Raw genomic sequence first — 56978 nt, 5'->3', positions numbered from 1 at the left:
GGAGGAGCAGGGCGCGAGTGACCGCAATCGCGCACTGGCGCACTTCATGCGCAGCGCGGGCTCGCTGACCGACGAGGTCGACCCCACCATGGAGGTCTACCTGAAGCAGTGTTCGGTGCTCGTCTCGACGCGGGACCTCGCCGTCATGGGTGCGACGCTCGCGACGGGCGGCATCAACCCGCTGACCGGGGACCGGGTCTTCAGCGGAACAGTGGCGCGGCACGTGCTGACGGTCATGGCGACGTGCGGCATGTACGACTACTCGGGCGAGTGGTTGCTGACGGTGGGCACGCCGGCGAAGAGCGGTGTGTCGGGTGGGCTGATCACGGCGAGCCCCGGTCAGTTCGGCATGGGGCTGTTCAGCCCCAAATTGGATGCTCGGGGCAATTCGGTGCGCGGCGTCGCCGCCTCGCAGGACCTCGCCGACCGCTACGAACTGCACGCGCTGACTCTGCCGGGCGGAAACCTGCCGGTGGTGCGCGAGAGTGAGGAGCGCTGGCCCGAGTATGGCGCTGGCGTGGTGGCGGTGCAGGGCGACCTGGTGTTCGCGTCGATGCGCGGGGTGCTGAGCGCCATCGAGGACGTGCTGGAGTCGTCCGACCGGGTGCTTGTGCTCGATCTCGACCGGGTGACACGCGTGCACCAGGTGGGTGAGCGCATCCTGCAGGGGGCGATCGACCGTCTCGAGGAGCATGACCACGAGGTCGTCATCGTCGACGGCGCGCGCCGCGGAATCGTTTCGGGCGCGGTCGAGGTCGAGAGTCTCGACGAGGCTCGAGAGTGGTGCGCCGCGAGATGATGTGCACCCCCTCTAGCGACTACTCCGGTGTAGGACTTCCTACACTTCTGTGAGCCCCCGCCGCCCGCGCAACTACCCGGGTGTAGGACTTCCTACAGTCGTGGCGACCGTCCGGTGACTGCCCGGCGACTGCTCAGGTGTAGGAACTCCTACACCGGAGTAGTCGCGGCGAGTGCCGAATGGGTTGCCGCGCGCGGGCGCCTGTGCGCGGTGCCGTGCACATGATCACGCGCCGAGCGCCCGCGCCCTACGACTGCTCGCGGGGCCTCAGGCGGATGCTCGGCAGGGCGGGCGCGGGAAGCGCCGGCCCGTCGTACCCGTCCACGTGACCAAATCGGCCCGCGCGGTCGGCATCATCGATGACGTCCGTCTGCCAGCGCTCGCGGAATGCGACGATCTCGTCGTGGTCGCGGCCGATGAAGTTCCACCACATGACGATCGGCTCGCCGAGCGGGGCTCCGCCGATCAGCAGGATGCGCAGCGGCGCGTCGGCCCCCGCCTCGATACGCAGGCATTCGGCGCCCGGCGCGAGGTAGCCGAGCTGCGCGGCGCCCACCTCGTGTTCGTCGTCGAGCGTCGCGTGGCCCGAGTCGACGAGCACGCCGTGCTCGAACGCCGGATCGAGCGCCAGGTCGACGACGGCCCCCGCCGGTAAGTCGAGCTGCGCCCCGAGCAGCGGCGTGAACGTGCGGGCGGCCGACGCGTGATCAGCCAACTCGGGCAGCTCGCCGACGAACACGCGCACGGTCGCGGCGCCGAGCCGTACCGGCACGGGTTCCGTGTGCTCGAAGAACGGCGCGGTGTGCCGATCGCGGTCGGGCAGCGCCACCCACAGCTGCGCTCCGTGCAGACGGGTCGTCGCGGGCGTCGACACCTCCGAGTGCTGAATGCCCGACCCCGCCGTCATCAGGTTCAGCTCGCCGGGCCGCACCATCTGGTGGGCGCCCGTCGAGTCGCGGTGCTCGATCTCACCCTCGAACAGCCAGCTGACCGTCTGCAGCCCGGTGTGGGGGTGGGGAGGGACGACCATTCCGGCATCCCGTTCGGTGATGTCGTCGGGCCCGTAGTGATCGAGAAAGCACCACGCTCCGATGATGCTGCGCTCGCGCTGCGGCAGGGTGCGGCGCACGGTCATGGCGCGCGGCCCGCCGAGCGGAACCTCCCGCGCCTCGAGCAGCAGAAACCGGGGCGCGGAGTCGTCGTCGCACAGCAGTTCGGCCGGCTCGACCTCAAGGTTGCTCACGCGATCACCCTACGCCGCCGCCCGGTGAATTGATCGGGCGCGTGCATCCCGTCAAGGGGTTTCTGTGAGGGCGCCGAACCCCGTCACGCCCACGGCGAACAGGGGCAGAATGCGGCACCCGCCGTGGTTACCCTCGATGTACCGAAGGCTCCCCATTACGCCTTCGCAAGGAGTGACGACATGTTTGAACGCTTTACCGACCGAGCCCGTCGGGTTGTCGTGCTGGCCCAAGAAGAGGCCAAGATGCTCAACCACAACTACATCGGCACCGAGCACATTCTGCTCGGGCTGATCCACGAGGGTGAGGGCGTCGCCGCCAAGGCGCTCGAGTCGCTCAACATCTCGCTCGACTCCGTGCGCGAGCAGGTGCAAGACATCATCGGCCAGGGGCAGCAGCAGCCGACCGGGCACATCCCGTTCACGCCGCGCGCCAAGAAGGTGCTTGAGCTCTCGCTTCGCGAAGCCCTGCAGCTCGGCCACAACTACATCGGCACCGAGCACATCCTGCTCGGGCTCATTCGCGAGGGTGAGGGCGTAGCCGCGCAGGTGCTCGTCAAGCTCGGCGCCGACCTGAACAAGGTGCGCCAGCAGGTCATCCAGCTGCTCTCCGGCTACCAGGGCAAGGAGGCCGTCGCCGTCGGCGGCGAGTCGACGTCCAGCGACAAGGGTTCGCAGGTGCTCGACCAGTTCGGCCGCAACCTCACCGCCGCTGCGCGCGAGGGCAAGCTCGACCCGGTCATCGGCCGCGAGAAGGAGGCGGAGCGGGTCATGCAGATCCTCTCGCGCCGCTCCAAGAACAACCCCGTGCTGATCGGCGAGCCCGGCGTCGGCAAGACCGCCGTCGTCGAGGGCCTCGCCCAGGCGATCGTCAAGGGCGAGGTGCCCGAGACGCTGAAAGACAAGCAGCTGTACTCGCTCGACCTCGGCTCGCTGATCGCCGGCAGCCGCTACCGCGGCGACTTCGAAGAGCGCCTCAAGAAGGTCACGAAAGAGATCCGCACGCGCGGCGACATCATCGTCTTCATCGACGAGATCCACACCCTCGTGGGGGCGGGTGCCGCCGAGGGCGCGATCGATGCCGCGAGCATCCTGAAGCCGCTGCTCGCCCGCGGCGAGCTGCAGACGATCGGCGCGACCACGCTGGATGAGTACCGCAAGCACTTCGAGAAGGATGCCGCGCTCGAGCGCCGCTTCCAGCCCGTCATGGTCAACGAGCCCGCGATCCCGCACGCCATCAACATCCTGAAGGGCCTGCGCGACAAGTACGAGGCCTTCCACAAGGTGTCGATCACCGACGGCGCGGTCGTCGCCGCCGTAAACCTCGCCGACCGCTACGTGCAAGACCGCTTCCTGCCCGACAAGGCCATCGACCTGATCGACGAGGCCGGCGCACGCCTGCGCCTGTCGATCCTGTCGGCCCCGCCCGAGCTGCGCGCGTTCGACGAGAAGATCGCCGCCGTGCGCACGCAGAAGGAGGAGGCCATCGAGGGCCAAGACTTCGAGAAGGCCGCATCCCTGCGCGACGAAGAGAAGAAGCTGCTCGGCGAGCGGCTGCGTCTCGAGAAGCAGTGGCGCGCCGGCGAGGTCGCCGCGGGCGGAACCGTCGACGAGGGCGTCATCGCCGAGGTGCTCGCGCAGGCCACGGGAATCCCCGTGTTCAAGCTCACCGAGGAGGAGTCGAGCCGGCTCATCTTCATGGAGCAGGCCCTGCACCAGCGCGTCATCGGCCAGAACGAGGCCATCTCGGCGCTCGCGAAGACGATCCGCCGCACCCGCGCGGGCCTGAAAGACCCGAAGCGCCCCAGCGGCTCGTTCATCTTCGCCGGCCCCACCGGCGTCGGAAAGACCGAGCTCGCCAAGGCGCTCGCCGAGTTCCTGTTCGACGACGAGGACGCGCTGATCTCGCTCGACATGAGCGAGTACGGCGAGAAGCACACCGTGTCGCGCCTGTTCGGAGCCCCTCCCGGCTTCGTCGGCTTCGAAGAGGGCGGCCAGCTCACCGAGAAGGTGCGCCGCAAGCCGTTCAGCGTCGTGCTGTTCGACGAGATCGAGAAGGCGCACCCCGACATCTTCAACTCGCTGCTGCAGGTGCTGGAAGAGGGTCGCCTGACCGACGGTCAGGGCCGCGTCGTCGACTTCAAGAACACGGTCATCATCATGACGACGAACCTCGGCACGAAGGACATCACCGGCGGCCCCGTCGGCTTCACGATCGAGGGCAACACCGAGGCGACCTACACCGCCATGCGCGCCAAGGTCGTCGAAGAGCTGAAGAAGCACTTCAAGCCCGAGTTCCTGAACCGCGTCGACGACACGATCGTCTTCCCGCAGCTGAACCAGGAGGAGCTGCTGCAGATCGTTGACCTGTTCATCAAGCGTCTGCGTGAGCGCCTCATGGACCGCGACATGACGATCGAGGTGTCGCAGGCCGCGAAGGAGCAGCTCATCAAGGTGGGCTGGGACCCGACCCTCGGAGCCCGCCCCCTGCGCCGCGCCGTGCAGGCCGAGGTCGAAGACAAGCTGTCGGAAGAGATCTTGCACGGTCGCCTCACCGCGGGCGACCACGTGGCGGTCGACTACGTCGGCGGCGAGTTCGTCATCACGACGACCCAGCGCGAGCTGGCCGCCGTTGAGGCCGGCCCCGCCGCCGCAGCCCCCGAGCTGCCGGCCGCCGACTGACGCGACCGGGCCCACGATTACCGGCCCCGCGCATCCGAATGGGGGATGCACGGGGCCGGTTTTCGTTGCGGTGCGCCCACGCCCCTAGGCTGGTTTCCATGACGGGGCAGGGGTTTGAGGTGCGGCGGGCGCGCACGGGTGACGTGCGGGCGATCAAGGAACTCGTCGAACCGCTCGTGCAGCAGCGGATCCTGCTCGGCAAGGAACTCGTCGTGTTGTTCGAGTCGCTGCAGGAGTTCGCCGTCGCCGTCGACGACGCCGGCGAGGTGATCGGCTGCGGTGCCCTGCACGTCATGTGGGAAGACCTGGGCGAGGTGCGCACGCTTGCCGTGCGGTCGGACTGGCTGGGGCGTGGCGTCGGCCACGCCATGCTCAACTACCTCGAGGGTGAGGCGCGGGCGCTCGGGCTGCACCGGCTGTTCTGCCTCACGTTTGAGGTGGCATTCTTCGAGCGGCACGGGTTTGCGCCCATCGACGAGCAGCTCGTCGTCGACCCCGAGGTGTACATCGAGCTGCTGCGCTCGCCCGACGAGGGTGTCGCTGAGTTCCTCGACCTGTCGCGGGTGAAGCCCAACACCCTCGGCAACACGCGCATGCTGAAGGCGCTGTAGAGGCGCTTCGCCGCTGAGAGTCACGGCGTTCGCGGCGCGTGTGACGCCCTGTCGCGGTGGTGCGGGGTTACTCTCGCCCCATGTCGAGCCTGCGACACCCCGTCGGACCGCAGCCGCCCAGCGTCTACTGGCGGCGGCGCGCGGTGGTCGGGCTCGGCCTCATCGCGGTCATCGTCGTCATCATCCTCATCGTGGTGCGACCGGGAACGGCCGAGCCGACCGGGTCGGGCGAGCCCGCGCCGACGGCGAGCGACAGCGCCGAGGTCGACGGGTCTGAGGCCGACGACGAGCAGAGCGACCTCGACGCCGCGGCTGAGGACGCCGCCGCAGAGGGTGGCGGCGCACCGCAGGCCTGCACGAGCGAGCAGGTGCAGGTGACGCCCATCACCGACGCCGAGAGCTACGGGCCCGAATCGCAGCCGCAGTTGTCACTGAGCCTGACCAACCTCGGGTCGCGGCCCTGCGTCATGGAGGTTGGCAGTGACGTTCAAGAACTCTTGATCACCTCGGGGCCCGACCGCATCTGGTCGTCGCGTGACTGCCAGGTCGACCCCGTCGCCGCCACGGTCGTGCTCGAGCCGGGTGAGGAGCGATCGACTCCGGCGATTCCGTGGAACCGTACCCGCAGCGAGCCCGGAGTGTGCGACGTGCAGCGCACGCCCGTTCCCGGGGGTGGGGCGACGTACCGGCTGAGCGTGTCGGTGGGCGAGTTCGCGGGCGACGGAGACCGGCCGTTCCTGCTGAACTGAGCCCGAGCATCCCGATCGGGGCGGGCTGTGGCGTCTCCCGCGTAGGCTTGAGGCGATGCCGAAGAAGAAGTCGAGCAAGAAGTCGGGCGGGCGGCCGAGCGGCCGCCCGGGGGGCGTGTCGGCGCCGAAGATGAAGCGCGGCATGCCGCCGCACAGGGTGGCCGAAGACCAGCAGTTGGCCGCGGCGCTCGAGCGGCAAGACACGGCTGCCGTGGCGTTCGCCCTGCGCAACGACTACTGCATCGTGCCGCTCTTGCCCGGCAGTGGGCCCGAGCAGATTCGCGTCTTCCGTGCGGAGGACGCCGAGAAGTTCATGCTGCTGCTGTTTTCGAGCCCGGAGCGCTACGTCGACATGGTGCCGCAGGAGCCGTCGCACCGTTTTTTGGCGTACGACGGCCCGACGCTGCGCGACTTCCTCGAGCAGAACGTTGACAACCTCGAGGCGGTCGTGTTCGACGTGGCGGGCCCCCACTCGATGCAGGCCGACCCGCGCGAGGTGCTCGCGGCGCTTCAACTCGAGGTCTAGGCAGCAACGCCTAGAACTCGGGGATGTCGACCTTCTCGTCGCGGGCCGTCGCGAACGCGGCCCGGACCGCCTCGCGCAGGTGCACGGCGCCCGAGTCGATGAGGGTCGTGTAGCCGAGGCGCTTCGCTTCGGCGGCGCGCTGCGGGGCTGACGTGACGCCGCGGATCTCGCCGGCGAGGCTGATCTCGCCGACGGCGGCGAGGCGCGAGTCGAGGGCCTTGTCGCGCCGAGCACTGGCGATCGCGAGCGCGATGGCGAGGTCGGCGCCGGGCTCGGTGAGGCGGATGCCGCCGACCGTGGACACGTACACGTCGTAGCTCGACAACGCGATGCCGCAGCGCCGCTCGAGCACGGCGAGCAGCATCGCGACACGTGAGGAGTCGACGCCGTTGACGACGCGCCGCGGCTGCGGCGCCGAGCTCGCGACGACGAGCGCCTGCACTTCGACGGGCAGCGCACGGCGGCCCTCGAGCGCGATCGCGACGCAGGTTCCGCTGACCGGGGTAGTCGCGTGCGAGCGGAACAACTCGCTCGGGTCGGCGACCTCGGCGATGCCGTCGCCGGTCATCTCGAAGCAGCCGACCTCGTCGGTGGGGCCGAAGCGGTTCTTCAGCGCCCGCACGAAACGCAGGGATGTCTGCCGGTCGCCCTCGAACTGGCAGACGACGTCGACGAGGTGCTCCAACATGCGAGGGCCGGCGATCGTGCCGTCTTTCGTGACGTGCCCGACGAGCAGTACCGGTAGCGCGCGCTCTTTCGCGATACGGATGAGCGTGGCCGCGACCTCGCGCACCTGCGCGACCCCGCCGGCCAGCCCGTCGATCAGCGATGAGGCGACGGTCTGCACGGAGTCGACGATGAGCAGGCTCGGCCGCACCTCGTCGAGTTGGCCGAGGATTGTGGCGAGGTCGGTCTCACTCGCGAGGTACAGGTTGTCGCTGAGCGCACCGGTGCGACCGGCGCGCAGGCGCACCTGGGCGACCGACTCTTCGGCGCTGACGTAGAGCACCCGCTGGCCCGAGCGCGCCGCGCGGGCGGCAACCTCGAGCAGCAGCGTCGACTTGCCCACGCCCGGCTCGCCCGACAGCAGGATGGCGGCCCCCGGCACGACGCCGCCGCCGAGCACGCGGTCGAACTCGCCGATCGTCGTGGGCGTGTGGCTCTGCTCGCCCTGTTCGACCTCGGTGATGGGGCGGGCGGCGCGCGCCTCGGGAACGCGGGCGGGCGCTGTCTGCCGGGAGGGGGCATCCGCCTCGACGACGGTGCCCCACTGTTGGCACTCGCCGCAGCGGCCGGCCCACTTGAGGGTCGTCCACCCGCACTCGATGCAGCGGAAGTTCGCGGTCGTGCGGGCCATGGCGATAAGGCTAAGCGGAACCGCCGACATCGGCGCGAAGCTCGCGCGCGCGACGCCCCACCGCTCCGGCGAAGGCCGAATCCCACACGCGGTAGCCGCGGCGGCTCGGATGGAACTGGTCCCACGCGAAGTCGGGAAACGAGCCCCAGCCGCGCCGCAGCTCGGTCACGCGATGCAGCGGCGCGAGCGCGAGGCCGGCCGCGTGAGCGGCGTCGGTGATCGTGCGCGACAGGCGACGGGCATCCCATTCGCGCTCGCCGAAATGGAAGCAGGGAACGTCGGCGACGATCGCGTGCGCGGGCAGTCGGCGAACGATCTCATGGATGCGCGCATCCGCCTCGTCGGCGGGCGTGCGGCCCGCGTCGTTGCCGCCGACATCGAGCGTGACCATGTCGGCGGGGCGGCCGGCCACGCGTTCGACGTCGCTGAGCGCGTCGAGTTGCCGGTCAAGCACGTCGTCGGCGCGAGCGCCGTAGCGGGCGAGGTTCACGACGCGGACCGTTCGGAACGACAGGCGCTGCAGCCGGTGGGCGGCGAGCCCGACGTAGCTGGCGTCGAGGTCGCGCACTCCCACGCCCAGGGCGGCCGAGTCGCCAAGCGCGACGTAGAGCAGCTCGCCCGCCTCGTCGGCCCGCCGGCGCCACTCATCGAGGCGACGGCGCACGAACGGGGTGCGCGGGCTCCAGGTCACGCTCGGAATCGTAGCCGCGTCGCCCCGTTTCGACCGGGCCGCGCGGCTGTACTACACTCGTGCGCGGTGACGTGTCCGAGCGGCCGAAGGTGCAACTCTCGAAAAGTTGTGTAGGGTAACCCCCTACCGTGGGTTCAAATCCCACCGTCACCGCCATTGTCCTGTCTCAGGACATAGGAAACCCTCGAACCTATTGGTTCGGGGGTTTTCTGCGTTTCTGGGGGCCTTTGGGTCGGCCGGTGGGTTGATAGTCGCGGCTGGTGTCGATGGTGAGTTCTCGGAGCAGTTCGCCGGTGGCGGCGTTGATGATGGTGACGTCGAGGTCGTTGACGAGCACCAGGACGTGGGTTCCTGCGTGGGTTCGGCTGATTCCGATGTGGTGCATGCGGCTTGCGATGCGCAGGGTGATGCAGCCGGTTTTGTCGACTTTGTCGTGCCGGATTCGGGTGTGGTTGTCGCGTTCTCTGCTGCCGACGGTGGGGGTGGCTTTGGGCAGTGCTTGGTAGCGGGCGGCGGGGGTTGCGTGGTGTGGCAGGGATCGGTGGGGGCGGTGCTGGTTGTATTCGGTGGCGAACTCGTCGAGTAGCTGCTGCAGTTCCTCGGTTGTTTCGGGTTGTGTCTGTTTCGCGCGGAGCCAGTTCTTCATCGTCTGCTGGAACCGTTCGACCTTGCCTTGGGTTTGCGGGTGAGAGGGGGAGCCGTTCTTTTGCACGATGTTGCGGGTGCGGAGTTCTGTTTCGAAGGCGTTGCGGCCGCCGCGGCGTCCCCATCCGGAGTGTTTGACGGTGAAGACCATGCCGTTATCGGTCAGTGTTGAGGCGGGTTCTCCATGTTTTTGGCATGCGTGGCGGAAGGTGGTGACGACGATCGGGGTGGTGACCGCGACGTGGGCGGTGAGAGAGATCGCGTAGCGGGTGCAGTCGTCCAGCCAGCTCAGGATTTGCGCGTCGGATCCGTCTGCGAGGCGGTAGTGGGTGAAGTCGGACTGCCAGCACTCGTTGGGTAGGGATGCTTCAAAGCGGATGTAGGAGGACTTCGGGCGTTTCTTCGGTTCGGGGGTGATGAGTCCTTCGCGGTTCAGGGTGCGCCAGATCGTCGCCGGTGACACGGTGAGGCCGTGGTGGTGTTCGAGGTGCCAGCGGATGGTGTGGGCGCCGGCATCGAGGCCGCGTGCGGTCAGCTCGCGGCGCAGTCGCACGATCAGCTCGACCGTGGCAGGGTCGATGGTGACGTCCCTTTGAGTGGTGGAGTTTCTCAACAACGTGCGGGATCAGCTTCTGTGATTATGCCGCAGCGAGTTCGGGGATCGCGACCTCCTCTTTTTCGACGTTGAGGAGCTTCATGGAGTGCTCGCTGAAGTAACGGCGGTCGGCCCCGTCCCATTCGTCGTGTTGCTCGATGAGGACGTGTCCGGCGAGGCGCAGCAGCGCCGCCGGGTTCGGGAACGTGCCGACGACATCGGTGCGGCGCTTGATCTCCTTGTTCACCCGCTCGAGCGGGTTCGTGGACCAGATCTGCCGCCAGTGCTGCTGCGGGAATCCGCAGAACGCGAGGATGTCGTTCTTCGCCTCTTCGAGCATGTCCGCGATCTTCGGGTGCGAGCGGGTGAGCATCCGGGTGACTTCGTGGAACTGCGCGAAGACGTGCTCTGTGTCGGGTTGGGCGAAGATGGTGCGGATGATCGACGCGACCATCGGGCCGGCGGTCTTCGGGACCTGGGAGAGCACGTTCCGCATGAAATGCACCCTGCATCTCTGCCAGCCGGAGCCTTGGAACACCGTCTCAATCGCAGCGATCAGTCCGGTATGGGCGTCGCTGATGACCAGCTTGACCCCGTCGAGGCCGCGGGCCTTGAGGGAGCGGAGAAACGTCGTCCAGAACGGCTGCGACTCGGTGTCGCCGACCTCGAAGCCCAGCACTTCCCTGCGCCCGTCCGCGGCGACGCCGATGGCGACGACGACGGCTTGAGAGACGACACGCCGGCCGACCCTCGCTTTGCAGTAGGTCGCGTCGAGGAACACGTACGGGTACGTGGTGTCGGCGAGCGGGCGGTCTCGGAACGCGGCGACATCCTCGTCCAGGTTGGCGCAGATCCGCGACACCTCGGACTTGGAGATCCCGGTGTCGGCGCCGAGCGCTTTGACGAGGTCGTCGACCTTGCGAGTCGAGACACCGTGGACGTACGCCTCCATCACGACCGCAAACAGGGCTTGGTCGACCCGGCGGCGGCGTTCCAGCAGCGACGGGAAGAACGACCCCGCGCGCAGCTTCGGGATCCGCAGATCGAGATCCCCGGCCGTGGTCGAAAGGGTGCGGGGTCGGGTCCCGTTGCGGACCGCGACCCGACCCTCCGAACGTTCGTAGGGGGCAGCGCCGATGAACGCGGCAGCCTCGGCGTCGATCAGCTCCTGGTAGAGCGTCTCGGTCGCGACCCGGATCCGGTCGGTGACATCGGTGAGTTTCAGTTCCCCGAGGAGCTCGAGGAGGGCAGACTGGTTAAGAGCCATCGTGCGTTTGTGTCTTCCTGTGAGTGACTTTGATCGGTACTCACTGACCATCGCACGATGGCTCACCACGTTCTCAACGTGACACTCGAGCCGGGAAACTACACCACCACAGGGGACGCCACCGGGTCGATCGCATTCGGGGTGGTGCGGGGTTTCCGGGATCGGGGCTCGAGCGCTTTGTCTCCTTCGGTGCGCCAGCGGGCGATGAGTTTGGAGACCCATCCGGGTGAGGCGTTGTAGCGGCGTGCTGCCTCGGCCTGCGACAGGCCCTGGATGGTGACGGCGGTGATGATCAGGCGGGCCTTCGACACGTGTTTGAGCGTGCCGGGAAGTTTCCTATGTCGTGAGACACGGGTTTCCTATGTCCTGAAACTAGACACCACCGTCACCGCCATTGTGATGTCTCACGACATCTGCAACAGCCGAACCTATTTTTGGGTTCGGCTTTTTGCATTTCTGTGGGGCTGGTAGTTCCGTTCGAGGTCGATGACTAGTTCGCGGATCACCAGGCCCTCCCGTTTGAGGTTGCGGGCGATGGTGGCGCGGGAGACGGTGATGTTGTTGTGGTGTTGCAGGTGCCAGGCGATCGTGGTTGGGCCGTGGTCGAGGCCTTGGGTGTGTAGGTTCGCCCGTAGGTTCGTGATCAGCTCGATCGTTGAGGTCGGGGTGGCGTTCGGGGATGTTTTCGGGCGGCGCGATCGCGGTTCGAGTCCGGCTTCGCCGTCGCGCCGCCAGCGGGCCATGATGCGGCTGACGCGGCTGGGTGAGAGGCCGTATGAAGCGCCCTGAGTTTGTTGGAGACTCCTGACCTTGGAAACGAGGATGGAGTCATGGTGTCGAATCAGGGAGCTGGGAAGCCGACTGCACGTCGGTATTCGCCGGAAGAGAAGGCGGCAGCGGTCCGGATGGTGCGGACTTTGCGGACCGAGTTGGGGACCGAGCATGGGACGGTGCAGAGAGTCGCGTCGCAGCTCGGGTACGGAGTCGAGTCCGTGCGCACGTGGGTCAAGCAGGCCGACATCGACGACGGCCACGTCGCCGGGGTGAGCACCACCGACGCCCGACGAGTGCGGGAGCTTGAGCAGGAAGTCCGCGAGTTGCGGCGTGCGAACGAGATGGCGGATTCAACCGGTGGTCGCAACGAGTTCTGTGAACTTCTCCGATGGTGTCAGATAGCCGAGCGTTTTGCGTGGTCGTCCGTTGAGCGAGTCCTGGATCGCGGTCAGCTCAGCGCGGGTGACGATGCTCAGATCGGTGCTCTTCGGCAGGTACTGGCGTAGCAGTCCGTTGGTGTTCTCGTTGCTTCCGCGCTGCCACGGGGAGTGCGGGTCGCAGAAGTAGATCGGGATGCCGGTCGCTGTCGTGAACTCGGAATGCTTGGCCATCTCGGCGCCCTGATCCCAGGTGATCGTCCGCGCCAGCGACGCCGGCAACGCGGTGATCGCCTCGCGCATTGCGGCCTCCACCTTGTCGGCGCTCTTCCCGTCGGGCAGGTGCAGCAGAAGTGTGAGGCGGGTGCTGCGTTCAACGAGGGTTCCCACGGCGCTGCGACTGTTCTCACCGAGGATCAAGTCGCCTTCCCAATGCCCCGGCACGGCGCGGTCTTCGACCTCCGCGGGGCGCTCGCTGATCATCACCATCCCTGGCAGCCGGCCTCGCCGGTCCGTCGCGGTCCGCGACTTCCGTGCCGCACGCCCTGACCGCAGGCAGCGGGCAAGCTCGCGGCGCAACTGCCCGCGTCCCTGCACGAACAGGGACTGGTAGATCGTCTCGTGACTCACGTGCATCTCCGGGTCGTCGGGATGCTCCAACCGTAGGCGGGCGGCGATCTCCTGCGGAGACCACAGTTGCTCCAGCTGCGTCGCGACAACCTCGAGCAGCCGTCCACCGTCAAGCTTGAACGGCTTCGGTCGGCGGGCCTGCTCTCGCGCGTCCTCATGCGCCCGCCACGCCGAGTACCCCTCCCGCCCGCCGCCGCGCTTGACCTCGCGGCTGACCGTCGACACCGCCCGTCCCAGGGCGAGCGCGATCGCGGTCAACGTGTCACCGCGCGCGAGACCAACCAGGATCTCCTCACGATCGAAGACCGTCAGATGCCCCTCGCGCGGCTCCCAGCCGAACGGCTTCCCGTCGAGGTGACGCCCTTCCCGCGCCATGCGGCCGACCATCGGGGCCGTGCAGCCGATCTCGCGGGCGATATCGATGAGCCGCCACCCCTTCGAGTGGAGACGGAGCGCGAGCTGCTTCTGCTCACGACTGAGATGACCATGCTTGCCCTGCAACGAATGCCTCCCGAGATCAGCGTCTGCTTCATCTCACAGCACTCATTGCGCTGACCGGTTGAATCCGCCGATCCTTCGCGATGCAGCGGTTTTCTTCGCCGGGGAACTCGACCCCCGACGCCGCTGATCCTCGCCTTCATCGAGGAGCAGCGCAGTCTTGGCCGCTCGGTCGGGTCGATCTGCAAGGTTCTGCGTGAGCAGGGCGTGCCGGTCGCCGAGCGCACCTATCGGGGCTGGAAGCGTGCCCAGCCCAGTCAGCGAGATATCGACGACGCCCACCTGATCGAGGCAATCCGCGCCGCCCGCGTGGACGACAAGGGTGAGGCGACGCCGGAGTCGCTTTATGGGCGGCGGAAGATGACCGCGCTGCTGCGCCGACGAGGGATCGCCGCCTCCAGCAGGCGCGTCGATCGGGTGATGCGCAAGTTGGGCATCAGAGGGCTGGTGCGCGGCAGGGGCGTGCGGACAACGGTGCCGGATCCCGCGGCGACCCGCGCTCCGGACTTGCTGGATCGCGACTTCACCGCCTCTGCCCCGAATACGCGGTGGTTTGCGGACTTCACCTATGTGCGCACGTGGGCAGGGTTTGTATATGTCGCGTTCGTTGTCGACTGCTTCTCCCGCGCAATCGTGGGCTGGCATGCCGCGACCACCAAGACGACGCCGCTGGTGACCACCGCGTTGCGGATGGCGTTGTGGCGACGCGACCGCGCCGGGCACCACGTTGGCGACGGGCTGGTGCATCACAGCGACGCCGGATCGCAATTCACCAGTGTCTCCTTCGCCGAAACTTGGGGCCTGGAAGGCATCGCCGCCTCAATCGGCTCCGTCGGCGACGCCTACGACAATGCGCTGGCTGAGTCCGCGATCGGGCTGTTCAAGAACGAGGCCATCCGTGACGGATCACCGTTCCGAACCGGACCGCTGCGCACGATCGATGATGTCGAATGGACGACCGCGGCATGGGTCGAGTGGTTCAACGCGAGGCGCCTGCACTCGACCCTCGGCAACGTGCCCCCTGAAGAGTTCGAGGCCGACTACTACGCTGACCTCGACGCGTCGCACCACCCGGTGTTGACGCCCGCATAGGAGCGGCAAAGAACCGAGTACGGTTCAGCTTGTCGAGTCACGCAGAGGAGCGCAAAGGCGTGCTTATGGAGGCCACCCTAATCGGCCGCACCATCACGGCCGAGATGACGCTCAGCAACCGCGATGCGATGGTCTTCCGGATGCTCATCGGCCGTCAGGCGCTGCGACAGGGTTTCGTGATCGGCCCGCGGAGGTCGTTCCTCGGCCGCCGCGCGCCCAAACCGGTGCGCCGCCAGAACCGCGGTGCCCAGTGACGCGCGTTTCTGCCATTTTTCAATCAGCTCCGGCGTGGTCGCGTCAGGCGACAACCCCCTTGATCCAGATCAGGTCGCTGTAAGGTTCGGATTCCCGCGTCAGGATGACGAGCCGAGCGGACTGTGCGCGGTCGTAGAACGCGTGACGCTCGAGTTGCACGATTTCGATGTCCCGTCCCTCGATCCGGCGAGCGATCGCTCCGACGTCACGCATGGTGGGGGCACTTCGATCCGGTTGTGATGGTGCCTCCATCACGAGCATCGGGACTCCGGTCGCGTCGAGAGGGAAAACGCTCAAGATCGCTTCTGCCGCCTCGCGTGAATGGGAATCGAGTCTCACGACAGGGGCGCCGCTCGTGTAGGCCGGGTAGTTCCGGTCAACGACCACCAGGGCGTCACCGTGGCCGAGATGATCCAACGCCAGCAGGAGTTCCCCTGACAACAGCGGGTGGACGTTCTTGAGAGTCACGTTTTCGGCTCCCTCCGTGGAGATTGAGCGAGAGCGTGCACGATCGGTGCCGTGGCGGAGTAGAGCTCTCGGTAGAGAGCGAATCGCTGGTCGTAGAAGTCTCGCGTCGAACTGTCGGGCTCGACGGTTCGGAGCACGGGGTTCCACTCGTCGATGCTGACGCTCGTGACAGCGCGCGCTGCGAGGTAGGCGGCGCCGAAGCTGGCACCAACCGTCACTGCGGGAACATCTTGCCGCAGGCCGGTCACGTCAGAGACGATCTGCATCCAGAGGTCCCCCTGAGTTCCTCCGCCCACCGCGACAAGCCGCCGAATGTCGCCGCCGGCCGCCCGCATGGTGTCGATGTTGTGTCGGACTCCGAATGCCGTGGCCTCCAGGCCTGCTCGATAGAGATCAGCCGGAGAGTGCTCTGTCGTGAGACCGATGATGACTCCTCGTGCATCCGGGTCGGAGATGGGGGTTCGTTCACCGGCGAAGTAGGGAAGCATGAGCAGGCCGCGAGCGCCATGCCCCGAGGTCCCGGCTTCTCGCATGAGGGTTTCGTGGTTGCTCCCGCCAGTCACCTCGCGAACCCACTCCATGACGGCACCAGAGGTTGCCATTCCTCCCGCGAGACAGTGGGTGCCAGGGAATGCTCCGACGGTGCCCCAGAGGGTCGGAACCCGCACGGGCTGCGGCACCGTGTTGATGAGGAACATCGTTGTTCCGTACATGAGCATGAGGTCGCCGATGCCGTGCCCGTTGACACTGACCGCTTCGGTCCACGCATCGATCGTGCCGGCGATGACGGGAATGCCCGCAGGCAGTCCTGTCGCGAGCGCGGCGTCCTCCGTCACTGCTCCGATCACGGAGTGTGCCCACACTAGATGTGGAAGTTCAAGGTGTCGAGTAATGGGCAAGGCCCACGAATCGAACCACTCGTGGCTCTCTATGTCGTACAGCGGTGTGCACTGACTGGCCGATTGGTGATCGAGTACGTACGCACCCGTCAGATTCCAGGCCAGCCAAGACGCGGGCATGAAGAACCGTGTGGAGCGGGCAAACACGTCCGGTTCGTTCTCCGCAACCCACTGGATCTTCGGGCCAGCCGCTTGACTGGAGAGGACTGATCCACACCGTGCAAGGAGAGCGTCAGCACCCAGTTCGCCGGTCAGCCGATCAACCTGAGGGGTAGACCGGGTATCGACCCCGTAGAGGATCGCGGGTCGTGTCGGGATGCCATCGTGATCAGCGAGGCCGACGCATGGACCCATTCCGCTCACACCCACAGCGCTGACCGAGTGGCCATCCCCCAACTCGCGTGCGAGGGAAATGAACTCCTCCCACCACAGCTCCATGGCCATCTCTACATGGCCCGGATGCGGCCGCGTTGGTCGATGGTGGCGAACGGCCTGCCCGATGATCGTGCCGTCCGCGTGAACCAGCACGCCCTTGGTTGACGACGTGCCGATATCGACACCGAGGAAGACGCTCATCGCACGATCTGAGCGTCACCAATCAGGTGCACGGCCACTCCGAGAGCATCGAACATTGCCGCCTTGGCGGCCAGTGCCCTGTCGGCAACCTCGGCCGATGGTGCGTAGGCGACCTGGACGTGGTTCGCCTTGTGGCGCGCCATGAACTGGTTGCGGCTGACACCGTGCAGGACGGCGTGCATGATGGGCCATTCCGGATTCGTTGCCTGCCACCGCCGCTCCGTCTCCTCGGCGGGGAGGTCGATCGCGGACCCGCGGCCGATGTCGACGTGAAGGCTGCCACCCTTGATATAGACGCGGGACCATACGATCTCACCGGCCTTGGAGACGCCCTTGATCGTTGAGCCGCCAAGCGGGAAGTACATCGGGTTCTGGCGCCATCCCGTTGCCCCTGCGTAGCCATCAGCAAAGTGCGACGGGGGAACCGAACCGGAGATCTCGAAAACCCAGACGAATTGGCCCTCGTAATCTTCGCCCCACCGTACGTCGTGGAGTGTGTTGGCAGAATCCAGACCCATTGCTTGCCAGATTCGATGCGTGACGAGGGCGTCGATCGCGACCCCTTCGTCGGCCTCATTCGCGAGAGGCACCGGGAGGCCTTCCCACAGCACCCGAGACCCGTCGCGGCTGGTCACCGGGGGCCGGTCGCCATTGTTGATGAGACCTTCCGCGAGGTCGGATGCTGGGCAGATGTCCTTGAGGCCCTGCTGGTACTGGATGCCGATGGCATCGAGCCCGAAATCATCAGCGATGCGCAAGAGCGAGATGTACATCCGCGCCTGCATGAGAACCTGGTGCTCTGTCAGTTCTGAGTGCTCGTCCCGGCCGAACTGGAAGGTCATGCCCCGTGACAGTAGCCACTCGAGTACCGCCCGCGCTTCGACTTCATCGACGGTCAGCATCTCGGCCCAGAGTGCAGATTGCGACAGTCGCTCCTTGTAGATGCCGAGGGGATTCATCAGTTCGTCGTCGATGATCGCGTTGTACATACCCATGCAACCCTCGTCGAAGACGCCGAAGATGGCCTTGTCTGCCTGCAACTGCGCGGCGAGGGCCCGCCCGAGCGCGACCTCGTGGTTCTCCGGAAGGGCGTCGAGTGCGCGGACGTGACGTTGGTCGTGTTCGATCGTGCCGCTCTCGATCCAGCTTCGGATTCCCTCGATGAACCACTGATCCCGGAAGTCCACACTCCAAATCGTTGAGTAAGGGGTGCCCATCTTCGTCAAGCCACCGTTCAACCCGAGAAGACCAACCAAACCGGGCGCACTGCCTTCAAAGTTGGCCACCGTCAAGATCGGCCCTCGATGGGTGCGGAGGCCCGCCAGAAGGTGATGACTGTACTGCCAGACGGATTCCGCGACGACGAGGGGGGCATCGACTGGGATGTTCCGGAACACCTCGAGGCCCATGCGTTGACTGGAAATGAAGCCGTGCCCGGTCTCGGCATCGACGGGGTGTGCTCGCTTGATGGTCCACCCCAAATCCGCGAACACGCGGGCCAGCTCGGCCTCCATCGCGGCCTGGATCGGCCAACCGGCTTTGTTCGGCGCCTCGCGGAGGTCACCGCTAGCAACTAGCCACGCGGTCGTGGGCTCGAGTTTCGGACGTGCTGGCGCGGAAGGCAGGGTGTAGTTCGGCATCGGTATTCCTAGCTGTTGAGTCGGAAGACGAGCGTCTCCCAATCGGTGAGATTCGTGAGGGTCACACGGCCGTCGTCGATGGGTAGGTTGTGCTCCGCTCCCGCGACGACTCGGGCCGCTGACAGCGCTCCAGCGACACGGAGCGTGAACTCCGACAGGCGGGCGACTTCTTCGATGGCGGCGGGCTGTGCCGCCCCGGCGACGTCCAACGCGACGACGGGGTGCCCGGTGACGAGATGAACGATCAGGCGATCTTGCTGACGGGCGACAACGACCTCCGTGTTGGGGAAGGCCCCGACGACCTCCATGGTCGGAGGGTTCGGTGCCACTCGCTGGACAAGGCTGGTGATCAGCTCTCGATACGTTCCGTGGCCTTGTCGCGCCTTGTTGTTGCCAAGACGTGCTGCGGAAACGATGACCTTCCCTGCGCCGACCGACCGTTCGACGATGATCGGTTCGAGTGTGGTGACCCCCGGCGCCGGCTGGTTGTTGTGCCAGTAAGTCGACTCGTCTGTGGTCAGCACCGATCGGATTCTTGTTGCGAGAGTCGTCACATCTGGTGCGACATCGATCAACTGAGGGATTCGGCCGTAGTGCGGAATCGGCCACGAACCGAGTTTCTCCGCCCATTCCCCTTCCAGTCGGATGTACGGGTACGGGTCATCGAGCGCTGGGCCGAATCGAACTCCGAGCAGTTCCGTCAGCGTCGGATGCATCTCCTGTTGCTGGCCCCGCGCGTCACGGGTTCCTGCTTCTCCGGTGACCACGAGGCCGCCGCCCGCGCGGACGAAGGCGTCGATCGCGGTGATCTCGGAATGCGAGAGAGAGAGCACGTCGGGAAGGACGAGCACCGCGAAATCCTTCAGGTTTGACAGGGCCTCGGCGCGCTCATCCATGATGGCCACGGGAAAATGCGCCTCGACGAGAGAGCGATACGTTCCCGTGACGGCCGCGACCAGATCGCTGGCGGCGGTGCGCGGTTCGCTCGGGGGAAACTGTGCCGATTGCTCTCCGAGGGGTGGGCGCTCGTCATCGCCGAGGATGCTCTCCAGCTCGCGCGCTCGCTGGCTGGCATAGAGAGCGACGTAGCGTTCCGGGGTGGCCTGCTCAAGCCAGGGCGCCCGTTCCGTGATGGTCTGGAACACCGTGGTCAAGCGCCGGTAGACCTCGGACTCGATGGCCCCGGTTGCATATGGCTGATCGTCGACGGAAACCGTCACGCCGTGAGCGGCCACGGTGAAGGCCTCGAAGCGAAGCTGTGCCTCTGACCGCATGGTGAAGTCCCAGGTGTGCACGAAGCGGCTCACGAGCACTTCACTGGGTCGACCGTTAACGCCCGCGGAGATGTATCGCGCGGCGAAACTGGGGAACCCGAGGCCGTGCCAATCGGTGTACCCCTCGCTCGACCCGATATCGGCAAGCTCGAGGTGACTCGTCGACAACCCGGTGACGGCATCGACGAACGTTGTCGCGTAGAAGTTCGGAATCAGGGCGCACTGGGGTCGGATGCTGCGCAACACGTCGCGCTGCTCTGCCAAGTAGCCCTTGATGATGTCTTGTGTGAAGTGAATGAGGTCAGCCCAGTTCGGATCGCGCCGATCCGTCGGCATGGCGCGACCGAAGCGGTCACGGAATAGGCTCTCGCAGCGTTCGCAGACGCAGGGGCCGGCCGTAAGGATGTCGCTCCACAGGCCGTCGATGGGGTAGCGTTCAGCGATTTCTGCCACGTGCCGCAGTGCGTGGCTTCGGTAGGGACTGAGGAGACACAACGCCGGCCAGCGGCCCGTGCTTCCCCGTGCTGGCGAGGGCACCAGTCTCCAGTCGGGGTTCGCCCCCGCGGCAGCGGTATCCCACATGTTGGAGAAGTACGCGATCACCCGGATCCCGCGCCGGTGTGCTGCCTGGATCTGTTCGCCGAAAAGATCGCGGCCGTTGAGCGCACCATGTGTTCGACCGACGGCGGTGGGGTAGTACGAGTTGCCGTACTGACATTTCGCGAAGAGCACGACCGAGTCGACGCCTGCGGTCGCGAGAGTCTCCAGGTCCTGTTCCGGTTGAACTCCTGAGAGGAGAGTCACGTGCGGGTCGCCGATGTTGCCACGCTGATGGGGGTCAGTCCAATCCGGAGTGTGTGAATCAAGGAAGATTCGACGACGAGACGTGGTCCACCACGCGGTATCAGGGCCGGTCACGGGCGGGAGCGGGATTGTCACGATGGAGGGGCATCTTTCTTGATGAGGACTGGTGGCGTTGAGATCTCGAGACACCGTGCCCACCGACTGAGCCGATTTTTCTGCGGCGGGCGACGGTGCCCCGAGGGTCTGTTTCGTGGTCATGACACGGACTCTGATGTCGGATAGATGTCGAGCTCCGTCAGCATGCCTGCGACTGTGTGAGCGATGAAGGTCGCCAGGAAGACGGGGGCGACCAGGCCGAGCACTCCGGCGCTGGCGATCAGGGCGAAACTGACGAGTATCCCAACGGAGAGCAGCGTCACCGCCTCAAGGGGCTTCGCCGCCGTGAGAATGAGTCCTCCTCGAATTGCCGAGATTCCCCGCCGGTCTCGAATAGCCCCGTACCCGACGATGATCGGTGCGGTGAACAGGGTCAGAGCGGTGAGTGCGAATCCCGCACCGCGAGCCACACCGTCGATCTGAATCAGGGCTGCCGAAAGTGTCATCGCGCCCGAGAGGATGAGCGCGACACCGACGTCGCCTTGGGCAAGGCTTTCGACGCGTGGGCGCTCCCCTCTGCTCACTCGAACACCGACGTGCGCGATGCCGGTCGACACCAGGAAGAACGGGAGGGTACTGACTCCGAGAACCCAGGCGGGTGCTCCTGCGAATACTGAGCCGACCACCGGCATGGTGCCCGCGATTGTGATCACGCCTATCGCCAAGGCGGCGGGAAGCTCCCGCCACACCTGGCGGCTCGTGGCGATGAGCCGATGGATGCCACCATCGGTGCGGTGGGCGGCGGAAAGGCTCATCACAGCTTCAGTCCGCTCGACGCGATGGATTGGACAATCCACTTCTGGGCGATCACGAAGACGATAAGTACCGGGATGATTGCCAAGGTGATCCCAGCTGCGATGGTCCCGAGGGATCCCGTCGAGAAACGCCCAGCGAGAAGGACGAGGCCGACCGGGAGTGTCTGCGTCGCGGTGTCGTTGATCATGACCAACGGGAGAAGCAGGTCGTTCCACCAGTACGTAAAGGTGATGATCCCGAGAGTGGCAAGGGCGGGTCCCGACAGCGGCAACATCACCTGGAAGAAGATGCGTGCGTGTCCGGCTCCGTCGATTCGCGCTGCTTCTTCGAGTTCGTACGGCAGGCTGAGGAAGTGTTGTCGCATCAGGAAGATCCCGAACGCGCTGAAGATGGGTGGCAGGATCAGCGCCCACAGGGTGTTGGTCAGGTCGAGTCGTGACATCACGAGGAACAGCGGCACGATCGTGATTTGGATCGGAATCATCAGGGATCCGATGACGATGGCGAACAGCACCCCTCTACCCCGGAAGTTGAGCCGGGCGAATGCGTAGCCGGCTGTCGAACAGGTGATGAGTTGAGCGGCCGTAATCGACGTGGCGACGATCAGTGAGTTCAGCACGAAGTTGGTGAACGGAACCTGCTCGAACACCTTGCCGAAGTTCGCGAGCGTCTGATCGCTCGGCAGGAGCGTCGGCGGTAGTCGATACAACTCGGCGTCACTCGGGGAGAGCGCCGCCCGGAAGATCCACAAGAACGGAGCTGCGATCGCGATCGCAGCGATGGTCAAGGTGCCGAAGGTGAGGATGCGTGATCCGACGCCGGTAACCCGTGCGGAAAGTGGTGACGTCATTCGTAGTGTGTCCATCTCCGGGAGACGCGGAACTGAATCAGCGTGAGCAGGATAAGGATCAGCATCAGCGTGATGCTGATCGTGGAGGCGTAGCCGAGATCAAAGCTCTGGAACGCCGTGTCGTAGATGTACTGAACGACGGTGCGACTGGAGTCTCCCGGGCCTCCCTGCGTGAGCACACGGGGCTCGGCGAATATCTGGAACGCGTTGATGGTGTTGATCACGACAAGGAAAAACACGGTCGGGGATAGCAGTGGCAAGGTGATCCGCCAAAAGCGCTGCCAGGCATTGGCGCCATCGACGATTGCGGCTTCCTTCAGGGATGCGGGGATTGACTGAAGGCCTGCGATGTACACAAGGATCGAGAACCCTAGGGTCTTCCACGAGCTCACGATGATCACAGCGATCGGCGCCCACGCGCTGGAGCCGAGCCAGTCGACTCTGTCGAGTCCGACGAGCCCAAGCCAGTAGTTGATGAGGCCTAAGTCTTTGTTGAACAGGAAGCGCCATATGAGCGCGACGGCCGATGAGGAGACGACGAAGGGGAAGAGAAACGAGAGCCGAAAGAACCCTCGGAGCCATCGAGGCATTCGCGTCTCGAGCAGCACGGCGAGAAGCAGGCCAACGATGATGTTGACGGCCAGAATCGACAAAGCCATGAACGTGGTTGATCGATAGACATCCGCCAGTCGTCTGTCGGTGAATATCCGTTCGAAGTTCTCGGTGCCGATGAACCGCCCGTCGCTCAGAAGGTTCCAGCTGAAGAAGCTGAGGGCGATGACTCCGATAGTCGGAGCCAGAACGAAGATCAGGAAGCTGGCGGCAGACGGGGCAAGGAATGCTGCCGCCGCGAGGCCGTCGCGTTGTCGAGTCATGAGAGCCTCACCGTCGCGAGGGTGGCTGGCAGGGGCTTGCCGCCTGCCTGCCACCCTCGATCAAGGAGCCGAAACATCGGCTCGGATTCGGATGTGTAGCTGTTAGCCGCTGATTAGAGCGGTCAGCTCTGCCTGCAGCTGATCTAGCCCGTCTTCGACTGCAACTTCGCCAGCAAAGATCAGCTGCACGAAACGCAGAACCGTGGCCTCGTACTCCGAATACTGCGCGGGTGCCGGGAAGGGCGAGAGCACTGGGTAGTCGTCGACCGAACCGTAGAAGAGCGCTCCGTTCTGCGGCGGGATTCCTGCGTCCACGGTCTTCTGCGCCGTCGAACGGGTCGTCGGAATCGCGTCGCGCGGAGCCTCGGGAGTTCCGATCAGCGAATCTTGGATCTCTGCGCTTGCCGTGTACTTCTGGAGCTCCCAGGCAAGGTCAGGGTTGGCAGCCGAAGTCAGGATTGCGTACCCATTAGCTCCCGCGACGGTCTGGTAGGTCGCTCCGGTCGGGTAGATCTGGATGTCCCAATCGGTGAAGCCTGCCGGCAGGAAGGTCGCGCTCGGCCAGCGTCCTGCGCCGAACATCGCCACGTTCCCATTCTGGAAGGCCGTGAAGATGTCTCCCATCGGGCTCGGTGCCGGTGCGATGCCATCGTCGATGAGTCCCTTGAGGAAGCTCACCGCCTCGACGACCGGAGCGCTGTTGGCGGTCGCTTCCGTGACGTCGTCGTTGACGAGATTGCCACCAGCGTTGGCAACCCAGGGCAGAATTCCGGGGAAAATTTCGTTCGAGGCCCAGGTGAAACCGAACTGGTCGTTGACTCCGTCGCCGTTGGTGTCGGCAGACAAGGCGGCCGCCGTCTCGCGGAACTCCTCCCACGTCCAGTCGCTCTCCGGATACGGAAGCCCGGCAGCGTCGAAGACCGCGGTGTTGTAGTAGACGACCATGTTGTTCCAGCCGTTAGGTAGCGCCGTGATGTTGCCTTCGACGGCAAAGGAGTCCAGCAGCTCGGAGGCGATGTCGTCTTGGATGGCGGCGGCATCCGGGTCCGACTCCAGGTACTCGTTGATCGGGACGACTAGGCCGTTCTCCGAGAGGAACTTGATGCCCTCAGATGCCGTGAACGCGAGGTCAGGCCGCTCGCCGCTCGCGATAAGGGTAGCAAGGTTCGCGTAGTAGCTGCCCCAGTTGTCGCCAGCGATAGGGGTCAACGTCACCTTGACATCGGGGTTCGCCTCCATGAAGCCGTTCGCGATCGCTTCGTTGCCGGCTTCGGCGGGCGGACCGTAGTTCCAGTATGCGATGTTGAGGGTTTGCTCTTGACCCTCGGGCTCCGCCACTGGAGCGCAGGCCGCGAGCGCCGTCATGGAGAGCGCCGCAGTCACTGCGAGAACGGCACGTGTTCGCTTGCTGTGTTTCATGGTGGGGAGTCCTCTCCGTTGAGAATCGGCTGTCTCCAGTAGAACGGAAGAAATCGATTTCGTCAAGTGCATCTCTTCCGGAGCTCGCGCCCAGTGTTTTGCTGGCTAGAGGCTCAGAAACCGATTGCAGAGCTTCACAAGTCTTGGGGCGGATGTGCCGCCCCCCGCGTGATCTCAGCCCGTAGAACAACGGTTCTTGCGGGCTGTTCGTCGCCGGCGATCCGCTCGAGAAGCATCGTGGCGGCCGTCGTGCCGAGATGGCGAGCGGGAAGGTGTACCTGCGTTATGGCGTCTGCGCGCAACGTCGAGAAGGGCAGGTCGCCGACGATGGCGACACCGAATTCGTCGGGTGAGACACCTGCTTCGGAGAGCGCCTGCAGGGCGCCGACTCCCATCAGGTTGTTGGTCGTCACGACCGAGTCGGGTGGATCGGGAAGGTTCAAGAGTGCGGTCATCGCTTCCCGCCCTCCGTCGACTCGGTAGTTTGCGTGTCGGAGGTAGCGAGCAACGAGATCTCTCTTGCCAGCCTTCTCAAGTGCCTGTCGCCAGCCGAGACTTCTCTCTTCCGTGGCCTCTGTTCCGAGGGGTCCTGCGATGCACGCAACCCGTTCGAAACCCGCTGTGAGGAGTATCGTCGTGGCGTCGGCTCCCGCTGGTCGGTTGTCGACCATGACCGAATCAATATTGAGTCCGGTGTTGCGGTCCACTGCGACCACGGGGCGTCCGCGATCGGTCGCGTGTCGAATATCACCATCTTCGGATGCGGGAGCCAGGATCACGCCCGCCATGTCCTCTGAGTTCGCGATATCCAAGTAGCGCGTCTCCTTCTCCGGATCATCGTCGGTGTTGCACAGCACTACTGAGTAACCGGCTGCTTGCGCTTTGTCCTCGACGCCCCGGGCGAGTGCAGTGAAGAAAGGATTCTCGATATCGGGTATGAGCAAGGCGATGAGTTCAGAACTCTGATTGCGCAGTCGTCGAGCTGTGCGGTTCGGCGTGTACTGCAGTTGGGCCGCCGCCTCACGAACCAGACGGGCCTTCTCGGGCGAGACCGCTGCGCCATTGAGCACCCGCGACACCGTGGCTGGGGAGACGCCAGCCAGCGTCGCGACCTCGTAGATGGTTGCCATGGAACAGGACTCTAGCCCGGATAAATCGATTTCAGGAGTTCGCCCGCGTGTCAAGAGTGCAAACTCTCGTCGGATCGTTTCAGAGAGGCCGCGGTGCCCCCGAAAGCTGACGTCTCGCTGAGCGGTGAGTTCTTCAACACCGTGCAGGATCAGCTCCTGGCGATAATTCCGCACTTACTTCCGAGATGGCCACCTCCTATTTTTTTCACGTCGAGGAGCCTCACGGAGCAAACCGTCCCCGGTTGAGCGATTCCGGCAACCCGCTGGACCCCAATGCTGCGGCGGATCACCGTCATTGTCCCCGTAGGCCAATTGCAGGCTTACGTCCGTCTGACTACAGCGCCGAGGAGGCGCTGCCGCTCCGGCGGGTTCCTGAGGTGCCGTCCGCCTCACGCGTGATCGTGACTGTCGACGGGACCGATCTTTGACAGCTTCAGCTGTCCGACTCCGTGAGCGCGGGTGTTCTCCCACCCGCCGCGGATTGAGAACGCGGCACGGGGGAACTCGGCGCTTTGCCGTGCTGTCTTTTTCTTGCTCCGCGGGCGCCCCAACCGAGGGCCGTTGCGGCGACCACTAGTCGAGGCAATGAACGACTGGTGACCGGTGGCCGCGCGAGTAACCGACCCGCGAAACACGCCGGAAGGAAACTCCTTCAGCCACGCGGTTTCGGGATTTGCGCGGCCGTCGGTTACGACAAGTCTCTGACCTGTGTACCCGGAGAGGTGACCGTGACCGGCCTCGTAGGAGGCACGAGCTCTGGCGATGTACTCGTTGTGAACCCAACGCGTAGCGCCAAACAAGCGATTCAACGCCGCCGTCATGGACGGGGGACTGCTGCAGGGACGTGCAACGACACAGCTCCGTCCAAAGATTCATGTCCCTGAACATCCCGGTGTGACTCGTAGCCCCGACTCCGAATCTTTCGGAACCGCAATGCGGATATGGAGCGCGGACAGAGCAACGCAGGCGAAGCGGCAGCCCCAATTGAGCGTTGAGACAGTGCCTCAATCCGCTGACGAGTCACCCCTCAAGGACAGCGTGGCCTGCGATACTTCCCTCACCCGCGGAGAGAAGTCACTTGCGAGGATCTCCAATGAGTGGGTTGGCGTGCGCAGATTCGCAGCGACGATTCCTCGCACGCCTTCGGAGTCATCCAGCGCGAGACTCGCTAGGTCGGTTTCCGGCGTCTGCGAATGAGCGGCCAAGGCCCCGCGGACAAGCGGGTCATTGTGACGAGCCAACTGCGACAGGACAACGCTCGGGGTGCGGGGATTGCGGGCGACAAAGACGACGGTATCCGGCTGCTGCGAAAGACGGAGCAACACCTCGGCCGATACGGGCGGGTGTGAGGCCACCGCTTGCCGAACACCCTGATGCCAGCGATTGTCGCTGCGATCAAGCTGATCGATCAGTTTGCGCTGCTCTGGCGTATAGATGATGGGCCAGGCGCCTTCGGGGCCCAACCGTGAGCGGGCACGTGTGCCAGGAGTACTGAGTCTCGCCTTTGTGGGAACTTCGACGAGTGCGCCGAGCGAACTCGTCGGTATGTTCGGATGCAATGCGACTGCGAGTGCAACTTCCTCGTCTGGTTCCCGCTCGAGCAGGATCAGCGCTTCAGTGGGCGTGGCTGGATTCGACGCCACGGCTCCACGCACCGTCGCTACCCCGTCCGACGCAAGGGTTGTCAGAACACCCATCGGAGTTGCTGGATGAGATGCGACTGCTTCTCGGACCTGAGAGCTCTTGTCACGCGCCAGATTCGCAAGGGTAGCCGCCGACGTAGAGGAGTTCTTCGCGACCGATTCACGCACCTGCCCAAACGGCGACTGCGCCAGCGCATGAAGCGCTTTCGACCCAAGGGTAGTGTCTGCAGCCAAATCGCAAAGACTGACAACGCTGCCCTGCCCGACATTATGAGTCTGGTTGAACTCTCCCATTCCCAATGCATCCAACATTGCGGCCCCGGGGGTGTAACCGTTGCGCGCGGCGGCTAGACGCACTGACTCGTCGGGGTCCGCGACAAGCATGCGTAGGACTCCGCGACTTAAGCCAGGCTTGCTCGCGACAGAGGCACGAATCTGAACGTGGGGTGAGGAGGCGACAGCCTCAAGCGCAGCCAGGGATAACGTGCCGCGCGCGACGGCCTCCGCGATTGCACGCGTGACATCGGGGTGTGGGTCCGCCGCAAGAGACGCAATCAAAGCGGGAGCAGTGTTGGAGTTGCCCGCCACGGCTGCGCGCACGAGAGACGAGGGATCCTTCCCGAGCGTCTCCAACCACTCCGTCTTGGCGTTTTCGTCCCGAGCAACCGCAGCGCGCGACTCGGCATTGTCTGCGTCGATTGAATCGCCCCGGGTCTCGTGGAGGGCCTGATGTGTCCCGGGGCGATTCACCATCATCAACGCCGCCACCGGCGAACTACTCCGAGAACTCACCATCGACACCAGCCGCGACTATCAACCAACCGGGCGACCCAAAGGCCCCCAAGAACACAGAAAACGCAGAAAACCCCCGAACCAAGAGGTTCGAGGGTTTCCTATGTCCTGAGACAGGACATGGCGGGCTCCTTGCGAAACTCGACAGAGCCCGGCATATCAGGGGGACTGCGAACCACCTACCGAATTCATCCTCTGGGCCCGCGCAAAAAATCCCCTGGGATACGCAGCCGCATCAACGAGGTGCACTCGATCGGTTAGGGATCTCGCGTGGTCCTCCTCCTTGCGGCGCCGACTTACGGACCCGAGATCGGCAGTCACCTGAGTCTTCAGTAGTCCCTCGGACCGCAGCCGCTGGCTAAATCGCACTGTCGACAGCGACACCAATTCCATTCGTCAAGGCAAGCGGGACTGTAGCGGATGCATCGAGCGCAACAGCCTATTCAACGCATGGGGCTGCAGGTGCCACTGCCGCGTGGGTCACGTAGACGACGACAGCGGACCGCGCGCGGACCGCGCGGGCAGCTTCGGCACGCGGAACCGCACACGCAGGCGGTCCACGAGAAGTGCCACGATGAGCAACACGCCCAGCAGAATGTCTTGGACATAGCCCTGGACACGAATGAGGTCCATGCCATTGCTTAACAGGATGATAAAAAGGGCGCCCATGACGGCACCGGAGACGCGACCTTCCCCGCCGGACAGAGCGATGCCTCCGATCACGGCGGCGATGATGGACTGCAAGGGATACTGAATGCCGATATTGGCCTCGCCCGTAGAGACACGAGCGGTGAGCATGACGCCGACCAGCCCGGCGAACAGGCTTCCCAAGATCATCATGGAAAGAATCGTGCGACCCACGTTCACGCCCGACTGGAACGCCGCACTCGCGTTTCCACCGACCGCATAGGCCCGACGGCCAAGGCGAGTCCAGTTGAGGAGCACGTAGGCGAAGACAATTATGAAGATGTAGACGAGCGTTGGAAACGGGATTCCGGCCACGGACGACGTGCCGAAGTACGTCGTGAACTCGCTAGGCAACCCAACGACGGGAATGCCGCCGGCGACAAGAAGCGCGACGCCGACCGCGGCCGAACCCATGCCCAGCGTGACCATGAATGACGAGATCTTGAAGTAGCCGATCAGGACGCCATTGATGATGCCTACGGTGAGCCCGATCATGAGCCCTGCGATGACACCTACCAGGATCGCCTGTGGGACGCTGGCTCCTGACCCGGTGGCCGAAACCATCACGGATGCACATACGACGGAGGAAAGTGCAACGGTGCCGCCGTTGGAGAGATCGTAGTTGCCGGTGATCAGGTAGAACATCTGCCCAATGACAACGATGCCGATGAAGCTGACCTGGCGCACAACGTTGATGATGTTTTCGGGCGATACGAAGCGTGGCTCCGTGACAGCGAAGGCAACGATGAGCACCACCAAGAGAATCGGCAGGATCCCATAGTTGACGAACTGGCTCCTCAGGAACCGTCGCACAAAGCCTTCACCCGTGTCGGCATTGCGGGGTGCCACCTCGGGAGCGCGCTCCGACTCGGTCACCTTCTGATTGCTCATGATGCGGCTTCCTTGCTTTCCATGAAGAAGTAGGGCAGTACGTTGTCTTGGGTCAATTGGTCGCCGGTGAACTCACCGACGACAGCTCCATCGGCAATCACGTAGGCGCGATGCACGAGGCCGACGATCTCCGGAAGGTCCGACGAGATTACGAGAACTGCCGCACCTGTCTCTGCCAGGGCCTTGATGGCTGCGTAAATTTCGGCCCGGGCCCCGACATCCACACCCGCGGTGGGCTCATCAAAGACGTGGATCGCGTAGTCCTGTGTGAAACCGCGGGCCAGTACGATCTTCTGCTGGTTACCACCCGAGAACGTTCCCGGCAGGCTCTCGGGGTGATTCGGCCGCAGCGACATCTGGGAGAGCACTCGGTTGGCGGCCAGCCGCTCGGCCTTCCGATCAACGAACCCGAGCCGCGTCCATGAGTCGATCGCCGAGAGGGTGACATTTTCGAACGCGGCCAACGTCGGTACAAGCCCGTCCCTTTTGCGGTCCGCTGGGTAGTAGATGACCTTTTGGCCAATACGTGACCGAGGTGTTCCGGCAGGCAGGACTTGCGCGTCGACGAAGATCGCCCCTCTCTGAAGAGCGGCAAGGCCGAATACCGCACGTCCTACATCGCCCTTTCCCGATCCGACGAGTCCTGTCACTCCGACCACCTCGCCCCGGCGGACAGTGAGTGAGGCGCCGCGGAGCTGTGAGGTGCTGACGTCCCTAAGTTCGAGGCCGCCGTCCCGGGGCTTGTGGGGAATATCGGGGAATAGAGCCTCGACCTTCCGTCCGACCATTAGGGTCACGAGCTCATCATCGGTGACCTCGTCGATTGGGAGGGTATCGATGATCATGCCATCGCGCATCACCGTCACGGTGTCCCCGATCTCCCGGATCTCACCAAGACGGTGCGTGATGTAAATGATCGCGAGCCCTTCGGCCTTCAACCGACGGACGATTTCGAAGAGCCTGTCGGTCTCCTCCGCGGTGAGCGAGGCGGTCGGCTCATCGAGAATCAGGAGCCGAGCCGAATCTTGCAACGCTCGAGCGATCTCGACCACTTGCTGATCAGCCCGACTCAACTCTCGCGCCATCGTGTCGAGTGAAATACGTGATCCAGCCTGCGCGAACGCAGCCACGGCGGCCTTGCGATTCTCACGGCGATTCAAGAATCCTGCCCGGAGCTGCTCCCTGCCAAGAGTGAGGTTCTCTGCAACGGAGAGGGTGCCGACGAGCGCGGGTTCCTGGAATACCGCAGAGATTCCTAGCTCACGCGCCCTCTGGGGGCTGACCAGGTCAGCCCCCAGGCCGTTGAGTTCGACGGTGCCCTCAGTCGGCTTGTGCACGCCTGCGAGGACATTTATCAGCGTCGACTTGCCCGCTCCGTTCTCCCCGAAGAGGACGTGGACCTCGCCGGGGTGGAAGTCAATGCTGACATTTTCGAGAGCGACTACTGCCTGGAAGCTCTTCGTGATGTTGCGCACCGACACAACGGGTACGGAGTCAAGTCGACGACTCATCTGGGGCTCCTAATTCACCGAGAAGGTCGGCTGGAATCCCTCGGGCGCCAAGTTGAGTTCCTTGACGAGGCTATCGAGGTTATTCTCGGCTCCGGCGGCGGGACCGCAAATGACGTTGGCCGCCATGGCGAGGTGCTCGCCCCCATTGAACGGCTGACCCTCAAGCACACGCAGAGCCATGTCGACGACGATGCGGCCAAGAATTAGGTCGTTCCCTGCGCTCGAGCAGGTCGCCGTTCCCGACTCCAGAAGCGCGAATACTTCGGGAGTGAAGTAATAAGACGCGGTCTGGACCGCGCCTGTCATGCCGCGCTCAGTCAGCGGACCGACTGCGGCGTCGACGGTCGTCGCGCTACCGATGATGTAGTTCATGTCCGGGTACGCCGAAAGCGCGTTCTCCACCAGGTTCAACTGGACGTCCTTACCGGTGTCGCCGTATGAGACACCGAGCACTTCGACGTTGCTGCCCTCCGTTTGCGCCTCAAAGCACGACATCAGCTGCTCGAGCGAACCGACGCCCGCCGGCCCAGGGAACCAAACAGCCTTCACGTCGTCACCGGTCGCTGCCAGGTGTCGACCGAGGTTGCCGCCCAGCGTGCAGTAGTCGAAGAGCGCGCGGCCGTTGACCGCAGTCGACGTCACACCGTTTACCGAATCAATGACCGGAATACCGCTGGCCACAATTTCTTCGATCTTCGAGTTGAGCGCCTCGTTGGAGACCGCACTCACGATGACGGCGTCGGCACCGTTCGCGACACAATTGGACAGCTGATCGAGTTGCTTCGCGATCTCGGTGTAGCCGCCAGCCTCGTAGATCTGCAGCGACACACCCGTTCGCTCTGCCTCGGCCACCAGGCTTGCGTTGATGCCAAGCCAGTAAGAATCCTTGAGGTGGGGAATCACTGCGCACAGGTCCCACTGCTCAGTGATCTCGGACGTCGCGAGTGGCGTGTAGACGCTCGGAGTGCGCGCTCCAGTGCACCCCGGCTCATTGCAGTCAATGACCTCCACTGGCATTGCCCAGTCGTCGGCCGTGACCGCCGCAATTAGCGACTCGCCACTGTTCAAGGTCGGGTCAGCGAAGAGCCCGTTGACTTCCTCTACTGCAGGCAAGGGCGCGGGCTGCTCGCCGCGGTCGGTGGCACCACCGGTGGCAGTGGTGCATCCCGTAAACACGAAAGCCGCGGCCAGAAACGTGGCCGAGAGTGCAAATGGTCGACTAGATGTGCGCATGAAATTCTCCTTTGAATTTGCAGCTGCGAGATGTTGATCGAGAGGCTTGCTATGGGTTGTACGTGATGGGATTCAAAGCTCTTCGTACTTGAAGTCGGTCGATTCCTCGCCGTCCGGATTCGGCCCGTAGACAGTGAGCATGCGGGCGAACTTCGGGGCCCAGTATCGACCCAGCTTGCCGGCCGGTACCGTCGCGGAGTCCCCGACCTGCAACACCACTTCCTCGCCATCCACAGAAATGTGCAGCTCGCCCTCAAGCACGTAGTTGTACTCCGCATGCGGGTGGAAGTCTTCCCAAGCGGCACCCTCCAGCGACCACTCGGAGATCACCGGGTCGATCCAACCCTCTTTCGACCTTGGGACGATCGCATGGCTGCGCATCCGTGGCCAGTTCTCGCGGAAGATGGGCGCCTGGGTCGCCGGATAGAAATCGATTTGGGCATCACCTTGAGACATCTTTGTCCTCCCTCGCTGTCGTGACCAACAGCTGGTCACGGCACAGAAGCTATCGCGGACAACTGTCTATGTCAAGCGTCCCAGACAGCTGTCCGTGTTGGCGTCGCTCAGGTCGCCCGCTCAGGGTCGCCCCTTCATCTTCCCTGAGGCGCCGAGGCGATCATGTTGTGAACGAGATGGAAAAAGTTCTCCCGGTGAACCGGGAGCTCGGGTTGGAGGATGAATTGAAGGCTGCATCCGTCGAAGATCGCGAGTAACAGCCGAACGAACCTCGGCGCATCGAGCGACTTGTCCGGATACTCGTTGGAGAAAGACGCGCTGAAAAGATCGGCGAGCTCGTCTTCATAGCCGGTGTAAATCAGCGAACTGATGGCGGTCGAATCCTCGTGGCGCTTAGCCCAGAGGACCAGTTCGATTTGCGCCAGTACGTCTTCAGGCGTGCGCTCCAGGTCGGCCCAGAACATCTCGGCGAAGGTGTTTACAGTGGCGCTGAAGCCCTGGCCTGCGGGAATGTGCGCCGCGTACTCGACCATATTTGATAGCCAACGGAGGACGGCCGCCTGGATGAGTGCTTCCTTGTTCTCGAAACAGTAGTGCACGGTCGCCAACGAGGCTTGGGCCCGTTTCGCAACACTGCGCAGCGTGATGGATTGAACACCATTTGCCCGCATTTCCCCGATCGTCGCCTCGATCAGTTGATGACGCCGATCGTCAAGCGAGACTCTGGAACTGGCCATGTGACTTTTGATCCTCTCGCGCTGCTATGCGCGACCTGCAACAGGCCGCGCCCCTGCCAGCCTAGCGACCGTACGCCAGGGTGGGCCTCGATCCCCACGCACCTGGTCATCCGTCTTGGACGCTTGACTTGGACGCACGACCAACATTAGCATCCACTCAACGCGTCGGGAAAAGTGCCTCGTGGCTGACCAGCGGTCACGTGGCGAGAAGGCTGGAGCGCGCTTGATCTCTCAACGTCGAGCGCGGGGCCTCCCGCGAGCGACCATGTCATCCCGGAGGAAACCATGTCCCATCAGCAACCCGCACACTTCATTGACGGCGAGTGGGTCGCCCCGCTCGATGGCGGAACGCGCACGATCATCAATCCCGCAACCGGCGAGGCCATCGCGGTCGTCGCCGAGGGGTCGCCCAGTGATGTAGACAGAGCGGTTGATGCGGCGCAGCGCGCGTTCCGTGCGTGGAGGAAGACCACCCCACGCGAGCGGTCACTCGCTCTTGAAGAGTTCGCCGCACGAGTTGAATCACGAAAGGAAGAGCTCATCCAGCAGGAGGCCCTCAACGGTGGCAAGCCTCTCTTCGGAGCGAGATGGGAGATCGAAGACTTCGTGATCGACGGCCTAAAGTTCTTCGCGGGGGCCGCCCGACACCTGGATGGGATCGCCTCCGCAGACTACCAAGCGGGGCGCACCAGCAGCCTGCGTCGAGAGCCCCTGGGTGTCATCGCTGGGATCGTTCCGTGGAACTACCCCGCCGAAATCGCAGCGTGGAAAATCGGGCCGGTTCTTGCGGCGGGAAACACTCTCGTATTGAAGCCTTCCGAAGGCACGCCACTGTCGGCACTACTACTGGCCGAGATCGCCGCGGATTGCCTTCCGCCCGGAGTGCTCAACCTCGTACTGGGGGACGGAGTTGTCGGTGCGGCAATGGCTGAGCACCCCGGCATTGCCGGTATCTCCGTCACCGGATCAGAGCGCACCGGAGTAGCGGTTGCCGAACGCGCCGCGCGGAATCTCAAACACGTCGACCTGGAGCTCGGCGGCAACGCACCGGTCGTAGTCTTTTCGGACGCGGAACTGCCCCTCCTCATCGAAACGCTGCGGATGGGCACTTTCTACAACGCAGGCCAGGACTGCACGGCCGCCACACGGCTTCTCGTCCACGCCAGCGTGTACGACAAATTCCTCACTGCCGCAACGGCCATGACCGAGAGCATCGTGTACGGGGACCCCCTCGCCGAGGGCAACGGCGACGTTGAAATGGGCCCGCTCGCCACTGAGGTGCAACGCGAGCGGGTCGACTACTTCGTCCGGAATGCCGTCGCGGCCGGGTCTCGTGTCGTCACCGGCGGGCGCAAGGTCGATGGCCCCGGCTACTTCTATCAGCCCACCATTGTTGACAAAGTGCGCCAGGAGGACCCCATCGTGCAGGAAGAGGTCTTCGGACCGCTGATGACGGTGCAATCGTTCGAGTCGGAGGAAGAAGCCATCATGCTCGCCAACGGGGTTCGGCAGGGCCTGTCGGCTTCTGTGTGGACCCAGAACGTGGGGGTGGCAACCCGAGTAAGCAACGAGCTGGATTTCGGAACAGTATGGGTGAACGAGCACCTCCCCCTCGTCTCCGAACTGCCCCACAGCGGACACAAGATGTCGGGCTACGGGCACAGCATGTCTCGATACAACCTCGAGCAGTACACCTCAACGAAGCACATAATGGTGCGCCACGATCGTTAGCGCGATCCCGTCCGGCGACGTCGAGCCGGGAGCGGACCCGGTTCAAGGATGTGACGTCTCTCTTTCCTCTTCGCGGATGCGATGGTGTCTGGCGACTGCCCAGGACTCGTACGACAGTTTTCTCGTCACCCTTCATCTTGTCCTCGCAGACCTCATGAAGTGGCGCACTCACTCGAGCGCCTAGGGACGCGAACGGGACTGTTGAACGTCCTGGTGACTCATCTTCTTAGACCGCGGACGCAGCCCGTGTGGTCATGATTGTTTCGAACTCGACCGGGGTCAAGCGGCCCAGTGCTCGCCGCCGTCGACGCCGGTGGTAGGTCCGCTCGATCCAGGTCACGATCGCCAGGCGCAGGTCTGCCCGCGTTGCCCAATTGCGACTGTTGAGCACGTTCTTCTGCAGTAGCGCGAAGAACGACTCCACGGCTGCGTTGTCGCCAGCCGACCCGACTCGGCCCATCGAGCCGACGAGCCCGTGACGGTCCAGTTCTGCCTGGAACCGCCTGGAACGAAATTGTCCAGACTCAACCGGTCGATGCAACACCGGCTTGTTGGAGCAACAGTAGCTGCTCGTTGAAGGCCTCGGCGGGTGTCTTCCAACCGAGCGTCTTGCGGGGCCTGGTGTTGAGCGCGTGAGCGACGGCTTCGATCTCCTCGGCCGACCAGCAGGACAGGTCGGTGCCCTTGGGGAAGTACTGACGCAGCAGCCCATTGGTGTTCTCATTCGTGCCGCGCTGCCAGGGCGACTGCGGATCAGCGAAGAAGACCGGGAAGCCTGTTTCGACAGTGAACCTGGCGTGCGCGGACATCTCTTTGCCGCGATCCCAGGTCAACGACCTCGCCAGTTGGGCCGGCAGTGTCGACATCGTGCTCGCCAACGCGTTCTTCATCGTGATCGCGCCGTAGCCGGCCAGTGCGGGGCCGTTCTTGGGTGTCTCCTTGTGCCGGTAACCCTCCTCCCGCGGCAGGTGCACCAGCATTGTGAACCTCGTCGTGCGGTCGACGACGGTGCCAATTGCGGAGCGCTCCAGCCCGATCAGCAGATCCCCCTCCCAGTGGCCGGGAACAGCGCGGTCCTCGGCTTCTGCAGGACGTTCGCTGATCAGCGTTCCGGGAGTGACGTGCGCCCACGTCTTGCGCCGCGATCGTTCCCGCGGCGCACGTAGCGCTCGGCCGGTGCGTAGACACCAGACCAGTTCACGCTTGAGCGCGCCTCGGCCCTGAATGTAGAGCGATTGGTAGATCGCCTCGTGGCTAATGCGCATGGACTCATCATCTGGGAAGTCGACCTTCAGCCGGCTGCTGATCTGCTCCGGGCTCCACGCCGTGGACCACCCGCGGTGCTTGCGGTGCGGCTTGTTGATCCCCGTGAATCGCGGAGGCTCTGGACCGACGATCACCTTGCCGTTGGACGTTGTGATCTGGCCCGACAGTCTCTCGTGGACGTAGGCATGCAACCGGACGTTCATGACCAGCTTCGCGGCCTTCGGGCGTTTCGCGGCCATGTCGGCCTTCCATTGCGCGACCGATGCTCGATACCCGCGACTTCCGTAGCGGACGGCCGCGTTTCGGCGCAGCTCTCGGGAGATCGTTCCCGGATCGCGGCCAATAGTTCGAGCGATCTCACGCACCCCCTTTTCCTGAGCACGCAGCAGCGCGATCTCCTCACGCTCAGCGAACGACAGGTAGCGCCCTGTTGGCTTGAACTGCAGATCGAACGGCGGCATGCCGCCAGCGTTGCGGAACCATCGCTGACCGACCGCTTGCGCCACGCCGACCACGGCAGCGGCCTCGATGGGCAGCAGCCCCTTGGCGATCTCGGCCCAGAACGCTACCTCGACATGCCGTTGAAACTTCGGATGCCCGGGCGACCGGAGCTTCGGTCGGATCGCCCGATCCGCTGCCTGTTGACGACGAACCATCTGACACCTCCATGATCACGAGGTGTTGCGACGACCGATTGAATCCGCCATCGCGTTCGCCTCACGCAGCTCACGATTCTCCCGCTCCAACTTGCGGATCCTCTCCCACTCGCTGGTAGTCGCACCGTCGCGGCCGCCGGCATCAACCTGCGCCTGCCGCACCCAGCGGCGAAGGGACTCGGCGCCGAAACCGAGCCGGGAAGCGACCGTCTAACAGGCCGTGGTGAGGTTCGGATACTGATCGAGATGGTCAAGCACCAGACGCACTGCGCGCTGCCTGGTCTCCTCCGGGATCTTCTTGGGCATGATGAACATTGTCCTTCCAGACCCGAAAGGAAACGGCATCAAACCGGGGACGGTGCACGCTTGAGCTCGCGAACTTCAGCCTCGAGCTACTTGATGCGCTTGGCCTCACTCGTGGTTGTCCCGGGCCGCTGCCCGGCATCGATCTCGGCCTACTTCGCCCACCCCCGAAGGGTGTCAGCATTAACGCCGGTGCGCTGGCCGATCCGGATCACCGCCGCGTTCAGCGACAACTCCGGATCCTCACGACGGGCTTCCTGCACGAGCCTGACGGCTCATTCCCGCAACTCCAGCGGATACTTCCTTAACGCTGGTACGACTTGATCCTCTCGGGGAATCAAGCGGGACTGTCTGAATAACGGTGTGTGGGGTCCGGCCTGATCCGAAAGGAGACGGCCGTGGCTGACACGACCGAGTTGTTGGAAGACGCGATGATCGATCCCGTGACGGGAGAGATTATCGATCAGAAGGACCTTGCCGAGCGGTTGCTCGCGCAGGCGAAGGAGCAGGGCGTGAGCCTGGTCGGCCCGGGAGGGCTGCTGAACCAGCTCACGAAGAACGTCCTCGAGACGGCGTTGAACGCGGAGCTGACCGAGCATCTCGGGCACCAGCATGGCGGGACGCCTGCCGGGTCGAACATGCGCAACGGGACACGGACGAAGACGGTTCTCACCGAGATCGGCCCCGTGGAGATCGAGGTCCCCCGGGATCGCGACGGGTCGTTCGAACCGGTGATCGTCCCCAAGCGGAAGCGTCGCCTGGACGGGATCGATCAGATCGTGCTGTCGCTCAGCGCCCGCGGACTCACGACCGGGGAGATCGCCGCGCACTTCGACGAGGTCTACGACGCGAAGGTCTCCAAAGACACCATCAGCCGGATCACGGAGAAGGTGGCCGGTGAGCTCGCGGAATGGTCCTCCCGACCGTTGGACCCGATCTACCCGGTGATCTTCGTCGACGCGATCGTCGTCAAGGTCCGTGACGGGCAGGTCCGCAACACCCCGTTCTACGTCGTCATGGGCGTCACCGTGCACGGGGAACGCGACATCCTCGGGATCTGGGCCGGCGACGGCGCAGAAGGCGCGAGGTTCTGGCTGCAGGTGTTCACCGAGCTGAAGAACCGTGGCGTCGAGGACGTGTTCATCGCCGTCTGCGACGGGCTGAAGGGACTCCCCGAAGCGATCAATACCACCTGGGAGCGGACGGTCGTGCAGCAGTGCATCGTGCACCTGATCCGCAACAGCTTCCGCTACGCCGGCCGCCAGCACCGTGACGCGATCGTGAAGGGACTCCGACCCGTCTACACAGCCCCGTCCGAGGCTGCGGCCCGGGACCGGTTCGCCGAGTTCGCGGCCGAGTGGGGCGGCAGGTATCCGGCGATCGTGCAGCTATGGGAGAACGCGTGGGCCGAGTTCGTGCCGTTCCTCGAGTACGACGTCGAGATCCGAAAGGTGATCTGCACGACCAACGCGATCGAGTCGATCAATGCCCGCTACCGGCGAGCGGTCCGCGCCCGCGGACACTTCCCGAACGAGGCCGCGGCGCTGAAGTGTCTCTACCTTGTGACCCGGTCACTTGACCCCACCGGGGGCGGCAGGGCACGCTGGGCGATCAGGTGGAAGCCCGCGCTCAACGCGTTCGCGATCACCTTCGCCGGACGGTTCGACAGAACCAATCACTGAAAACCGCCGGACCTCACACACCGTTTAACGGACACTCCCAATCAAGCCCTCCATCAAACCCGGGGCGATTCACTAGCTCGATGGCGATGGAGGTATTGCGCGCGGGGGCTGTCGCCCAGTAGCTTCACCAGGAGGGTGAACAGAAAGGCCTATTGCTGTGAGGATTCTTGTGGCGTTTCTGCGTTGGCCGCGGTGTCGGCGCTGATTGGTGGTGGCATCGTTCCGGGCGACGAGCAGTTTGAAGGAAGCGACCTTGTGGTCGTGCAGCCCACGACTGTGACGGTGATCGGCGACTTGGGATTGGAGGCGGGGGAAACGATTCCTGTAGCCGAGTTGGTTGAGGCTGCGAGCGAGCTTGATCAGGACATCGCGGCTTCTTTGCCCCTGCTGGACGTCGGAGTCGAGCGGCTGGCCGGCTTCGGGCTGGCTGCTCATCCTGTGGCTCCTTTGGTGGGCGTTGCAGGTCAGGGTGTGGTGAGCAGTTCCACAAGTCCCGCATACAGAATCGTCTCGACGTGGCGAGATGGCAGGAATGCGCGCAATGCGGTCAGGGCGGGTAGCTCAACATGGGGTTGGGCGCATGTGCAAAAGCACAATGTGAGCATGGCGATGATCCAGAAGACGACGAAGTTTCCGCGGTTCCGGACTGTCTCGGGGACGTCCACGACGTACCGAACCCCCGCGAACACTTACGTGTGCTGGCTCACTGTCTGTCGGATAGATAAGTCCGTAATGGTTCGCGTCGTGCACGAAGACCGCATGCTTAGCGACGGTCAGCCGCGTGGAATGATCACGACGTATTGCGAGATCAGCGGGACCAAGGTTTGTCCGAACTGGGTGCGCGAGGTTGCAGGGTAGCGGGCGAGCGATGGCTGACATCAATTGGGTTCCGTTCGTGGAACGTTCCTTTGACGTAGGGCTGTTGTCGGAGTTTGAGCCGCGGAGGGTGTGGCAGGATAACGGCACCTTGTCAGCTGAGTTTCGGGGCGACGTCAGCCGTAGTCCGAGGGGTCTCTTCCGGGTGACTCTTTCGGTGCCTCGTCGAATCGGAGACGAGGTGTGGGACCGCTTTGCTACGCCTGATGACTTGGTGCCTGAGGGCAGCTACGCCAACTCGGAAGAGCGCCTGGCTGAGTGGTCGCGGATGGGGATTGAGACCCAAATCGCTCTGAAGTATTGGACGGTCGGGGCCATCCGTTTGGGCGACGAGGCCACGGCCGAACAGGCGTAGCTCTCCGGCGTGCGACGCGGCAAGCGACTGGAGGACATCGCGGACATGCCGCTTGGCTTGGCGATGTAGCGGTCCGTCGCGGTTTGCACGCGCCGGTTACGCGCGAGCGGCTCCGCTCAGCGATGTTCCGAGTCCGCAACGCGCGTGCTCGTCGGGGAGGTGACTCACTTGAGGCCTGGCATTCCGTTGCGAAGCGTGATGCGCGAAGGGTGCCGGTAATGCCTCGCTGTCTTCCGCGATGTGGCCTCTGAAGGAGCAGCGCTGTGGCGGAGGATTATCCGCGCCTCACGGGAGGATGTGTTTCGTGGTTGGTTCGCTGGGCCCCTGTTTTGCTAGCTCTATTCGAGTTTCGCAAGAAGCCCGCCACGAAAATCCCCGGTCAGCCGGGGGTTTTCTCGTTCTTGGGCGACCGCGTATGCGGCCACGTCGAACGGCTCGAGGGGCGTTGTGCCTGCCACGTACAGCGGGTGTCTCGGGTGGCCGGCCTTCGTGGTGGCGCCGAGCGACACCCATGAGGCGGCGGCCAGCGCGGGCAGCGCCACCAGTGAGCCTGTCAAGTTGTTTGTGTAAATGGGCATCGTCTGGGGTTGGTCAGAGGTAGGGGCGGATTCGGTCGGGGAACGCGATCGCGAGTTGGGCCAGGGCCTTCTTCCAGCTGGTCGTGACGGCACCCTCGATCAGCCGCGGTGGCGCTTTTCGCTCGCGTGAGGGCTTGCCGCGCTCTTTCTCCCTCTCCAGTGCGCGTTTGTCCTCGATGTTGCAGATCGCCAGCCAGAGCAGCTTCACGACCGCGGCGTCGTTGGGGAAGTGGCCGCGGTTCTTGGTGACCTTCCTCAGTTGGTAGTTCAGCGACTCGATCGCGTTGGTCGTATAGATCACTCGCCGAACCTCGGGCGGGAACGCCAAGAACGGGATGAAGCGCTCCCACGCGTTCTGAAACGCCGCGATCGTGTGCGGGTTCGCCTTGCCCAGCTCCGAGGCCGCCAACGCCGCCAACTCGGCTTTGGCGGCGTCCGCGTCGGGGGCTTGATAGATCGGCTTCAGCGCGGCGGCGACGGCTTTGCGTTGCCCGTAGGACACGAACCGCATCGCGGTGCGGATCAGGTGCACCACGCAGGTCTGCACGAGCGAGTCGGGCCAGGTCGCCTCGATCGCTTCGGGGAAGCCGGTGAGGCCGTCGCAGCACACGATCAGCACGTCACGCACGCCACGGTTGGCGAGCTCCGCGCAAACGGATGCCCAGAACTTCGCTCCCTCGGTTTGCTGCACCCAAATGCCCAGGACGTGCTTGATGCCCTCCATGTCGACGCCGACGGCGATGTGAGCGGCCTTGTTGCCGACGTGCCCGCCGTCTCGGACCTTCACCACGATCGCGTCCAAGTAGATCACCGGGTAGAACGGGCAGTTTCTAGTCATCGTTGCGAATCCTGAGGAAGAGGGATTCAGATGGTGCGTTGGGCGTGGAACAAGTCGCAAGCGGGCGTGAAGAGGCGCTATTTCGAGCTTGTCCGGCAGGGGCTGAGCGGTTCGACTGCGTCGGAAGAGGTGGGAGTGTCGTTCAGCTGCGGATCGCTGTGGTTCATCGATGCTGGCAGCGTGAAGTTCATCGACACCCCGATCAGTGAGAGGTATCTGACCCAGGACGACCGGATCGAGATCGCCGACGGGCTTGACGCTGGCGAGTCAGTGAAGCTCATTGCCGCACGTATCGGGAAGAGCTTTCAGAGCGTGTATCGGGAGATCGCTCGCAACAAGAAGCCCGATGGTCGATATCAGCCTTGGTACGCGCACGGGCAGGCGCATGTCGCGCGGCGGCGCCCGAAGCCGCATCGGTTCAGCAGCGATCCGGAGCTTCGGACGGTGGTTGCAGCCAAGCTGGGCAAGCGATGGTCACCTCAGCAGATCAGCCGCTGGCTCCGCCGCCGATGGCCTGGGCGCTTGGGATGGCATGTCTGCGCGGAGACGATCTATGAAGCCGTCTATCGGGGCCTGATCGTCGTCACCGATCAGGAGGCGCTCCGGACCGGGCGCAAGTATCGTCACAAGCGTGGCCGCGGTCGCAACCGTGAAGGAGCGATGAAGCAGTCCACCAACATGCGCTCCATTCACGACCGGCCGGCCATCGTCGAGGAGCGACTGCAGGCGGGGCATTGGGAGGGCGACCTCATCATCGGTGCGGGGCAGAGATCGGCGATCGCGACGCTTGTGGAACGCAAGAGTCGCAGCACACTCCTCGTTCCGATCCGAGGCGGGCGATCTGCGCAGATCGTCGGTGACGCCCTCATCGATGCCCTGGAGAGCCTCCCGCCGCGGCTGCGCCGCACCCTGACATGGGATCAAGGAAACGAGATGTTCCACCACGAACGGATCGAACGCGACAGCGGCGTGAAGATCTACTTCGCCGACCCCCACTCGCCCTGGCAACGCGGGACGAACGAAAACACGAATGGGTTGCTCAGGCAGTATTTTCCGAAGGGCATCGACCTGGACCAGTTCACCGATCAGCGGCTCCGAGAAGTCAGCGAGGAACTCAACAATCGACCCCGTCTAATCCTCGGCGACCGGTCACCCGCGCAACTCATGAGACGATGGATTCGACAACCGATTCGCAACGATCGGTAGAAACTGCCACGCTTCCAACGGCCTGGACTGCCACGCCAGGACCTCGTCGGAGATCTCGTCGACGATCTTCGAGATCGTCTCCCGCGAGATGTCGGTGCCGATCGTGGACGCCAGATGGTGCTCGATATCGCGCACCGTCATCCCGCCGGCGTAGAGCGAGACGATCATCTCGTCCAACCCGCCCAGACGCCGCTGACCGGTGGGCACCAGACGAGGGGTGAAGCTCCCGTTACGGTCGCGCGGGACAGCAAGCTCAACATTGCCGGCAATGGTCGCCACGGTCTTAGGAAACGACCCGTTGCGCGAGTTGTCGTGGAACGGAGCCTCCGCATCGCCCCGCTCGTAGCCGACGTGCTCAGTCAGCTCCGCCTGCAAGCCACGCTCCAGGCCGGTCTTGATCAGCTGTTGGATCAGCCCGTCCCGGCCATCGAGTTGCACCTCACCGGAATCGATCTTCGCGAACAAGTCATCAAGCACACCCGAGTCTCGAAGACGCCTCGCGCCCCCCGCCTGCTCACGCCGCCGCTGCTCGCGGGCTTCCCTGTCGATCATGGTCATCAGTGTCGTCCTTTCGTAAGAAGCCGACACCCCTTACACACACCATCTGACACCCTCACCAGTTCGCGCACGAGGCCCATCAGGTACGGACGCGACTCGACGAGAACGCCCCACGCGGCCAGCACGGTCAGCGGGCGGCCTCCAATCGCCTGCGCAATGTGGCGCAGGTTGTCTTCCGTCAGCAGAGGGTCGCGTTCGAGATGCAACCCCGCAGGGTCGGTCGAGATCTGCGGGTACACGTTCAGCATCACCCAGCTGTCATGCCCAGTCCGCTCGGCGAATCGGCTGACCCGGGTCACCGTCCGGTCGAGCCTGTTCGGCACGGCCGTGCTGGGGTTGACCCCAACGCACACGAGGGGATCCTCGCCCGCTGTGCCGAGCACGTACCGCGCGGTGCCGTCCGCAGACGTCTCCCAAATCCATTGCGTCATGTTCCGGCATCCTCCACCGCCGGTGTCCATCGTGCAACGCGCTGCTGTTTCACGTCGGGACTTTTGACCCGTGCGCACCCCCCGAACGGGTGTCAGGCTGGCACCACTCGAACCGGGAACCCGAACCCGGCCCCTCGAGCGACTAACAGGAGGCCCGGCATGTCCGGACTCACGATCCGCCCCGAACCCGCCCTCGCAGTCGCCTTGACCGGTGTTCTGCTCGGGCTCAATGAGATTCCCCGACCGCCCGAACTCGCCGTGTCATGGATCGCGATCGTCGCCGCCACCAGCGCCGTGTTCTGGACCCTCTTCGCGGTCCACGCGAGCTTCTGGTGGGCGGCGCTTCCCGCCACCGTGTTGGCGGCGGCGGGGGTCGCGTCATTGATCGATGCGATTCCGGATGCGCGGGGCGCGTGGACCCCGTTGCACCTGATCGCGCTCCTCGCGATCGGCGCCACGGCGTCGGTTGTCCGTCGCCGCTTGCGTCGCCACGCCGTCAGGCTGCCGGTTCGGGCCAGCCATCGCCACGCCGACCAGCGGCGCCAGTCGCTGCACGAGCGTGCCGCCTAGGTACTCCACTGGATACGCTGACGGTCAGGAGGCCTCCATGTCTAGCGTCGCTGTTCGCGTCACCCTCGGGATCGCGCTTGCGATCGCGGGGGTGCTTGGCCTGATCGATCTGCTCACCGACGGCGCCGACCTGCGCCTGTGGTGGATCGGCGTACAGCTCGGCGCGAGCGCCGTGTTCTGGGTCGCGTTCGCGACCGATCGCGGTTCGTGGTGGGCGGCGATTCCTGGCGCGGTGCTCGCGGCGGTCGGCGTGCGGTCGCTTCTCGAGCTGTCGACGAGCATCCTGAACTGGCGCGAATTCGTGTTCTTCGCGATCGCGAGTCTCGGATTCTGGGCGGTCGCGGCGACAGCGAGGCGCCGCTGGTGGGCGATCATTCCGGCCGGGATGCTCGTGTCGCTGGGGGCGGCGGACGTCGCCGAACGACTCCTCGGCGACCAGGCGGCCGGCGTCGCCCTCTTCGTGGGCGCGGCCCTCACCTTCGTCGTGCTCGCTCTCGCCCCGGGCGGACGCGCTCAGCGCTGGGCGTGGTTCCCCTCCATCGGGCTTGCGATCATCGCCGCGATCATCGCGCTGTCGCTCGACGGCATCGAGATTGGCGTGGCCGTCATCTGGCCGATCCTTGTGGTCGTCGGTGGCATCGCGATCGTGGTGAGCGCGCTGCGGTCGCGAAAGTAGAGCGACCCTTAGGCGATTCGCGCGGCGTTGAGCAACGCCTCGGCAGCGCGTCGGAGTCCCGTCATCTCGGTTGTCTTCATGAATTGTCCCGAGTATTCAGCCCGCGTCTTTGCGGCGAGCAATTTGCTGAGGTTACCCGCAAGGGCGGGCTCGACTCGCCTGAGCAAAGCCACCGCTTCTGAGTGATCTCCGGTCGGAGCGTACAGGCCGAGTTTCGCCGCGCACAGGACGTCAGCGGCGGCGATTCCGCTGAGGACCAGTTGTGCGGTGTACGCGTTCATGAACCCTGGATCGCCCGCGAGTGTTTCGGCCGCTTCCCAAAACTCCTCGGCCTTCGCAAGGCGTCGTCGAGCAAGCGCGCGGTCGGCGGGCCGAGTTGGGGTCATTTCTGTCCGATCTGTTGCCTGAACCAGCTATGGTCGCCGAGGAGCGGGATCGCGTCATTGATGAGCTCAGCAAGAAGCGCATCGGTGGGACCAACTTCATGTTCCGTGTACTGCACAACGCGCAGGTCATTGCCGGTCCAGGACCGTACATCGACCACGAGCTCGGCGACGTCGACATCCCACACCTCGTCCGTGGCGTGGGGTTGCACCAGGAGGAGGTCGAGATCACTCGTCGACGTCATGGTGCCACGTGCACCGGACCCGAAAAGTGCGGCGTATAGCGGTGGCGAATTCCAGTTCGCGAGTCGCCCCGTGAGCAGAGTGAGCAGCGTTTCGCGCGCCCGGGCTATCGACGTGATGGCTGGGGCGAGTATGTGATGCGGGTTGAGTCGGAAAACCGAGCGCCCTCCGACGGGCAACTCGTCCACAATGCCCTGGTTGACGAGCCGCCGGATGACGCGCCGCACGCCCTCGTCGCTGCGCGAGCCGACAAGCTCGACGACTTGGCTGATGCTCATCCAGTCGCCCCGGCGAACCAGAGCTGTGAGAACTTCCCCGTCAGCCGTTGGCGTGACGACTTCGAACGGTGACTGCAACTTCATTTGCCAACTATAGTTGGTTTATTCCAGAAATAGTTGGAATAACGGGGTGTTGCTACCACCCGGTCGCGAGCACCCGTTCGACCTGGTCGGCGAAGTAGTCGGCCGACTCGATCGTGACGCACAGCGGCGGCTTGATCTTGAACACGTTCTGGTAGTCGCCGGTCGGCTGCATGATGACGCCGAGCTCGCGCAGGCGGTCGCAGATCAGCGCGGTTTCCTCCGTCGCGGGCTCCAACGTCGACCGGTCGCGCACCAGCTCAAGACCCATGTAGAGGCCCGAGCCGTGCACGGCGCCGATGATCGGGTGCTGCTCCATGAGGGCCTCGAGACGGCGGCGCAGGTGCTGGCCCACCCGCCATGCGTTCTGCTGCAGGCCCTCGTTCTCGATCACGTCGAGCACGGCCATGCCGATCACCGACGACACGGGTGAGCCGCCGGTCGATGCGAAGAAGTAGCCGCCCGTGCGGTACTTGTCGGCGATCTCCCTCGTTGTGATGACGGCGCCGACCGGGTGCCCCGAGCCCACCGACTTCGCGACGGCGACGATGTCGGGCACGACACCCTGCTGCTCGTGGCCCCAGAACCAGCCGCCGAGCCGGCCGTAGCCGACCTGCACCTCGTCGGCGATGACGACCCCGCCGTGGCGGCGCACCGCGGCGTACACCTGCTCGAGGTAGCCGTCCGGCAGGGGGACACCGCCCGCGTTGCCGAAGTAGGGCTCGCAGATGAACCCGGCGGGGGGCCGGCCGCTCTCGGCAAGGGCGTCGATGACGGCCACCGCCTCGGGGGCGTAGCGGTGTGCATCCGCCCCCCGATGCGTGCCGCGGTACGCGTTGGCCGCGTCGACCGTGTGCACCCACTCGGGGCGGGTCTCGAGCGCGTTCGGGTTGTCGGCGATCGAGGTCGAGACGGCATCGCTCGCGAAGGTCCAGCCGTGGTACGCCTCGCGCATCGCGACGATGTCGGGGCGGCCCGTCGCGGCCATCGCGAGGCGAATGGCGAGGTCGACCGCCTCGGATCCCGAGTTCACGAAGAACACCGTGTCGAGGTGCTCGGGCAACTTCGCCGCGATGCGCTCGGCGTACTCGGTGATCGCCGCATAGTGGAACCGCGAGTTCGTGTTCAGCAGGCGCATCTGCCGGTGCGCGGCCTCGACCACCTGCGGGTGCGCGTGGCCGACCGACGTCACGTTGTTCAGCATGTCGAGGTACACCCGGCCGTCGGTGTCGACGAGGTACTCGCGCCAGCCGCGCTCAATCTGCGGCGGAGCGGAGTAGTAGTGCTCCTGCACCTCGGCGAGCACGCGCTCGCGGCGGGCGAGCACGGCGTGCGAGTCGGCGGTGGGGTCGACGGTGTCGTCGTGCGGCGTGAGGTCAGCCGCGAGGCCGAGCGCCCCGGCCGGGTCGCCCAGCACGGCCCGCCACCCCGGGGCGAGCGACGCCGTCACCATGGCGGGGGCAGGCGGCGCGCCCTGCGGGCGTCGCTGAATCAGGATGCGCGTGTGTGCGGGCAGCGTCGCGTGCGTCGCGCTTGCCCCGGCGTCCGTGGCGCTCGCCGCGTCAGTCGCTGCGAGGCCGGCCGCCACCCCCTCGCCGCTCAGCACGAGCGCCTCACCGTCGCCGTGCACGACGAGCGACTCGCCCTCGACGGTGACGTCTCCGGTGAGGACGGCCGGCTCGGCGAGCCACACGGTGACGCCCGTGGGCACGGTCGCCGGCTCGTCCGGCGTGCGCGCCGGGGCACCGGTGAGGATCGGCTGCCACGCCGGGACGTACGCGACGTCGGCGCCGGCCGCGAGGGCGGCGGCGGCCGCGTTCTCGAGAACGGACGCGTGCATCCAGGCGCCCACGTCGTTGAGCGACGAGACGGTACCCGCGTCGATGGCGCTCGGCGCGCGGAACGACGGCGACAGAATCGCGGCGCCCTGCCAGCCGGCGGCGTCGGGGGCCGTGACGGGCATCCCGAGCGCACGGCGGATGACCGCGGCCATGACGGTCGGCGGCACCGAGGAGGCGACCTCGAAGACGCGGTACTCGCGGTCGAGGGCGCCGCTTGCGTAGTCGTTGGAGGCGTCGAGCCGCACCTGCTCACGGCCGCTCAGCACCAGCACGACGCCGCGCAGGGTGACGAGCGCCCACAGCGCGTCGACCTCGTGCCCGGTCAGCGGGCGCAGCGCGTGGAAGGCGCGAATCGCCGGCAGCGTCGTCGCCGGCGTCGCGCCGTCGTGGTGCAACAGCGACGACAGGGTGGTGGCGAGCTCGCCGACCGCCCACGAGGCGGCGACGTCGCCGAAATCGATGACGGCGTCGGGTAGGCGCCCGCCGACCGGCCGCAGGATGTTGTCGTCGGTGATGTCGAAGTGCCCGGCTTGTACGGGCAGGTGCTCGGCGACAGGGGCGAGGGCGGCCAGCGCGGGATCGGTCGCCGCGGCCAGGGTCGCACGCACTTCCTCGTCGGGCTCGCGGGGCAGCAGGGTGTCGATGACGCGTTCGGCGTGTCGCAGATCCCACTGCAACACGCGCCCGGAGGCGGGGTGCCGGTAGTCGGCGAGGGCGACGCTCACGCGGCCCGACAGTTCGCCCATGCGGGCGACCACGTCGGGGCCGAGGTAGGCCGATCCGGTCAGCGTCGACCCGGCGATGTTCTCGATCACGCGGGCGTGAATGCGCCCCTCACTGGACTCCCACCAGGCCGACATCGCGCCGCGCGGCCCTTCGACCAGCTTCGGGATGCGCAGAGCGGGTTGCCGCTCAGCCACCTGCGCGGCCGCCGCATCCTGCATCGTGATCTCGGCCTCGCTGAAGGCGGGGTTGCTGAGTTTCAGCACGCCGAGCGGCGTCGACTCACCGCGGGGGAAGACGCGGAAGTTCTGGTCCTGCTGGCTGCCGAGGGGCTGCAGGTCGACGTCGAGACCAAAGTGCTGGGCGAATAGTCGCGTGACCTCGTCGGGCCCGAGGGTGGGGGTGGGTAGCTCAACCTGCGAGAAGTAGTCGAAGAGAGTGTCCGACACCCGTGGCTCCTTTGCTTGCCCCTGCCGCCAAGCTTATGCCGGGTTGCGGCGGGGGAGTCGCTCAGCGCCGCCACCCACCGTGATGACACGACCGCCGCGCGTCAGGACCGCGCCGCGAGCCACTCCCGCGCCGCCGCCACGTCGCTCATGTCGATGCCGTGCCCGCCCGCGCGGATGTGCCGCTCGACGCTCGCCCCGTGCGACTCGGCCACCCGCGCCAGGTGCTCGACGCTCGCCGTCGGCGCCATCGGGTCGGCTGCTCCATTCAGCAGCATGAGCTCAACGCTCGACGCGTCGCCGATCGGGTCGCGGTCGCCGAACGGGTACATGCCGCTGAACGCGATCACCCGCTGCAGAGCGTCCGGGTGAAGCAGGGCGGTCGCGGTGCCGATGTTCGCGCCGTTCGAGAACCCGACGGCCGTGATCGGAGCATCCTGGATGCCGTACTGCTCGCGGGCCGCCCGGATGAACGCGGCCAGTTCCTGCGCACGCGCGATTACGTCGTCCACGTCGAACACGCCCTCCGCGACCCGCGCGAACCACCGCGTCATGCCGTGCTCGCTCACCCGACCCCGCGGCGAGATCACGCCGGCCGTCGGGTCGAGGTGCTGCGCGAGGGTGGCCACCTCGGTCTCATTCCCGCCCGTGCCGTGCAGGGTCAGCAGGTAGTGCGAGGCGCCCTCCTTCGGCTCGCGCACGAGGTGCGGCCAGTCGATCAGTTGCGCGCTCATGCGGCCACCCCGGGGTTGTTCTCGTCGGGGATGCGGATTGGCGCGACGGCGTTCTCGATCGCCTCGCGCGAGGGCTCGAGCCACGGCGGCAGCTTCAGCGAGCGGCCGAGCTCCAGCAGCGGCTCGTCAATGTCGAATCCGGGGGTGTCGGTCGCGATCTCGAACAGCACGCCGCCCGGCTCGCGGAAGTAGATCGACGTGAAGTACTGGCGGTCCATGATCTGGGTGACCTGGTGGCCACGCTCGGTGAGTTCCTGGCGCCACGCCTCCTGCGTCTGCTGGTCGGGCACACGGAAGGCGATGTGGTGCACGGTGCCGCCGGCGGTCAGGCCCTGCGCGGCGAGGCCCGACGAGATCACGTCCACGAGGGTGCCCGGAGCGCCCGAACCGGCCGCGAGCCGCGTGCGGTTGCCCTCTTCCTCGACCACGCGCATCCCGAGGTCGTTGACCATGAGCTCGACCGTCTTGGTGCTGTCGCGCACGGTGAGCACGCTCGAGTGCTGGCCGCGGATGGCGTACTCGGCGGGCACGCTCGCCGAGTCCCACGGGTCGCGCGGGTCGTCAGCGTGGGTGGCGACGAGTTCGATCTGCAGCCCGTCGGGGTCGGTGACGAGCAGGCGCTCCTCGTCGGAGGAGGTGCTCGTGATGCGGCCCTCGACGCCGATCTGCGCGAAGTGTTCGGTCCACCAGCCGAGGCTGCCGGCGGGCACGCTGAACGCGGTCGAGGTCGACTGGCCGGCGCCGATGCGGCCGCCGGGGACGCCGCGCCACGGGAAGAACGTCATGAGCGAGCCGGGGCGGCCCGCCTCGTCGCCGTAGTAGAGGTGGTACGTGCCGGGGTCGTCGAAGTTCACCGTCTTCTTGACCAGTCGCAGGCCGAGCCCGATGATGTAGAAGTCGATGTTCTTCTGCGGGTCGCCGGCGATGGCGGTGACGTGGTGCAGACCTTCGGTTGTCGCGGTCATGGTGCGCTCCTCACGCTCGTTGCGGGATGCATGATATCCATGCAAACGCATAAAACGCCGGGATATTCCCGGCGGACGATCAGACGCGCGCCGTGACCGTGGATGCTCGGGGCGCGTCTGCGACGACGCGCACCACGGGGGGCACGCGCGCGAGCAGGAAGGCGAGCGTGCCGACCGTGATGAAGGCAACCACGATCATCCCGACGAAGAAGAAGACGCTCGCGTAGCCGGTGTCGGGGTTGAGGAACGGGTAGGGCACCCATCCGTCGGTGGCGCCCCGCACGAGGACGACCGTGACCCAGACGGTGGGGTAGACGAGCACCCAGCCGAGACGCTTAAGGGAGAGGCGCACGCGATCGGAGGAGAGGATCCAGTCGGCCGCGCCTGCGATCGGCGTGACGTAGTGCATGACCGTGTTGGCCCAGCCGACGGGTACGCCGCCCTCTGCTCCGAGCGGGGCGAGCAGTGTGACGTAGACGATGCCGACGATGACGATGAACGTGGTGGCGATGGCGCGCAGCAGTGTCCGGCCCGCCGATGGTCGGCGGCCCTGGAGGATGCGTGCCGCCGCCCACACCCACACGGCGGCGATGAAGAGGTTCGACTGGATGGTGAAGAAGCCGAAGAAGTTGAGGGGGTTGACGGGGCCGCGCTCGGCGGCGTCGAGGAACGTCGCGGTCACGGCGGCGACGGTGAGGCCGACGAGGGCGAGTCGGATGATCGCGACGAGCGCGCCCGCGGGCGTGGGTCGGGTGGGCGGCAACGTCGTCATCGGCGTCCTCGGGGGTGGCGCGGCTGCATCGCGCGGGATGGGGTGGGGTGGGTGGTGCGGGGGTTGTCTCATTCCATCACGCGTCGGGTCGTCTGCACAGGCTGAACCGGGCATCCGTTCAGGCTGAACGCTTAGCGTGCCCGTGTGAATCAGCCCGCCCGCGACCTGTTCGGCGCGCTGCGCCGCAAGCGTGAGCTCGTTGAGTACTGCGCCACGATCGTTGTGCAGTCGCCGGTCACGAAGCTGGATGCGCTGTCGATCGTTGCCCTCGCCGTGGATACGGCGGTGGAGAATCAGCGCACCATGCGGCCGTACGTGCCGCTCGCCGAGGGCGCGTGGGTCGAGATCGAGATTCCGAAGTTCGGGGAGCCCCCGCCCCTCGCGATCGATGTCTACTCGACGGTGAGCCACGACCACGCCGCCCTGCAGGCGCTGACGCTGATGGCGAGGCTCGAGGAGTACACGGGCTGGACGATCCGCCCCGACTTCGCGCTCTAGGTCGTCTGCCCTCCCGTCGCGCGCGTTGAAACGTGCGGATCCCCCGTGCGTTGTCGGTGAAGCGTCAGCGTCCCAGCCCCTTCCACAGACGCGGAAACCTGAACCGACTCCCCGTCCGACCCCTTCCAAAATCTCGGGAACGCGAAACGCATTTCATTCCGCGCTTCCGAAACGGCGGAGATGCGAAGGCGTCTCTGTTACGGGATGGTGATGGAGATTCGTTCTACCGCGTCTTTGGAAGGCGGTGGAGGGGGTAGGGGTTGGTCCGAGCCGAGCCGAGCCGAGCCGAGCCGAGCCGAGCCGAGCCGAGCCGAGCCGAGCCGAGCCGAGCCGAGCCGAGCCAGAACCTACGGCGTCAAACGCGTCGGCCCACGGAACAGGTACGTCGTCTCGCGGATCGACGAGAGCCCCAGCATGAGCATCAGCACGCGCGCAAGGCCCATGCCGAATCCACCGTGCGGGGGCACGCCGTAGCGGAAGAAGTCGAGGTAGAACTCCAGCTCCTCCGGCTCCAAGCCCTTCTCCCGCGCCTGCTCGATCAGCACATCGACGCGGTGCTCGCGCTGCGCGCCCGTCGAAATCTCCACTCCGTTGAACAGCAGGTCGTAGCTGTTCGTGAGCGACGCATCCCCCTCGTGACGCATGTGGTAGAACGGCCGAATCGTCGAGTCGTAGTCGGTCACGAACACAAAATCGCTGCCGTGGTTCGCCTTCACCCAGGCCGACAGGCGCCGCTCCGCCTCCGGGTCGAGGTCACCGTCGGCGCGCGGAATCTCATACCCACCCTCGGCCACGATGCGGCGCGCCGCGGCGAGCGGGATGCGCGGGAACGGCACCGACGGAACCGCAAGCGCCACCCCGAACGCCTCCTCGATCGCCGCCCCGTGCTTCGCGACAACGGCACCGAGGGCAGCAGCGAGCGCCTCCTCGTGCATCCGCATGACGTCCTCGTGCGAGGCGACCCAGCTGATCTCGGCGTCGATCGACGTGAACTCCGTGGCGTGGCGCGACGTGAACGACGGGTCGGCGCGGAACGCCGGCGCAATCTCGAACACCTTCCCGAAGCCTGCCGGCTGCGCCATCTGCTTGAAGAACTGCGGGCTCTGCGCCAGATACGCGGTGCCCTCGAAGTAGCCGAGCTCGAACAGTTCCGCCCGGCTCTCCGACGCGCTCGCCATCAGCTTCGGGGTGTGAATCTCGATGTAGTCGTTGTCGACGAAGTACGTGCGCAGCGCGTGCTCGAATGTCGTCTGCACGCGGAAAATCAGGTTCGCCTCGGGGCGACGCAGGTCGAGGAAGCGCCAGTCGAGACGCTTGTCGAGGCTCGAGTCCTCCGCGATGGGAGTCTCGGGCAGCGCCTCGCTCTCCACCGTCAGCGAGCCGATCTTCACCTCGAGCCCGCCGAGCTTCACGCGCTCGTCATGCTTCAGGTCACCCGAAACGCGCACCATCGTGCCGTGCGCAAGCCCCCCGATCGTCTCGGTCAGGGCCGCTGCCGCGCGCTCGGCGTCGCTCGCGTCCTCGCCGAGGTCGCGCGTCGCCGGGTTCACGAGCTGCACGGCACCGGTCTCGTCACGAAGGATGACGAACTGCACTTTCTTCTGGTCGCGAACCGTCTCGACCCATCCGGCGACCTCCACGGGGCCGTCAGGAAGCGGGGACAGGTGCGCGATCAGGGTGCGGGTCATAACGCCCGAGTCTATCGGCGCGAAACCGGGCTAATCCGCCCCGCCTAGACTGGTTGCATGCCCGCCGACGTCATCCATCTGGTGCGCCACGGCGAAGTTGAGAACCCGAAGCGCATCCTCTACGGCCGCCTCGAGGGCTACGGCCTCAGCGAGCTCGGCCACCGCATGGCGGAAGCGGCCGCGCGGGCGCTGGGCGGGCATCCGATCACCGCGCTGTACAGCTCGCCCCTGCAGCGCGCGCGCGAATCCGCGGCGCCGTGGACCGCCGCCTTCGGGCTCGAGCCGCACATCGACGAGCGCCTCATCGAGCCCGCCAACCGCTTCGAGGGCAAGCGCATGGACCGCGCCACGCTCTTGAACCCTATGCACTGGCCGTGGATGGTGAACCCCGCCCGCCCCAGCTGGGGCGAGGCGTTCGCCTCCATCGCGGACCGGATGCTCGCCGCCATGACCGACGCCCACCAACGCACCGAAGGTGGCGAAGTCGTCATGGTCAGCCACCAGCTGCCCATCTGGATGGCCCACCGGGCCATCTCGGGTACGCGCCTCGCGCACGACCCGCGCGCCCGCCGCTGCGCCCTGTCGAGCATCACAAGTTTTGCCTGGCGCGACGGCGCCTTCACTGAGATCGGCTATCAGGATCCCGGGGCAGAATTGGGGGAAACACCCATCGACCTCGGAGCCGTGTGACCACCAATCTCCGCACCCCCCGACACCGACGCCCGTTCCGCACCGTTGCCGCCGTGGCCGCCCTCGGCGCCCTCGTCGCGCTCGCCGGCTGCACGACAGAAGACGGCGACCGCCTCGCCACCCAGTTCCGCGAAGGCACCGGCCAGGGCTACATCTCAGGTGACGGCGCCTACACCGTCATCGCCGAAGCCGACCGCGCCGAGCCCGTCACCTTCGAGGGCGTCGTCGAGTCGGGCGAGACGATCTCGAGCAACGACCTGCTCGGCCAGGTCGTCGTCGTCAACTTCTGGTACGCCGCTTGCCCGCCGTGCCGCGTCGAAGCGCCCGACCTCGAGGCCATCTGGCAGGAGTTCGAGCCGCAGGGTGTGCAGTTCGTGGGCGTGAACATTCGCGACGGCCTCGGCACCGCCATCACCTTCGCCGAGGAGTTCGGCATCACCTACCCCTCGATCCTCGACCGCGACGACGCCGCCGTGCGGCTCGCGTTCGCCGGCCAGGTGGCTCCCAACGCAGTGCCGACGACCCTCGTCATCGATCAGGAGGGCCGCGTGGCCGCTCGCATTTCGGGGCTGCTCACCGAGCCCTCGACACTGCGGGCCATGATTCGCGACACCCTCGCCGAAGCCGAGAGCTAGGACTCGGCCGTGGTGAATCCTGTCGGCGAAATCGTGCTGAGCGGCAACCTGCTGCTCGCGATGCCGATCGCGCTGGCCGCGGGCTTTCTCGCGTTCGCGTCCCCGTGCGTCCTGCCGCTCGTGCCCGGCTATCTCGCCTACGTCGGGGGCTTCACGCGCCCCGTCGAAAACCGGCGAGAACGCAGCCGGCTGCTGCTCGGCGTGAGCCTGTTCATCCTCGGGTTCAGCGTCGTCTTTGTCGCATTCTCGATCGTGTTCGCGACCGCGGGCCTCCTGCTGCAGTCGCGCCTCGACCTGATTACCCGCATCGCCGGCGTCGTCGTGATCCTCATGGGTCTTGTCTTCATTGGCCAGGTGTCGTTCCTTCAGCGCACGGTGCGGCCAAGAATGACGGCGGCCGCGGGGCTCGGCGGGGCTCCCGTGCTCGGCATCGTCTTCGGCCTCGGCTGGGTGCCCTGCATCGGGCCGACCCTCATTGCCGTGAGCGCGCTCGTCATCAACGAGGGCGACATTGGCCGCGCGGCCCTCATCGGCCTGCTGTACTGCCTCGGCCTCGGTGTGCCGTTCCTGCTGCTCGCCTTCGGGTTCCGCTGGGCGACCGGCGCGGCGGACTGGCTGAAGCGCAACGTGCGCGTCATCAACCTCATCGGGGGAGGCTTGCTCATCGCCATCGGCGTCGCCATGGTGACGGGCCTGTGGTCCCTCTTCGTCTCGAGCCTGGGATCGGTGATCGGTGGAACCGTTACGCCCCTCTGACTACGACGACGGTAGCGCCCCCACGGGCACCGCCGAGCGCCCCGACCGCGCGAGCGGCGACGGGCCCACGCAGCCGCGGCTCGGCGTCGTCGGGTGGGGCCGTTTTCTGTGGCGTCAGCTCACCAGCATGCGCACGGCGCTCGTGCTGCTGCTGTTGCTCGCGGTCGCCGCCATCCCGGGGTCGCTCGTTCCGCAGCGCTCGTCGAACCCGAACGGCGTCGTGCAGTTCCGTCGCGACGACCCCGAGCTGTTCGAGATTCTTGACGCCCTGCAGCTGTTCGACACGTTCACGTCGGTGTGGTTCAGCGCCATCTACCTGCTGCTCTTCGTCTCGCTGATCGGCTGCATCATTCCCCGCACGGCGCACCACTGGAAGGCGCTGCGCTCGCGCCCGCCGAAGACGCCGGCGCGCCTCAATCGCCTGGTCGGCTATCGCGAGGCGGATGCTCCCGGTTCCGTCGAGGATGCTCTCGCGGCCGGCGAGGCGGTGCTGCGCCGTCAGCGCTTCCGCGTCGAGCGCTACGGAAACTCGCTGTCGGCCGAGCGCGGTTACCTGCGCGAGACGGGCAACCTCGTGTTCCACGCCGCGCTGATCGGCGTGCTCGGCACCGTGGGTCTCGCCGGTGGTTTCGGGTACAACGGCCAGAAGGTCATCGTCGAGGGTCAAACCTTCGTCAACCAGTTGACCACCTACGACTCGTTCTCGGCGAGCCGCTTCTTCAGCGACGCTCGCCTTGACCCGTTCTCGATGCGACTGGACGAGTTTGACGCGGTCTTCGAGGCGGCACTGGATGAGACCCGGGGCACGCTCATCGCGCAGCCGCTCGACTACACCGCGTCGGTGACCATCACCGAGGCGGATGGCGAGAGCGTTCAGCGCGACATCAAGGTCAACGCTCCCATCGACATCGCCGGCGTGCGCGCGTACCTGCTC

General features: G+C 65.4%; 51 protein-coding genes, 1 tRNA gene and 6 pseudogenes (2 of these 58 cut by a window edge). 21 read left to right on the top strand and 37 right to left on the bottom strand.

Features of this window, described 5'->3' with window-relative positions:
* On the top strand, positions 1-799 hold the 3' portion of the coding sequence (glsA, locus tag CPY97_RS13035; RefSeq protein ID WP_161494147.1) for a glutaminase A. 479 nt of this gene lie to the left of the window's left edge; the window shows 799 of its 1278 coding nt (coding positions 480-1278); its start codon lies off the left edge, out of view; the stop codon is at positions 797-799.
* 247 nt (positions 800-1046) lie between these two features.
* Here glsA and CPY97_RS13030 read toward each other — a convergent pair whose 3' ends face one another.
* Positions 1047-2042 (bottom strand): pirin family protein, encoded by a 996-nt coding sequence (locus tag CPY97_RS13030; protein WP_096423195.1) that lies wholly within the window; start codon positions 2040-2042, stop codon positions 1047-1049.
* 180 nt (positions 2043-2222) lie between these two features.
* Here CPY97_RS13030 and CPY97_RS13025 point away from each other — a divergent pair, with 180 nt between their 5' ends.
* From CPY97_RS13025 to CPY97_RS13010, 4 genes are all read left to right on the top strand, one after another.
* A complete protein-coding gene (locus CPY97_RS13025; RefSeq protein WP_096423194.1) occupies positions 2223-4721 on the top strand; it encodes an ATP-dependent Clp protease ATP-binding subunit in 2499 nt (832 codons plus the stop codon).
* A gap of 98 nt (positions 4722-4819) precedes the next feature.
* The gene (locus CPY97_RS13020) at positions 4820-5332 is read left to right on the top strand and encodes an amino-acid N-acetyltransferase (RefSeq protein ID WP_096423193.1); all 513 of its coding nucleotides are present in this window, start codon (positions 4820-4822) and stop codon (positions 5330-5332) included.
* 80 nt (positions 5333-5412) lie between these two features.
* Positions 5413-6081: a hypothetical protein gene (locus CPY97_RS13015; RefSeq protein WP_096423192.1), complete on the top strand. Its 669-nt coding sequence runs from the start codon at positions 5413-5415 to the stop codon at positions 6079-6081.
* A 55-nt stretch (positions 6082-6136) separates the two neighbouring features.
* Positions 6137-6607: an SseB family protein gene (locus CPY97_RS13010; RefSeq protein WP_231923961.1), complete on the top strand. Its 471-nt coding sequence runs from the start codon at positions 6137-6139 to the stop codon at positions 6605-6607.
* 10 nt (positions 6608-6617) lie between these two features.
* On the opposite strand, the gene radA is transcribed toward CPY97_RS13010, so the two are convergent.
* Both radA and CPY97_RS13000 read right to left on the bottom strand, forming a co-directional pair.
* A complete protein-coding gene (gene radA, locus CPY97_RS13005; protein WP_096423191.1) occupies positions 6618-7964 on the bottom strand; it encodes a DNA repair protein RadA in 1347 nt (448 codons plus the stop codon).
* Between the two features lie 10 nt (positions 7965-7974).
* The gene (locus tag CPY97_RS13000) at positions 7975-8655 is read right to left on the bottom strand and encodes a GDSL-type esterase/lipase family protein (RefSeq protein WP_161494146.1); all 681 of its coding nucleotides are present in this window, start codon (positions 8653-8655) and stop codon (positions 7975-7977) included.
* A gap of 65 nt (positions 8656-8720) precedes the next feature.
* Between CPY97_RS13000 and CPY97_RS12995 the strand changes: the two genes are divergently transcribed.
* Positions 8721-8811, top strand: a tRNA-Ser gene (locus CPY97_RS12995).
* A gap of 34 nt (positions 8812-8845) precedes the next feature.
* Here the strand turns inward: CPY97_RS12995 and CPY97_RS12990 are convergent.
* The 4 genes and pseudogenes from CPY97_RS12990 to CPY97_RS13825 form a co-directional block, all read right to left on the bottom strand.
* Positions 8846-9880 (bottom strand): annotated as a pseudogene (locus tag CPY97_RS12990) (integrase core domain-containing protein); the annotation flags it as partial.
* A gap of 58 nt (positions 9881-9938) precedes the next feature.
* Positions 9939-11162, bottom strand: coding sequence for an IS256 family transposase (locus tag CPY97_RS12985; protein WP_096420889.1), 1224 nt, complete (start codon positions 11160-11162; stop codon positions 9939-9941).
* Between the two features lie 98 nt (positions 11163-11260).
* The gene (locus CPY97_RS12980; RefSeq protein WP_096423188.1) at positions 11261-11473 is read right to left on the bottom strand and encodes a helix-turn-helix domain-containing protein; all 213 of its coding nucleotides are present in this window, start codon (positions 11471-11473) and stop codon (positions 11261-11263) included.
* A 117-nt stretch (positions 11474-11590) separates the two neighbouring features.
* Positions 11591-12106, bottom strand: a complete 516-nt coding sequence (locus CPY97_RS13825) for a helix-turn-helix domain-containing protein (RefSeq protein WP_150129279.1) — start codon at positions 12104-12106, stop codon at positions 11591-11593.
* Here CPY97_RS13825 and CPY97_RS12970 point away from each other — a divergent pair.
* Positions 11993-12280: pseudogene (locus CPY97_RS12970) on the top strand (transposase); the annotation flags it as partial. The gene CPY97_RS13825 and the pseudogene CPY97_RS12970 sit on opposite strands and share 114 nt — an antisense overlap.
* A 6-nt stretch (positions 12281-12286) precedes the next feature.
* Here CPY97_RS12970 and CPY97_RS12965 read toward each other — a convergent pair.
* Entirely contained in the window at positions 12287-13444 is a 1158-nt protein-coding gene (locus tag CPY97_RS12965) for an IS30 family transposase (RefSeq protein ID WP_036284757.1), read from the bottom strand.
* Positions 13445-13567: 123 nt separating this feature from the next.
* Here CPY97_RS12965 and CPY97_RS12960 point away from each other — a divergent pair, with 123 nt between their 5' ends.
* Positions 13568-14533, top strand: coding sequence for an IS3 family transposase (locus CPY97_RS12960; protein WP_150129278.1), 966 nt, complete (start codon positions 13568-13570; stop codon positions 14531-14533).
* Between the two features lie 65 nt (positions 14534-14598).
* Complete coding sequence (locus CPY97_RS12955) at positions 14599-14787, top strand: hypothetical protein (RefSeq protein WP_231923960.1); 189 nt, start codon at positions 14599-14601, stop codon at positions 14785-14787.
* A 43-nt stretch (positions 14788-14830) separates the two neighbouring features.
* Here CPY97_RS12955 and CPY97_RS12950 read toward each other — a convergent pair whose 3' ends face one another.
* The 15 genes from CPY97_RS12950 to CPY97_RS12885 form a co-directional block, all read right to left on the bottom strand.
* Positions 14831-15256, bottom strand: coding sequence for an RbsD/FucU family protein (locus CPY97_RS12950; protein WP_161494143.1), 426 nt, complete (start codon positions 15254-15256; stop codon positions 14831-14833).
* Positions 15253-16731, bottom strand: a complete 1479-nt coding sequence (locus tag CPY97_RS12945) for an FGGY-family carbohydrate kinase (protein WP_096423183.1) — start codon at positions 16729-16731, stop codon at positions 15253-15255. The genes CPY97_RS12950 and CPY97_RS12945 overlap by 4 nt, the downstream gene beginning before the upstream one ends.
* The gene (locus CPY97_RS12940; RefSeq protein ID WP_096423182.1) at positions 16728-18371 is read right to left on the bottom strand and encodes a fucose isomerase; all 1644 of its coding nucleotides are present in this window, start codon (positions 18369-18371) and stop codon (positions 16728-16730) included. Before CPY97_RS12940 ends, CPY97_RS12945 begins: the two co-directional genes overlap by 4 nt.
* Positions 18372-18379: 8 nt before the next feature.
* On the bottom strand, positions 18380-20449 hold the full coding sequence (locus CPY97_RS12935; RefSeq protein ID WP_161494142.1) for a beta-galactosidase trimerization domain-containing protein: 2070 nt from the start codon (positions 20447-20449) through the stop codon (positions 18380-18382).
* Between the two features lie 254 nt (positions 20450-20703).
* Positions 20704-21360 (bottom strand): hypothetical protein, encoded by a 657-nt coding sequence (locus CPY97_RS12930; protein WP_096423180.1) that lies wholly within the window; start codon positions 21358-21360, stop codon positions 20704-20706.
* Positions 21360-22211, bottom strand: a complete 852-nt coding sequence (locus CPY97_RS12925; RefSeq protein ID WP_161494141.1) for a carbohydrate ABC transporter permease — start codon at positions 22209-22211, stop codon at positions 21360-21362. Before CPY97_RS12925 ends, CPY97_RS12930 begins: the two co-directional genes overlap by 1 nt.
* Complete coding sequence (locus CPY97_RS12920; protein WP_096423178.1) at positions 22208-23086, bottom strand: carbohydrate ABC transporter permease; 879 nt, start codon at positions 23084-23086, stop codon at positions 22208-22210. The genes CPY97_RS12925 and CPY97_RS12920 overlap by 4 nt, the downstream gene beginning before the upstream one ends.
* Before the next feature lie 102 nt (positions 23087-23188).
* Complete coding sequence (locus tag CPY97_RS12915) at positions 23189-24451, bottom strand: ABC transporter substrate-binding protein (RefSeq protein ID WP_161494140.1); 1263 nt, start codon at positions 24449-24451, stop codon at positions 23189-23191.
* Positions 24452-24639: 188 nt separating this feature from the next.
* A complete protein-coding gene (locus tag CPY97_RS12910; protein WP_231923959.1) occupies positions 24640-25809 on the bottom strand; it encodes a LacI family DNA-binding transcriptional regulator in 1170 nt (389 codons plus the stop codon).
* An 830-nt stretch (positions 25810-26639) separates the two neighbouring features.
* Positions 26640-27662 (bottom strand): hypothetical protein, encoded by a 1023-nt coding sequence (locus CPY97_RS13340; protein WP_150129277.1) that lies wholly within the window; start codon positions 27660-27662, stop codon positions 26640-26642.
* A gap of 888 nt (positions 27663-28550) precedes the next feature.
* The gene (locus tag CPY97_RS12905; protein ID WP_096423175.1) at positions 28551-29648 is read right to left on the bottom strand and encodes an ABC transporter permease; all 1098 of its coding nucleotides are present in this window, start codon (positions 29646-29648) and stop codon (positions 28551-28553) included.
* Complete coding sequence (locus tag CPY97_RS12900; protein ID WP_096423174.1) at positions 29645-31159, bottom strand: sugar ABC transporter ATP-binding protein; 1515 nt, start codon at positions 31157-31159, stop codon at positions 29645-29647. The genes CPY97_RS12905 and CPY97_RS12900 overlap by 4 nt, the downstream gene beginning before the upstream one ends.
* A gap of 9 nt (positions 31160-31168) precedes the next feature.
* Positions 31169-32176, bottom strand: a complete 1008-nt coding sequence (torT, locus tag CPY97_RS12895; RefSeq protein WP_269457857.1) for a TMAO reductase system periplasmic protein TorT — start codon at positions 32174-32176, stop codon at positions 31169-31171.
* Between the two features lie 288 nt (positions 32177-32464).
* Positions 32465-32848 carry a cupin domain-containing protein gene (locus CPY97_RS12890; RefSeq protein ID WP_231923958.1) on the bottom strand — a complete coding sequence of 128 codons (384 nt, stop codon included), beginning with the start codon at positions 32846-32848 and terminating at the stop codon, positions 32465-32467.
* Between the two features lie 134 nt (positions 32849-32982).
* Positions 32983-33585 (bottom strand): TetR/AcrR family transcriptional regulator, encoded by a 603-nt coding sequence (locus CPY97_RS12885; RefSeq protein ID WP_096423172.1) that lies wholly within the window; start codon positions 33583-33585, stop codon positions 32983-32985.
* Positions 33586-33870: 285 nt separating this feature from the next.
* Between CPY97_RS12885 and CPY97_RS12880 the strand changes: the two genes are divergently transcribed.
* The gene (locus CPY97_RS12880) at positions 33871-35316 is read left to right on the top strand and encodes an aldehyde dehydrogenase family protein (protein ID WP_096423171.1); all 1446 of its coding nucleotides are present in this window, start codon (positions 33871-33873) and stop codon (positions 35314-35316) included.
* A gap of 226 nt (positions 35317-35542) precedes the next feature.
* On the opposite strand, the pseudogene CPY97_RS12875 reads toward CPY97_RS12880, so the two are convergent.
* The 3 genes and pseudogenes from CPY97_RS12875 to CPY97_RS12865 all read right to left on the bottom strand — a co-directional run.
* A pseudogene (locus CPY97_RS12875) lies at positions 35543-35833 on the bottom strand (integrase core domain-containing protein); the annotation flags it as partial.
* 7 nt (positions 35834-35840) lie between these two features.
* The gene (locus CPY97_RS12870) at positions 35841-37238 is read right to left on the bottom strand and encodes an IS30 family transposase (RefSeq protein WP_096423170.1); all 1398 of its coding nucleotides are present in this window, start codon (positions 37236-37238) and stop codon (positions 35841-35843) included.
* Between the two features lie 54 nt (positions 37239-37292).
* Positions 37293-37445, bottom strand: a pseudogene (locus CPY97_RS12865) (transposase); the annotation flags it as partial.
* Between the two features lie 527 nt (positions 37446-37972).
* Between CPY97_RS12865 and CPY97_RS12860 the strand changes: the two are divergent.
* The 3 genes from CPY97_RS12860 to CPY97_RS12850 all read left to right on the top strand — a co-directional run bounded on the left by CPY97_RS12860 (position 37973) and on the right by CPY97_RS12850 (position 40454).
* Positions 37973-39223 carry an IS256 family transposase gene (locus tag CPY97_RS12860; RefSeq protein ID WP_096423302.1) on the top strand — a complete coding sequence of 417 codons (1251 nt, stop codon included), beginning with the start codon at positions 37973-37975 and terminating at the stop codon, positions 39221-39223.
* Positions 39224-39358: 135 nt separating this feature from the next.
* A complete protein-coding gene (locus CPY97_RS12855) occupies positions 39359-40081 on the top strand; it encodes a hypothetical protein (RefSeq protein ID WP_150129276.1) in 723 nt (240 codons plus the stop codon).
* Positions 40082-40091: 10 nt separating this feature from the next.
* Positions 40092-40454 carry a hypothetical protein gene (locus CPY97_RS12850; protein ID WP_096423167.1) on the top strand — a complete coding sequence of 121 codons (363 nt, stop codon included), beginning with the start codon at positions 40092-40094 and terminating at the stop codon, positions 40452-40454.
* Between the two features lie 338 nt (positions 40455-40792).
* Here CPY97_RS12850 and CPY97_RS12845 read toward each other — a convergent pair whose 3' ends face one another.
* A complete protein-coding gene (locus tag CPY97_RS12845; RefSeq protein ID WP_150129275.1) occupies positions 40793-41011 on the bottom strand; it encodes a hypothetical protein in 219 nt (72 codons plus the stop codon).
* Between the two features lie 34 nt (positions 41012-41045).
* Positions 41046-41852: pseudogene (locus CPY97_RS12840) on the bottom strand (IS256 family transposase); the annotation flags it as partial.
* Between the two features lie 48 nt (positions 41853-41900).
* Here CPY97_RS12840 and CPY97_RS12835 point away from each other — a divergent pair.
* Entirely contained in the window at positions 41901-43076 is a 1176-nt protein-coding gene (locus CPY97_RS12835; protein ID WP_096422284.1) for an IS30 family transposase, read from the top strand.
* Between the two features lie 9 nt (positions 43077-43085).
* On the opposite strand, the pseudogene CPY97_RS12830 reads toward CPY97_RS12835, so the two are convergent.
* Together CPY97_RS12830 and CPY97_RS12825 are read right to left on the bottom strand one after the other, a co-directional pair.
* Positions 43086-43628 (bottom strand): annotated as a pseudogene (locus tag CPY97_RS12830) (transposase); the annotation flags it as partial.
* Between the two features lie 5 nt (positions 43629-43633).
* The gene (locus CPY97_RS12825; RefSeq protein WP_161494138.1) at positions 43634-44065 is read right to left on the bottom strand and encodes a DUF1643 domain-containing protein; all 432 of its coding nucleotides are present in this window, start codon (positions 44063-44065) and stop codon (positions 43634-43636) included.
* Between the two features lie 159 nt (positions 44066-44224).
* Here CPY97_RS12825 and CPY97_RS12820 point away from each other — a divergent pair, with 159 nt between their 5' ends.
* Positions 44225-44635, top strand: coding sequence for a hypothetical protein (locus tag CPY97_RS12820; protein ID WP_096423164.1), 411 nt, complete (start codon positions 44225-44227; stop codon positions 44633-44635).
* A 37-nt stretch (positions 44636-44672) separates the two neighbouring features.
* Entirely contained in the window at positions 44673-45311 is a 639-nt protein-coding gene (locus CPY97_RS12815; protein WP_096423163.1) for a hypothetical protein, read from the top strand.
* Between the two features lie 8 nt (positions 45312-45319).
* Here the strand turns inward: CPY97_RS12815 and CPY97_RS12810 are convergent, their stop codons facing one another.
* From CPY97_RS12810 to CPY97_RS12785, 6 genes are all read right to left on the bottom strand, one after another.
* Positions 45320-45592, bottom strand: coding sequence for a hypothetical protein (locus CPY97_RS12810; protein WP_130282280.1), 273 nt, complete (start codon positions 45590-45592; stop codon positions 45320-45322).
* 101 nt (positions 45593-45693) lie between these two features.
* Positions 45694-46293 carry a nucleotidyltransferase domain-containing protein gene (locus CPY97_RS12805; RefSeq protein WP_161494137.1) on the bottom strand — a complete coding sequence of 200 codons (600 nt, stop codon included), beginning with the start codon at positions 46291-46293 and terminating at the stop codon, positions 45694-45696.
* Between the two features lie 58 nt (positions 46294-46351).
* Positions 46352-49309, bottom strand: coding sequence for an aminotransferase (locus tag CPY97_RS12800; RefSeq protein WP_096423160.1), 2958 nt, complete (start codon positions 49307-49309; stop codon positions 46352-46354).
* A gap of 101 nt (positions 49310-49410) precedes the next feature.
* Complete coding sequence (locus tag CPY97_RS12795; RefSeq protein WP_096423159.1) at positions 49411-50040, bottom strand: alpha/beta hydrolase; 630 nt, start codon at positions 50038-50040, stop codon at positions 49411-49413.
* The gene (locus CPY97_RS12790; RefSeq protein WP_096423158.1) at positions 50037-51005 is read right to left on the bottom strand and encodes a ring-cleaving dioxygenase; all 969 of its coding nucleotides are present in this window, start codon (positions 51003-51005) and stop codon (positions 50037-50039) included. The genes CPY97_RS12795 and CPY97_RS12790 overlap by 4 nt, the downstream gene beginning before the upstream one ends.
* Before the next feature lie 79 nt (positions 51006-51084).
* The gene (locus CPY97_RS12785; protein WP_096423157.1) at positions 51085-51777 is read right to left on the bottom strand and encodes a Pr6Pr family membrane protein; all 693 of its coding nucleotides are present in this window, start codon (positions 51775-51777) and stop codon (positions 51085-51087) included.
* Positions 51778-51921: 144 nt separating this feature from the next.
* Between CPY97_RS12785 and CPY97_RS12780 the strand changes: the two genes are divergently transcribed.
* Complete coding sequence (locus CPY97_RS12780; RefSeq protein WP_096423156.1) at positions 51922-52275, top strand: hypothetical protein; 354 nt, start codon at positions 51922-51924, stop codon at positions 52273-52275.
* 347 nt (positions 52276-52622) lie between these two features.
* Here the strand turns inward: CPY97_RS12780 and aspS are convergent, their stop codons facing one another.
* Positions 52623-53963 (bottom strand): aspartate--tRNA(Asn) ligase, encoded by a 1341-nt coding sequence (aspS, locus tag CPY97_RS12775; protein ID WP_096423155.1) that lies wholly within the window; start codon positions 53961-53963, stop codon positions 52623-52625.
* Between the two features lie 57 nt (positions 53964-54020).
* On the opposite strand from aspS, the gene CPY97_RS12770 reads away from it, so the two are divergent.
* The 4 genes in view from CPY97_RS12770 to resB are tightly spaced (at most 12 nt apart) and all read left to right on the top strand, a layout consistent with a single transcriptional unit that may run on beyond the window.
* On the top strand, positions 54021-54653 hold the full coding sequence (locus CPY97_RS12770; RefSeq protein WP_096423154.1) for a histidine phosphatase family protein: 633 nt from the start codon (positions 54021-54023) through the stop codon (positions 54651-54653).
* The gene (locus CPY97_RS12765; protein WP_096423153.1) at positions 54650-55288 is read left to right on the top strand and encodes a TlpA family protein disulfide reductase; all 639 of its coding nucleotides are present in this window, start codon (positions 54650-54652) and stop codon (positions 55286-55288) included. The genes CPY97_RS12770 and CPY97_RS12765 overlap by 4 nt, the downstream gene beginning before the upstream one ends.
* Before the next feature lie 12 nt (positions 55289-55300).
* Complete coding sequence (locus CPY97_RS12760) at positions 55301-56044, top strand: cytochrome c biogenesis CcdA family protein (protein WP_096423704.1); 744 nt, start codon at positions 55301-55303, stop codon at positions 56042-56044.
* Positions 56022-56978, top strand: partial view of a cytochrome c biogenesis protein ResB gene (gene resB / locus CPY97_RS12755; RefSeq protein ID WP_231923957.1) — the 5' portion only. It continues 723 nt past the right edge of the window; 957 of the gene's 1680 nt are visible here — the first part of the coding sequence; the start codon lies at positions 56022-56024; the stop codon falls past the right edge of the window. The genes CPY97_RS12760 and resB overlap by 23 nt, the downstream gene beginning before the upstream one ends.

Source organism: Microcella alkaliphila, assembly GCF_002355395.1.
In the GTDB taxonomy this organism is placed as follows: Bacteria; Actinomycetota; Actinomycetes; order Actinomycetales; family Microbacteriaceae; genus Microcella; species Microcella alkaliphila_A.
The sequence above is the reverse complement of the archived record's forward strand: the minus strand, read 5'-3'. Positions and strand labels throughout refer to the sequence as shown.

Excerpts from the sequence above, each read along its gene's own strand:
- CPY97_RS12985 (WP_096420889.1), bottom strand. The coding sequence starts at position 11,162 with ATGGCTCTTAACCAGTCTGCCCTCCTCGAGCTCCTCGGGGAACTGAAA.
- torT (WP_269457857.1), bottom strand. The coding sequence starts at position 32,176 with ATGCCAGTGGAGGTCATTGACTGCAATGAGCCGGGGTGCACTGGAGCG.
- CPY97_RS12940 (WP_096423182.1), bottom strand. The coding sequence starts at position 18,371 with ATGCCGAACTACACCCTGCCTTCCGCGCCAGCACGTCCGAAACTCGAG.
- CPY97_RS13020 (WP_096423193.1), top strand. The coding sequence starts at position 4,820 with ATGACGGGGCAGGGGTTTGAGGTGCGGCGGGCGCGCACGGGTGACGTG.
- CPY97_RS12945 (WP_096423183.1), bottom strand. The coding sequence starts at position 16,731 with ATGAGCGTCTTCCTCGGTGTCGATATCGGCACGTCGTCAACCAAGGGC.
- CPY97_RS12930 (WP_096423180.1), bottom strand. The coding sequence starts at position 21,360 with ATGAGCCTTTCCGCCGCCCACCGCACCGATGGTGGCATCCATCGGCTC.
- CPY97_RS12925 (WP_161494141.1), bottom strand. The coding sequence starts at position 22,211 with ATGACGTCACCACTTTCCGCACGGGTTACCGGCGTCGGATCACGCATC.
- CPY97_RS12890 (WP_231923958.1), bottom strand. The coding sequence starts at position 32,848 with ATGTCTCAAGGTGATGCCCAAATCGATTTCTATCCGGCGACCCAGGCG.
- CPY97_RS12920 (WP_096423178.1), bottom strand. The coding sequence starts at position 23,086 with ATGACTCGACAACGCGACGGCCTCGCGGCGGCAGCATTCCTTGCCCCG.
- CPY97_RS13025 (WP_096423194.1), top strand. The coding sequence starts at position 2,223 with ATGTTTGAACGCTTTACCGACCGAGCCCGTCGGGTTGTCGTGCTGGCC.
- aspS (WP_096423155.1), bottom strand. The coding sequence starts at position 53,963 with ATGACCCGCACCCTGATCGCGCACCTGTCCCCGCTTCCTGACGGCCCC.
- CPY97_RS12870 (WP_096423170.1), bottom strand. The coding sequence starts at position 37,238 with ATGGTTCGTCGTCAACAGGCAGCGGATCGGGCGATCCGACCGAAGCTC.
- CPY97_RS12850 (WP_096423167.1), top strand. The coding sequence starts at position 40,092 with ATGGCTGACATCAATTGGGTTCCGTTCGTGGAACGTTCCTTTGACGTA.
- CPY97_RS13340 (WP_150129277.1), bottom strand. The coding sequence starts at position 27,662 with ATGCTTGTCGCGGACCCCGACGAGTCAGTGCGTCTAGCCGCCGCGCGC.
- CPY97_RS12900 (WP_096423174.1), bottom strand. The coding sequence starts at position 31,159 with ATGAGTCGTCGACTTGACTCCGTACCCGTTGTGTCGGTGCGCAACATC.
- CPY97_RS12810 (WP_130282280.1), bottom strand. The coding sequence starts at position 45,592 with ATGAACGCGTACACCGCACAACTGGTCCTCAGCGGAATCGCCGCCGCT.
- CPY97_RS12785 (WP_096423157.1), bottom strand. The coding sequence starts at position 51,777 with ATGACGACGTTGCCGCCCACCCGACCCACGCCCGCGGGCGCGCTCGTC.
- CPY97_RS12915 (WP_161494140.1), bottom strand. The coding sequence starts at position 24,451 with ATGACGGCGCTCGCGGCCTGCGCTCCAGTGGCGGAGCCCGAGGGTCAA.
- CPY97_RS12955 (WP_231923960.1), top strand. The coding sequence starts at position 14,599 with ATGGAGGCCACCCTAATCGGCCGCACCATCACGGCCGAGATGACGCTC.
- CPY97_RS12790 (WP_096423158.1), bottom strand. The coding sequence starts at position 51,005 with ATGACCGCGACAACCGAAGGTCTGCACCACGTCACCGCCATCGCCGGC.
- CPY97_RS12905 (WP_096423175.1), bottom strand. The coding sequence starts at position 29,648 with ATGAGCAATCAGAAGGTGACCGAGTCGGAGCGCGCTCCCGAGGTGGCA.
- CPY97_RS12885 (WP_096423172.1), bottom strand. The coding sequence starts at position 33,585 with ATGGCCAGTTCCAGAGTCTCGCTTGACGATCGGCGTCATCAACTGATC.
- CPY97_RS12795 (WP_096423159.1), bottom strand. The coding sequence starts at position 50,040 with ATGAGCGCGCAACTGATCGACTGGCCGCACCTCGTGCGCGAGCCGAAG.
- CPY97_RS12770 (WP_096423154.1), top strand. The coding sequence starts at position 54,021 with ATGCCCGCCGACGTCATCCATCTGGTGCGCCACGGCGAAGTTGAGAAC.
- CPY97_RS12835 (WP_096422284.1), top strand. The coding sequence starts at position 41,901 with ATGGTGCGTTGGGCGTGGAACAAGTCGCAAGCGGGCGTGAAGAGGCGC.
- CPY97_RS12820 (WP_096423164.1), top strand. The coding sequence starts at position 44,225 with ATGTCCGGACTCACGATCCGCCCCGAACCCGCCCTCGCAGTCGCCTTG.
- CPY97_RS13010 (WP_231923961.1), top strand. The coding sequence starts at position 6,137 with ATGCCGAAGAAGAAGTCGAGCAAGAAGTCGGGCGGGCGGCCGAGCGGC.
- CPY97_RS13825 (WP_150129279.1), bottom strand. The coding sequence starts at position 12,106 with ATGCTCGGTCCCCAACTCGGTCCGCAAAGTCCGCACCATCCGGACCGC.
- CPY97_RS12815 (WP_096423163.1), top strand. The coding sequence starts at position 44,673 with ATGTCTAGCGTCGCTGTTCGCGTCACCCTCGGGATCGCGCTTGCGATC.
- radA (WP_096423191.1), bottom strand. The coding sequence starts at position 7,964 with ATGGCCCGCACGACCGCGAACTTCCGCTGCATCGAGTGCGGGTGGACG.
- CPY97_RS12880 (WP_096423171.1), top strand. The coding sequence starts at position 33,871 with ATGTCCCATCAGCAACCCGCACACTTCATTGACGGCGAGTGGGTCGCC.
- CPY97_RS13015 (WP_096423192.1), top strand. The coding sequence starts at position 5,413 with ATGTCGAGCCTGCGACACCCCGTCGGACCGCAGCCGCCCAGCGTCTAC.
- CPY97_RS12860 (WP_096423302.1), top strand. The coding sequence starts at position 37,973 with ATGATCGATCCCGTGACGGGAGAGATTATCGATCAGAAGGACCTTGCC.
- CPY97_RS12825 (WP_161494138.1), bottom strand. The coding sequence starts at position 44,065 with ATGACGCAATGGATTTGGGAGACGTCTGCGGACGGCACCGCGCGGTAC.